This window comes from Burkholderia sp. BCC0398 (assembly GCF_902833245.1).
GTDB classification, from domain to species: domain Bacteria; phylum Pseudomonadota; class Gammaproteobacteria; order Burkholderiales; family Burkholderiaceae; genus Burkholderia; species Burkholderia sola.
In genome coordinates, this window is the sequence record NZ_CADFEM010000004.1 from 401,775 (window position 1) to 459,445 (window position 57,671).

At 65.1% G+C, this 57,671-nt stretch carries 50 protein-coding genes (1 of these 50 only partly in view); 15 read left to right on the top strand and 35 right to left on the bottom strand.

The genetic code is table 11. The features are described 5' to 3' along the window. The first annotated feature begins 57 nt into the window (after positions 1-57). Complete coding sequence (locus tag HWX76_RS11050; RefSeq protein ID WP_124592933.1) at positions 58-444, top strand: VOC family protein; 387 nt, start codon at positions 58-60, stop codon at positions 442-444. A gap of 275 nt (positions 445-719) precedes the next feature. Here HWX76_RS11050 and ribA read toward each other — a convergent pair whose 3' ends face one another. Further along, positions 720-1,370 (bottom strand): GTP cyclohydrolase II, encoded by a 651-nt coding sequence (ribA, locus tag HWX76_RS11055; protein ID WP_006480964.1) that lies wholly within the window; start codon positions 1,368-1,370, stop codon positions 720-722. 175 nt (positions 1,371-1,545) lie between these two features. Here ribA and HWX76_RS11060 point away from each other — a divergent pair, with 175 nt between their 5' ends. Beyond that, the gene (locus HWX76_RS11060) at positions 1,546-2,007 is read left to right on the top strand and encodes a CBS domain-containing protein (protein WP_050011984.1); all 462 of its coding nucleotides are present in this window, start codon (positions 1,546-1,548) and stop codon (positions 2,005-2,007) included. Between the two features lie 157 nt (positions 2,008-2,164). Here the strand turns inward: HWX76_RS11060 and HWX76_RS11065 are convergent, their stop codons facing one another. Continuing rightward, on the bottom strand, positions 2,165-2,494 hold the full coding sequence (locus HWX76_RS11065) for a DUF4148 domain-containing protein (protein ID WP_050011985.1): 330 nt from the start codon (positions 2,492-2,494) through the stop codon (positions 2,165-2,167). A gap of 512 nt (positions 2,495-3,006) precedes the next feature. Between HWX76_RS11065 and HWX76_RS11070 the strand changes: the two genes are divergently transcribed. Beyond that, positions 3,007-3,405, top strand: a complete 399-nt coding sequence (locus HWX76_RS11070) for a GreA/GreB family elongation factor (protein ID WP_050011986.1) — start codon at positions 3,007-3,009, stop codon at positions 3,403-3,405. 175 nt (positions 3,406-3,580) lie between these two features. On the opposite strand, the gene HWX76_RS11075 is transcribed toward HWX76_RS11070, so the two are convergent. Further along, on the bottom strand, positions 3,581-4,702 hold the full coding sequence (locus HWX76_RS11075; protein ID WP_050011987.1) for a porin: 1,122 nt from the start codon (positions 4,700-4,702) through the stop codon (positions 3,581-3,583). A gap of 584 nt (positions 4,703-5,286) precedes the next feature. Between HWX76_RS11075 and HWX76_RS11080 the strand changes: the two genes are divergently transcribed. After that, complete coding sequence (locus HWX76_RS11080; protein WP_050011988.1) at positions 5,287-5,658, top strand: YXWGXW repeat-containing protein; 372 nt, start codon at positions 5,287-5,289, stop codon at positions 5,656-5,658. A gap of 364 nt (positions 5,659-6,022) precedes the next feature. Here the strand turns inward: HWX76_RS11080 and HWX76_RS11085 are convergent, their stop codons facing one another. From HWX76_RS11085 to HWX76_RS11110, 6 genes are all read right to left on the bottom strand, one after another. Continuing rightward, a complete protein-coding gene (locus tag HWX76_RS11085; RefSeq protein WP_124630734.1) occupies positions 6,023-7,273 on the bottom strand; it encodes an MFS transporter in 1,251 nt (416 codons plus the stop codon). Positions 7,274-7,612: 339 nt separating this feature from the next. Next, positions 7,613-8,260 carry a glutathione binding-like protein gene (locus HWX76_RS11090; RefSeq protein WP_124593044.1) on the bottom strand — a complete coding sequence of 216 codons (648 nt, stop codon included), beginning with the start codon at positions 8,258-8,260 and terminating at the stop codon, positions 7,613-7,615. 166 nt (positions 8,261-8,426) lie between these two features. Continuing rightward, positions 8,427-8,882 carry a MarR family transcriptional regulator gene (locus HWX76_RS11095; protein ID WP_050011992.1) on the bottom strand — a complete coding sequence of 152 codons (456 nt, stop codon included), beginning with the start codon at positions 8,880-8,882 and terminating at the stop codon, positions 8,427-8,429. Between the two features lie 164 nt (positions 8,883-9,046). Further along, entirely contained in the window at positions 9,047-10,558 is a 1,512-nt protein-coding gene (locus HWX76_RS11100; protein WP_050011993.1) for an efflux transporter outer membrane subunit, read from the bottom strand. Next, a complete protein-coding gene (locus HWX76_RS11105; RefSeq protein WP_176015800.1) occupies positions 10,555-13,728 on the bottom strand; it encodes a multidrug efflux RND transporter permease subunit in 3,174 nt (1,057 codons plus the stop codon). The genes HWX76_RS11100 and HWX76_RS11105 overlap by 4 nt, the downstream gene beginning before the upstream one ends. A 13-nt stretch (positions 13,729-13,741) precedes the next feature. Further along, positions 13,742-14,941 carry an efflux RND transporter periplasmic adaptor subunit gene (locus HWX76_RS11110; RefSeq protein WP_089489504.1) on the bottom strand — a complete coding sequence of 400 codons (1,200 nt, stop codon included), beginning with the start codon at positions 14,939-14,941 and terminating at the stop codon, positions 13,742-13,744. Between the two features lie 79 nt (positions 14,942-15,020). Between HWX76_RS11110 and soxR the strand changes: the two genes are divergently transcribed. Then, the gene (soxR, locus tag HWX76_RS11115) at positions 15,021-15,500 is read left to right on the top strand and encodes a redox-sensitive transcriptional activator SoxR (protein ID WP_050011996.1); all 480 of its coding nucleotides are present in this window, start codon (positions 15,021-15,023) and stop codon (positions 15,498-15,500) included. 24 nt (positions 15,501-15,524) lie between these two features. Here soxR and HWX76_RS11120 read toward each other — a convergent pair whose 3' ends face one another. Then, positions 15,525-16,286: an SDR family oxidoreductase gene (locus tag HWX76_RS11120; RefSeq protein WP_050011997.1), complete on the bottom strand. Its 762-nt coding sequence runs from the start codon at positions 16,284-16,286 to the stop codon at positions 15,525-15,527. Between the two features lie 108 nt (positions 16,287-16,394). Here HWX76_RS11120 and HWX76_RS11125 point away from each other — a divergent pair, with 108 nt between their 5' ends. Next, positions 16,395-17,306, top strand: a complete 912-nt coding sequence (locus tag HWX76_RS11125) for a LysR family transcriptional regulator (RefSeq protein ID WP_050011998.1) — start codon at positions 16,395-16,397, stop codon at positions 17,304-17,306. 24 nt (positions 17,307-17,330) lie between these two features. On the opposite strand, the gene HWX76_RS11130 is transcribed toward HWX76_RS11125, so the two are convergent. Beyond that, positions 17,331-17,990 carry a TetR/AcrR family transcriptional regulator gene (locus tag HWX76_RS11130; RefSeq protein ID WP_050011999.1) on the bottom strand — a complete coding sequence of 220 codons (660 nt, stop codon included), beginning with the start codon at positions 17,988-17,990 and terminating at the stop codon, positions 17,331-17,333. 145 nt (positions 17,991-18,135) lie between these two features. Between HWX76_RS11130 and HWX76_RS11135 the strand changes: the two genes are divergently transcribed. Together HWX76_RS11135 and HWX76_RS11140 are read left to right on the top strand one after the other, a co-directional pair. After that, positions 18,136-19,428 (top strand): NAD(P)/FAD-dependent oxidoreductase, encoded by a 1,293-nt coding sequence (locus HWX76_RS11135; protein ID WP_050012000.1) that lies wholly within the window; start codon positions 18,136-18,138, stop codon positions 19,426-19,428. 44 nt (positions 19,429-19,472) lie between these two features. Beyond that, positions 19,473-19,862 (top strand): DUF3331 domain-containing protein, encoded by a 390-nt coding sequence (locus HWX76_RS11140; protein WP_050012001.1) that lies wholly within the window; start codon positions 19,473-19,475, stop codon positions 19,860-19,862. A 3-nt stretch (positions 19,863-19,865) separates the two neighbouring features. Here the strand turns inward: HWX76_RS11140 and HWX76_RS11145 are convergent, their stop codons facing one another. Further along, positions 19,866-21,194, bottom strand: a complete 1,329-nt coding sequence (locus tag HWX76_RS11145) for a dicarboxylate/amino acid:cation symporter (RefSeq protein WP_050012002.1) — start codon at positions 21,192-21,194, stop codon at positions 19,866-19,868. 153 nt (positions 21,195-21,347) lie between these two features. Then, positions 21,348-23,099 carry a gamma-glutamyltransferase gene (ggt, locus tag HWX76_RS11150; protein WP_050012003.1) on the bottom strand — a complete coding sequence of 584 codons (1,752 nt, stop codon included), beginning with the start codon at positions 23,097-23,099 and terminating at the stop codon, positions 21,348-21,350. 368 nt (positions 23,100-23,467) lie between these two features. Between ggt and HWX76_RS11155 the strand changes: the two genes are divergently transcribed. Then, positions 23,468-24,346: a MurR/RpiR family transcriptional regulator gene (locus HWX76_RS11155; protein WP_050012004.1), complete on the top strand. Its 879-nt coding sequence runs from the start codon at positions 23,468-23,470 to the stop codon at positions 24,344-24,346. A 120-nt stretch (positions 24,347-24,466) separates the two neighbouring features. On the opposite strand, the gene tssJ is transcribed toward HWX76_RS11155, so the two are convergent. From tssJ to HWX76_RS11210, 11 genes are all read right to left on the bottom strand, one after another. Then, entirely contained in the window at positions 24,467-24,976 is a 510-nt protein-coding gene (tssJ, locus tag HWX76_RS11160) for a type VI secretion system lipoprotein TssJ (protein WP_176015801.1), read from the bottom strand. A 17-nt stretch (positions 24,977-24,993) separates the two neighbouring features. Next, positions 24,994-26,844, bottom strand: coding sequence for a type VI secretion system baseplate subunit TssF (gene tssF / locus HWX76_RS11165; RefSeq protein WP_176015802.1), 1,851 nt, complete (start codon positions 26,842-26,844; stop codon positions 24,994-24,996). Continuing rightward, entirely contained in the window at positions 26,841-30,425 is a 3,585-nt protein-coding gene (locus HWX76_RS11170) for an ImcF-related family protein (RefSeq protein WP_244137961.1), read from the bottom strand. Before HWX76_RS11170 ends, tssF begins: the two co-directional genes overlap by 4 nt. After that, positions 30,373-31,725 (bottom strand): hypothetical protein, encoded by a 1,353-nt coding sequence (locus HWX76_RS11175; RefSeq protein WP_244137962.1) that lies wholly within the window; start codon positions 31,723-31,725, stop codon positions 30,373-30,375. The genes HWX76_RS11170 and HWX76_RS11175 overlap by 53 nt, the downstream gene beginning before the upstream one ends. Next, positions 31,677-31,937 (bottom strand): PAAR domain-containing protein, encoded by a 261-nt coding sequence (locus HWX76_RS11180; RefSeq protein WP_089489513.1) that lies wholly within the window; start codon positions 31,935-31,937, stop codon positions 31,677-31,679. The genes HWX76_RS11175 and HWX76_RS11180 overlap by 49 nt, the downstream gene beginning before the upstream one ends. An 88-nt stretch (positions 31,938-32,025) precedes the next feature. After that, positions 32,026-32,691, bottom strand: a complete 666-nt coding sequence (locus HWX76_RS11185; RefSeq protein ID WP_176015803.1) for a hypothetical protein — start codon at positions 32,689-32,691, stop codon at positions 32,026-32,028. Then, positions 32,655-35,024 (bottom strand): hypothetical protein, encoded by a 2,370-nt coding sequence (locus HWX76_RS11190; protein WP_311767837.1) that lies wholly within the window; start codon positions 35,022-35,024, stop codon positions 32,655-32,657. The genes HWX76_RS11185 and HWX76_RS11190 overlap by 37 nt, the downstream gene beginning before the upstream one ends. Before the next feature lie 76 nt (positions 35,025-35,100). Continuing rightward, positions 35,101-37,455, bottom strand: coding sequence for a type VI secretion system tip protein VgrG (locus tag HWX76_RS11195; protein WP_176015805.1), 2,355 nt, complete (start codon positions 37,453-37,455; stop codon positions 35,101-35,103). 536 nt (positions 37,456-37,991) lie between these two features. Beyond that, positions 37,992-39,338 carry a nitrate/sulfonate/bicarbonate ABC transporter ATP-binding protein gene (locus tag HWX76_RS11200; RefSeq protein ID WP_124630727.1) on the bottom strand — a complete coding sequence of 449 codons (1,347 nt, stop codon included), beginning with the start codon at positions 39,336-39,338 and terminating at the stop codon, positions 37,992-37,994. A gap of 11 nt (positions 39,339-39,349) precedes the next feature. Continuing rightward, positions 39,350-41,104: an ABC transporter permease subunit gene (locus HWX76_RS11205; protein WP_176015806.1), complete on the bottom strand. Its 1,755-nt coding sequence runs from the start codon at positions 41,102-41,104 to the stop codon at positions 39,350-39,352. A gap of 85 nt (positions 41,105-41,189) precedes the next feature. After that, positions 41,190-41,375, bottom strand: coding sequence for a hypothetical protein (locus tag HWX76_RS11210; protein ID WP_050017457.1), 186 nt, complete (start codon positions 41,373-41,375; stop codon positions 41,190-41,192). A gap of 254 nt (positions 41,376-41,629) precedes the next feature. Between HWX76_RS11210 and HWX76_RS11215 the strand changes: the two genes are divergently transcribed. Then, entirely contained in the window at positions 41,630-42,574 is a 945-nt protein-coding gene (locus HWX76_RS11215) for a metallophosphoesterase (protein ID WP_089489519.1), read from the top strand. A gap of 19 nt (positions 42,575-42,593) precedes the next feature. Then, on the top strand, positions 42,594-42,935 hold the full coding sequence (locus HWX76_RS11220; RefSeq protein WP_050017455.1) for a cupredoxin family copper-binding protein: 342 nt from the start codon (positions 42,594-42,596) through the stop codon (positions 42,933-42,935). Between the two features lie 153 nt (positions 42,936-43,088). Here HWX76_RS11220 and HWX76_RS11225 read toward each other — a convergent pair whose 3' ends face one another. After that, positions 43,089-44,258 carry an alpha/beta hydrolase gene (locus tag HWX76_RS11225; RefSeq protein ID WP_176015807.1) on the bottom strand — a complete coding sequence of 390 codons (1,170 nt, stop codon included), beginning with the start codon at positions 44,256-44,258 and terminating at the stop codon, positions 43,089-43,091. A gap of 350 nt (positions 44,259-44,608) precedes the next feature. On the opposite strand from HWX76_RS11225, the gene HWX76_RS11230 reads away from it, so the two are divergent. Together HWX76_RS11230 and HWX76_RS11235 are read left to right on the top strand one after the other, a co-directional pair. Next, on the top strand, positions 44,609-44,917 hold the full coding sequence (locus HWX76_RS11230) for a helix-turn-helix transcriptional regulator (protein ID WP_006496873.1): 309 nt from the start codon (positions 44,609-44,611) through the stop codon (positions 44,915-44,917). A gap of 82 nt (positions 44,918-44,999) precedes the next feature. Beyond that, positions 45,000-46,061, top strand: a complete 1,062-nt coding sequence (locus HWX76_RS11235; protein WP_176015808.1) for an alkene reductase — start codon at positions 45,000-45,002, stop codon at positions 46,059-46,061. Positions 46,062-46,079: 18 nt separating this feature from the next. On the opposite strand, the gene HWX76_RS11240 is transcribed toward HWX76_RS11235, so the two are convergent. Then, complete coding sequence (locus tag HWX76_RS11240; protein ID WP_050017451.1) at positions 46,080-46,607, bottom strand: GNAT family N-acetyltransferase; 528 nt, start codon at positions 46,605-46,607, stop codon at positions 46,080-46,082. A 102-nt stretch (positions 46,608-46,709) separates the two neighbouring features. Between HWX76_RS11240 and HWX76_RS11245 the strand changes: the two genes are divergently transcribed. After that, a complete protein-coding gene (locus HWX76_RS11245; RefSeq protein WP_050017450.1) occupies positions 46,710-47,321 on the top strand; it encodes a LysE family translocator in 612 nt (203 codons plus the stop codon). Positions 47,322-47,342: 21 nt separating this feature from the next. Here the strand turns inward: HWX76_RS11245 and HWX76_RS11250 are convergent, their stop codons facing one another. Further along, complete coding sequence (locus tag HWX76_RS11250) at positions 47,343-48,263, bottom strand: phosphatidylinositol-specific phospholipase C (RefSeq protein ID WP_176015809.1); 921 nt, start codon at positions 48,261-48,263, stop codon at positions 47,343-47,345. A gap of 6 nt (positions 48,264-48,269) precedes the next feature. Between HWX76_RS11250 and HWX76_RS11255 the strand changes: the two genes are divergently transcribed. Beyond that, positions 48,270-49,292 carry a LacI family DNA-binding transcriptional regulator gene (locus HWX76_RS11255; RefSeq protein WP_089489522.1) on the top strand — a complete coding sequence of 341 codons (1,023 nt, stop codon included), beginning with the start codon at positions 48,270-48,272 and terminating at the stop codon, positions 49,290-49,292. A gap of 32 nt (positions 49,293-49,324) precedes the next feature. Here HWX76_RS11255 and HWX76_RS11260 read toward each other — a convergent pair whose 3' ends face one another. From HWX76_RS11260 to HWX76_RS11295, 8 genes are all read right to left on the bottom strand, one after another. After that, positions 49,325-50,185: a carbohydrate ABC transporter permease gene (locus HWX76_RS11260; protein WP_176015810.1), complete on the bottom strand. Its 861-nt coding sequence runs from the start codon at positions 50,183-50,185 to the stop codon at positions 49,325-49,327. Beyond that, a complete protein-coding gene (locus HWX76_RS11265; RefSeq protein WP_089489523.1) occupies positions 50,182-51,051 on the bottom strand; it encodes a sugar ABC transporter permease in 870 nt (289 codons plus the stop codon). The genes HWX76_RS11260 and HWX76_RS11265 overlap by 4 nt, the downstream gene beginning before the upstream one ends. A gap of 40 nt (positions 51,052-51,091) precedes the next feature. Beyond that, positions 51,092-52,330 (bottom strand): ABC transporter substrate-binding protein, encoded by a 1,239-nt coding sequence (locus HWX76_RS11270; RefSeq protein ID WP_176015811.1) that lies wholly within the window; start codon positions 52,328-52,330, stop codon positions 51,092-51,094. 313 nt (positions 52,331-52,643) lie between these two features. Then, positions 52,644-53,852, bottom strand: a complete 1,209-nt coding sequence (locus HWX76_RS11275; RefSeq protein ID WP_050017445.1) for a porin — start codon at positions 53,850-53,852, stop codon at positions 52,644-52,646. Between the two features lie 169 nt (positions 53,853-54,021). Next, on the bottom strand, positions 54,022-54,960 hold the full coding sequence (locus HWX76_RS11280) for a helix-turn-helix domain-containing protein (RefSeq protein WP_050017444.1): 939 nt from the start codon (positions 54,958-54,960) through the stop codon (positions 54,022-54,024). A 70-nt stretch (positions 54,961-55,030) separates the two neighbouring features. Beyond that, on the bottom strand, positions 55,031-55,630 hold the full coding sequence (locus HWX76_RS11285; protein ID WP_124592954.1) for a DUF3156 family protein: 600 nt from the start codon (positions 55,628-55,630) through the stop codon (positions 55,031-55,033). Next, on the bottom strand, positions 55,627-57,129 hold the full coding sequence (locus tag HWX76_RS11290) for an APC family permease (RefSeq protein ID WP_089489526.1): 1,503 nt from the start codon (positions 57,127-57,129) through the stop codon (positions 55,627-55,629). The genes HWX76_RS11285 and HWX76_RS11290 overlap by 4 nt, the downstream gene beginning before the upstream one ends. A gap of 238 nt (positions 57,130-57,367) precedes the next feature. Beyond that, a protein-coding gene (locus HWX76_RS11295) for an aspartate aminotransferase family protein (protein WP_124592955.1) crosses the window boundary here: on the bottom strand, positions 57,368-57,671 show its end. Its footprint extends 1,037 nt past the window's final position; the window shows 304 of its 1,341 coding nt (coding positions 1,038-1,341); its start codon lies beyond the right edge, outside the window; the stop codon is at positions 57,368-57,370.

Below are 57,671 nucleotides of genomic sequence, written 5' to 3' on the forward strand. Positions count from 1 at the left end.
CGATCGCGATCGGCCGGCTTATCATTGAGCGGCCCGCCACTTCCCGCCGAGGCCCTCTTGCACGCCCATCTGCGCATTGCCCGCCCGGTCAGCAACCTCGCCCACACCGAGCGCATGTATCGCGACGCCCTCGATCTATCGGTACTGGCGCGCTTCGAGGATCACGACGGCTTTTCCGGCGTGATCCTCGGACGCGAAGGCCTCGACTATCACTTCGAGTTCACGCACTGCCCCGACCATCCGATCGCGCCGTCGCCGACGCCCGAGGACCTGATCGTGTTCTATCTGCCCGATCGTCCGAAATGGGAAGCCGCCTGCGAGCGCGCGACCGCACACGGCTTCATGCCGGTGACGTCGTTCAATCCGTACTGGGAAATATCAGGCCAGACTTTCGAGGATGCCGACGGCTACCGGATCGTGTTGCAGAACGGCACGTGGCGTTGACGGGCAGATGCGCGTGAGCGGTTACGCGCCGGCGTGACTGCGGGGAGCGGTCGCGCGTCCGCCGATCGCCAGCGACGCAGCGTCGGGCGTTCGATTTCGAACTTCGATGGCGTGATCGTCATGGGCGGTGCGGAACGGGCGGACGCCGCGCGCAACGCAGCTGATGACATAAGCGCGGCACTAGAACGAATGAGGGGGAAATCGCGATCGTCGCTTGTACCTGCAACGATCGGAAAACAGATGACGAACAACGGGCGCCGTCGCGCCCGCTCCGGTTACTCGTTTTCTTCGAAGTAATGCCCGAACTTCGTCTGCTTCGTGCGGATATAACGTTCGTTTTCCTCGCGCACGGGCACCGCGAGCGCCACGCGCTCGCAGACGGGAATACCGTGCTTCACGAGCGTATCGAACTTCTTCGGATTGTTGCTCATCAGCCGCACCGACGTCACGCCTAGGATCCGCAGGATCGCAGCGGCCGAGTCGTATTCGCGGGCGTCATCGGGCAGCCCGAGATCGAGGTTCGCCTCGACGGTGTCGCGCCCCTGCTCCTGCAGCGCGTACGCGCGGATCTTGTTGCTCAGGCCGATGCCGCGGCCTTCATGGCCGCGCAGATACAGCAGCACGCCGCGGTCTTCGGCCGCGATGTAACGCAACGCGAGATCGAGTTGCTCGCCGCAATCGCAGCGGTACGAGCCGAACACGTCACCGGTCAGGCATTCGGAATGCAGCCGGGTCAGCACGGACTGCTCGCCCGTCACGTCGCCCATCACGAGCGCGAGATGTTCGGCATCGCTGCCCGATACGCGAAACGCGTATGACGTGAACGTACCGTAGCGCGTGGGCAGCGACGCGGTGGCGACGAGCGTCACGCACTCGTCGGCCTGGCCATTGCCCGGCGTGGGCGATTGGGGACGCGAAGACATCATGAATTCAATCGAAACTTCAGGAATGTAGGAGTTATGTGGATGGTGCGTGACGGGAGTTTACCGCTAATCTGGAAACGTCACGCGACTGCCGCCGCCCGCCCGGCTATACTGGGCTCACCGGGTGACGCGCATCACGCCCCGACTGCCCTGCATCGACTGCACACGGAGAAAGCGAATGAGCACGACTGTCGCGCAGATTCTCAAGGCCAAGCCGGATTCGGGCCGCACCATCTACACCGTCACGAAGACCGATCTCGTCTACGACGCCATCAAGCTGATGGCGGAAAAGGGCATCGGCGCACTGCTGGTCGTCGACGGCGACGACATTGCGGGCATCGTCACCGAGCGCGATTACGCGCGCAAGATCGTCCTGCAGGACCGTTCGTCGAAAGCCACCCGCGTCGAGGAAATCATGACGGCGAAGGTGCGCTACGTCGAACCGTCGCAATCCACCGACGAGTGCATGGCGCTGATGACCGAGCACCGGATGCGCCACCTGCCCGTGCTCGACGGCGGCAAGCTGGTCGGCCTGATCTCGATCGGCGACCTCGTGAAGAGCGTGATTGCCGATCAGCAGTTCACGATCAGCCAGCTCGAACACTACATCCACGGCACGCCCAACGTCACGTCCGCCTGATCCGCCCAGCAAAAAAGGCCCAAACGCATCAGCGTCTGGGCGGAAAGCCGCCGGCATGCGGCGACGGAGGTTCTGCTCCTGCGGACGAACGACGCGCGCGACCGGCGCGCGTCTCGTCAATTCAGCGGTGCGCTCGGGCAGACCGGGGGATGTTCAATCAATTACCGAAGTAGACCGAATTCACGGGATTCGGCGCTTCCCGCGTCACGCGGCGGCCGCCTTGCGCGGCGCCCGTTGCCACGGCGCCGTAGCCGCTCGTATCGGCTTGCGCGAGCATCGGCTGGTTCGGCTGAATGCGCTGCTCGGCAACCTGGATGTCGCTCGGATATTGCGAATCGCTCGCCACCGGCTTGTAGCCGTTCTGCTCGAGTTGCACGAGTTCGGCCTTGACCTCCGCGCGGGTCAACCCCTGCTCGGATTGCGCGAACGATGCGATCGGAGCGGCAAGGACGGATGCGGCGATGGCTGCGTAGATGATCGACTTCATGATTTACCTCCGGAATATGTTCTGTTTTGACGTCGCCTCGGCAGGACTGTCTGAAGCGATTGAATCCAGTGTAGTGCTCGCCACCCCAAGGGGAAACCCTTAGTTTGAACATACAGCGTTGCGTTTTTGGAAAAGATCGCCCACTGTTTCGGAACAGGGCCGCTCCAACTTGCCTCACCTGCACAACAATCGCTGACGAAACGCCGACAGTCAGATCACATGCCCGGAAGGTTGTGTTGTAGAATCGTAAGGTTTTATTCGCCAGTCGATATTCCATCCACCATGTACGCGCTCACGTCCCTTTCGGTTTCGCCGTCCGGCCCGGCCGGCGTGTGCGCGCGCGCCAGCCAGCCGGCGCATCCCCTCGCTCGACGCACGGCCCAGGCGCCGCTCGCCCCTGCCCGGCGCCTGATCTGACCGCACGGTCTCCACCCGGAGCCAGGTTAGACAGGCTCCGGGCGATCCTCATAGGCACGCCACGCCTGCCCCTGCCGATCATTTGGAGAACCACCATGAAACAACGCCTTTACCAGTTGACCGAACTCGACGTCGCCCGCCTCGAAAAGCACGCCGAGCACAACCCGCGCTTCCAGACCATGCTCGACACGCTGCTCGAACGCGCGGATATCGTCCAGCCCGACGCCATCAAGGCGAACGTCGTCACGATGAACTCGCAAATCACGCTGCTCGACGAAGCAACTCAGGAACAGGCCACGTGGACGATCGTTTATCCGGACGCCGCCAACCTCGAACGCGGGCGCCTGAACGTGTTCTCGCCCGTCGGCATGGCGCTGCTGGGCACGCAGCGCGGCCAGATGGTCAAGGTAATGCAGCCCAGCGGCGCCGAAAAGCTGATGAAGGTCGCCGCGATCGTGTTCCAGCCGGAAGCCAACGGCGAATACACGCGCTGAGCTAACGGCCGGCCAGCGCCCCGCCATACGCGCGCAGAACGACAAAAGCGAGGCACGGGCCTCGCTTTTTTGCATCCAGACGATCCGGATTATCGTCATCGCCTTCCGCATACAAAAAAAGGCGCCCGAAGGCGCCTTTTCGATGCTGCGGAGCGGGTTACCCCGCCCGTCACGCTTAGAAGCGGTGACGCAGACCAACCGTTGCTGCGGTTTGGTTGATCGACGAGCTCGGCAGGTTGTTGTTGAAGCTGTCGCCGTTGTAGATCGACGCGCCGATGCCGTTCTTCGCTGCACGCTGGTACACAGCTTGTGCGTAGACGTCCGTGCGCTTCGACAGTGCGTAATCAGCTTGCAGGCCGAACTGGTTCCAGTGCGTGCTGCCGTTGTTGATCTTCGCGTTCGTGTACGTGTAAGCAGCACCCAGGCCGAGAGCCGGCGTCAGGTTGTACTTCGCGTTGACTTCGTAGTTGTCGGTGCGCAGCGTGCCTGCAGCAACTGCGTTGTTGTCGAGACGTGCTTGCGTCCATGCAGCGCCGACTTGTGCCGGGCCGAATGCGTAGCCAGCAGCAGCACCGTACGTGCGGACGCGGCCTTGGTTAGCGATGCCACCGATCGCCGACGACGTCGCGCCGTTTGCGTTCGTGCCGTCACCCAGGTTCGCTTGCGAGTATGCAGCAGCCAGCTTCAGACCTTGGAACTGGTATGCAGCACCTGCGCTGTACGCACGGTTGTTGCCGAAGTTCGTGTTGTTCGAGAACGAGTACGTGCCGCCGAATTGCAGGCCAGCGTAGTTCGCGCTCGTGAACTTGATCGTGTTGTTCTGTGCGACGTCACCGTTCGTGCTCAGACGGTCGAGGTTCAGCGGGTGCGCGAAGTACGTGCCGCCCCACGAGCCCGTTGCCGTCAGCGGTGCCAGGTAGTCTTGCGTTGCGTCATACTGCTTACCCAGCGTGACCGTGCCGTACTGGCTCGACAGGCCGACGAAAGCCTGGCGGTTGAACATGCCGCCGTTGCCGTTCGCGAAGCGGCCGTTACCGATGTTGAAGCCGCTTTCCAACGTGAAGATTGCCTTCAGGCCGCCACCCAGGTCTTCCGAGCCACGCAGGCCGAAACGGCTCTGGTCAATGCCCGAACCCATCGCCCAACGCGACTTGCCAGCTTGGCCGAGTGCCGGCTGGACGTTGCTCGTGTAGGTGATGCCTGCGTCCAGCACGCCGTACAGCGTGACGCTGCTTTGCGCGTGAGCGACGGTAGCGAACGATGCTGCAGCTGCTGCAACGATCAGAGTCTTGTTCATTCGTGGAGCTCCCTTCTAAAAAGAGGCAGGTCTCGCGACCTTGTTCATAAACGGTCTGCAACCGCCCGGGAGCGCCATCGGTCCTGCTGGCGGCGCCCGGATAGTTGCCCGTTTGGGAACCGTGAGTTTAGGGGTGTACCCTAGGGGAGCGATCCGCAAATAAAGAAATAAGCTTTTCCAGAACTAGAAATAATGAAAGTGGGGACGCGTCATAAGTATTTGTTTTAACGTTTGTTTTTGACTTCTTGACGAGCCCTTTTTGGAGGCTTTCATCGCACCATTCTTACATGTCATCGTCTTGACGGTTGCATAGAAACAACAAACGGATTCGGTTCGGCACCCCAAAATCGGTAATTGTTACCCAAATCAATCTCAAATATTGGCCGATCTGCCTCCGAAACGTCCCGCCGACCCGTCAACAGCGGGCGGCGCCAGTGCCACGGCGAGATCCCGTCGGCCGGCAGAAAGGGAAGGCGGCTCGCGCCTGCCGTGACACTCGGTAACAGCCTTGACCGCCCGCGTAACCCGGCGGGCCTGACGGCAGGCTAATGTAAGGCGGTCTTGGATACAGAACGGGAACCGCCATGAATCGACGCTCGCTGCTGCGCGCCATCGGATTGACCGCAGCCTTCGCCGGCACCGGCTGGCTGCGTGCCGCCTCGGCCCAGCCCGCCCCGCCCGCGTACCGGCCATCCGGCCCGCACCGCGTTCCCGGCGGGCCGCCGTATGCGGATCGCCCCGGCTTCGCGCCCCCGGCGGCACGCCACGACCGTCGCCCGCCGCCGCCACGGCCGCACGGCTATATATGGACGGACGGCTACTGGCGCTGGCAGCATGGCCGCTATATATGGGTGTCCGGCCGCTGGGTCGCACGGCGCCCCGGACGTCGCTGGATGCCCGGCTACTGGCGCCGGCAGGGGCCGGTGTGGGTCTACGTCGACGGTTCGTGGCGGTAAGCAGCGGTCCGGCTCCCCGGTCGATGAAGGTCCGGAGCCGGACCGTGCGCGAGAGCCGGCGCCGTCCGCGCCACGGAATCGTGCGCTACGGCAGCCGCGCTACGGTCAACCTATCGTCTGGCCGCCATTCGGCGACATCATTCGAATAACGAAATCATGCCGTGGCGATGCGAATGCATCCGGCCATGCTCGCCGCCCGCGCACTCGTCTGCCGCTTACCGCCCGCCAACGGACCGATGCGTGCACCGCGCTCAGCGCCCCCTTCCAGCTCGCGCGCACGACGGCACGCCGCGCAGATCGCGCGATGATGTCCGTGGGCCCAGCGGATCGTCGCCGCGGGCAGGCTAACGTACGTGCGAGCCGCCTACGACAACATTGCCGCTCGCGCACCCGGCCGCGTGCGGCCATACGCGACCATCATCGCGAAGCTGAGCAGGAAACCCGCGCCACCGATCAGCAGCAGCCCCGTCTCGCCGAATACGGGTAGCAGGTTCGTCAGCGCGCCCGTCACGACCCACGCGACCGCCATCACCGAGCCCGCGACGCCGAGCGCCCAGCCTTGCCGATCGTCGCTGACCGCGTCGGAAAACGCCGTATACATCGTCGTGTACGCAACCATGTCGAAGCAGCCGACGACCATCGCGAGCGCCCACAGCATCGGTTCGTGCGGAAACAACGCGGACAGGATCTGGCCAAGCCCGGCGACGAGCAGGCCCGTCTTCGCGATATCGATCACGCGCCACACGCGCAGCATCAGTCGCACGACGCACAGCAGGCCGAACACGAAGCAGATGCCGATCACGCCGCTGAACAGCCCGAGCCGCGCGCTCGTATAGCCGAACTTCGCCTGCAACAGCAGCATGATGGTCTGCAGGTAGAGCCCGTAGCCCACTTGCATCAAGAAGAACACCATCGACAGGAACGCGACGTTGCGCTGGCGCGCCGCCTCCCCGATGATCCGCAGCGGCAGCAGCGGATCGATGCGCGTATCGCCGCGCGGCGCGGCGGAATCGCGATACGACGCCCAGGTCCAGCACGCGCAGATCAGCGACAGCGCGGCGACCAGCACGAACGGCGTGCCGTAGTCGAACAGCGGCGAGATCGTCCGGTCGGACGTGACGCCGCCGAGCACCGGGCCGACGATCACGCCTGCGCTGAACGCGAGCGACATGATGCTCATGTTGTACGCCTTCGTGTCGGGCGTGCTGAGATCGGTGATGGCCGCCTGCGCGATGCCCTGGCAGCCGGCCATCAGGCCGGTGAGCCCGCGGCCCGCCAGCAGCAGCGCGATGCTCGCGTGCCACGCGCCGGCCGCCAGCATCGCGTAGCCGGCCGCGAGACCGAGCACGCACAGCAGCAGGATCCGGCGGCGGCCGTAGCGGTCGGACAGTTCGCCCATCAGCGACGAGCCGAAGAACATGCACAGCGGGTAGATCCCGTAGCCGAGGCCGAGATAGAAATTGCGCGCATGCGCGCCGGTGTCGGCCGGCAGGATGCCCGCGTGCGGATCGCTGAAGATCGCGGACATCATCGGATAAACGAGCCCGAATCCCATCGCGTCGAGCGCGATGGCGAGCAGGCAGGGGCCGAGCAGTGTGTAGTCGAGCCGGGACATGGCGACCTTCCGGACAGAGTGGATGATCGCCCCAGCGTAATGATCGCGCGGCGGCCGCGGTAGGCAGCCGGCCGCGATGCTAAGCATCGGCTCGTGCGATACCCTGGACGGCCCGCGCCGAGGGATCGCCGTCCATGCCGTGCGGCCGCTACGCGACGCTCAGCGGCTCGCGCTGAAATCGTCGGCGCGCGACCACGCACGGCGCGCCGTCGTGCATGAACACGCTGGCGAGCAGCCCGAACGACGCCGCACGCCGTCCGCATGCGGCGCTCTCGTTCGACTGGATAACACGAAGCGATTTATTGCGACCATGGTCCACGCGGCGCGGCCGATGCGATGTCAGTGCGCCGCCTCGGCCGTCGACGCGCGGCATGCGATCAGGCCGCGTTGCACGGCCGGCCGCGCGGCGATATTGGCAAGCCAGCGCTCGACGTGCGGGAAACCGGCAATGTCGAGATCGAGCTCGTCCGCCGTGCGCAGCCACGGAAACGCCGCAATATCGGCGATCGAATACCGCGACGACGCGAGATACGCCGATTCCGACAAGCGGCCGTTCACGACCCCGTAGAGACGCAGCGCCTCCTTCCGGTAGCGGTCGATCGCTTCCGCATTGCCCGTCTTCGATGCGCGCAGGAACCACCACAGCTGGCCAAGCATCGGCCCGATCCCGCCGATCTGGAAATGCAGCCATTGCTGGACCGCCGTGCGCTCGGCCAGCGTTTCGGGCTGCAGGCAACCCGTCTTCGCGGCGAGATAGCTGAGGATCGCGCCGGATTCGAATACGGCGAGCCCCGTGTCGTGGTCGACGATGGCCGGGATCTTGCCGTTCGGATTGATCGCGAGATACGCCGGGCTGCGCTGCTCGCCGGCGGACAGGTTCACCTGCACGCGATCGTGGGCAAGCCCGGCCTCTTCGAGGTAGATCGCGATCTTGTGTCCGTTCGGCGTGTCGGCCGTATAGAACGTGAGAGCGTGCGTCGAGGTCATGTCGGTCCTTGTCATCGGGTTATCGTTGCAACTACAATCGTTGCAATTGCAATCCTATGCCGAAAACGACGGCGTTGGGACATGCCAGTACGCGAAGGAGGGACATGCGGACTGTGCGACCCGGTGCGCCCGCGCGGCGCACGGCCGCTCGGTACGCCGGATACCGCTACTTCGCGTCGGCTGCCGCGTCGCGGGCCGCAGCGGTCGCACGATCGAGCGCGGCGGCCATCGCCGCCCGCTCCTTGCCGGTGAACTGGTCGAGAAAAAGCTCGGCGACCGTCGACTGGTACACCTTCCACATCTTTTTGCGCAGCGTCCGCCCCTTGTCGGTGATGCTCGCGAACGCGGCACGGCCGTCGTCCGCCGAACGCGTGCGCGTCACGAGCCCCTCCTGTTCGAGTCGGTCGACGAGCCGCGTCAGGTTGTAGCGCTCGATCGCGAGCACGTCGGCCAGTTCGTGCATGCGGCGCGTACCGTCGGGGCCGCTTTCGAGCCCCCACAGCGCGTCGTACCACGCATACGCAGGCAGGCGGGCCGCCGCGAGGCGACGCTCGATCTCGCGGATCATCGTCCGGTGCGCGCGGACGAACGAGAACCACAGATCGGGTTCGGTTGCGTTCATGTCAGGTCGTTCCTCTCGCTTGATTGCAGTTGCAATTAAATTTTACCGCGAGAACGACGGCCCTTTCATGCGCCTGCAATCGCCTAGGCGTTGCCCACCGATCGGCAAGGCAAGCGTTTCGTCGCGCGACGCGGCGCCACGACCGCCGCGCCGCACTGCTCGCATTACTTCCCCGACCGAGCGAGCGGGCCTTGTGGGCCCTGGCCCGTGCCCGCCGGCCAGCCGCCCGCGAGCGCCTTGTACAACGCGACCGTCGACGCCGCGCTGCGCATCCGCCCGTCGGCCGCCGCATCCTGCGCCTGCAGCAGCGTCCGCTGCGCGTCGAGCACTTCGTAGTAGTCGATTGCGCCGGCGGAGAAGCGAGCCTGCGCGAGCTGTGCGGCACGCGCGCTGTCGTCGGCCGCGCGCACGAGGTGCGCGGTCTCGTCACGCGTTCGGGCAACACGCAGCAACGCGTTCTCGGTTTCCTCGAGCGCGCCGAGCACGGTCTGCCGGTACTGCGCAAGCTGGCCGGCCGCTTCCGCGTCGCTCGCGGCGATCCGCGCACGCACGCGGCCGACGTCGAGGAACGACCAGTCGATGCCGAGCGCGATCAGGTTCGTGTCGCTGCCCGCGCGAAAGAACCCGTAGCTGCTCGTCGCGCTGCCGAGCAGCCCGGACAGCGTGAAGCGCGGAAACAGGTCGGCGGTCGCTACGCCGACGCGCGCGGTCGCCGCATGCAGCCGCGCCTCGGCGGCCGCGACATCGGGACGGCGGCGCAGCAGGTCGCCCGGCATGCCGGGATCGATGTCGACGGCAAGCGCCGGCAACGGCACCGGCGCGGCCGTCTTCGGCCAGTCGAACCGGCCGATCAACGCATCCGGCGTCCGCCCGGTCAGCACCGCGAGCCGATGCTCGTCGACGCCGATCGCGGCTTCGTACACGGCGATCCGCGATGTCGTCGATTCGTACTGCGCGCGTGCTCGCGCCGCATCGAGCTCCGAGCCGCGTCCCGCGCCGACGCGCGCATTGATCAGCGCGAGCGTCTGCTTCTGGTTGTCCGCGTTCTCGCGGGCGATCCGCAACCGCTCCTGCGAGCCGCGCAGGTCGACATACGTGCTCGCGACCTCGCCCGCGATCGCGACGCGCACCGCACGCACGTCGGCCGCGCTGGCCGCCGTCTCCGCGCGCTGCGACTCGATCGAGCGGCGCACGCGGCCGAACAGGTCGAATTCCCACGCGGCATTGATGCCGACGCTCGATATCGGCGTATCGCGCTGGCTGCGCGGCGCGCCGAACGCCTGGTCCTTGCTCGTCAGCCGATGGCCGATCTGACCGCTCGCGGTGAGCGTCGGATAGCGGTCGAACGTCGCCTGTGACAGCAACGCGTTAGACGCGTCGTAGCGCGATACGGCGACCTGTAGATCCTGGTTCGCCGCGAGCGCCGCATCGATCAACAGCGTGAGCGCCGGATCGCCGAAGCCGTGCCAGAACGCGGCATCGGCCGCCGCCGATGCATCGGGCGGTATACCTGGCTGTGCATCGGCCGGCGCCGCGTCGCGCTGCGTCGCCGGGTGAGCATCGCGCACGAACCGCGCGGCGGTGGCCGTTTCAGGCCGTTTGAAATCGGGGCCCACCGCGCAGGCGGCCAGCGTCACCGACATCGCGAGCGCGGAAAGACGGAAAGCGGCGCTCATCGGTTTTCTCCTTCGAGGGTGCCGTGCTGTTCGCTCCAGACGGCCGGCGTGCCGCCCGCGAGCTTGCGGATCGCCACGTAGAACACGGGTGTCAGGAACAGCCCGAACAGCGTGACGCCCAGCATCCCGGCGAACACGGTGACGCCGGTGGCCGCCCGCACCTCGCTGCCCGCGCCGCTGCCGATCAGCAGCGGCACCGAGCCCGCGATGAACGCGACGGACGTCATCACGATCGGACGCAGCCGCAGCTTGCACGCTTCGAGCGCCGCTTCGACCGCGCCCTTGCCCTGGATCTCGAGCTCGCGTGCGAATTCGACGATCAGGATCGCGTTCTTGCACGCCAACCCCATCAGCACGACGAGTCCGACCTGCACGAACACGTTGTTGTCGCCGCCGGACAGCCACACGCCGAACAGCGCCGCGCACATGCACACGGGCACGATCAGGATCACCGCGAGCGGCAGCGTCCAACTCTCGTACAGCGACGCGAGCACCAGAAACACCAGCATCACGGCAAGCGGGAACACGACGATCGCCGCGTTGCTCTGCGTGACCTGCTGATAGCTGAGGTCGGTCCATTCGAGCGTGATGCCCGGCGGCAGCACGTCCTTCGCGATCTGCTGCAGCTTCGCGATCGCCTGCGACGACGACATCGTCTTCGGATCGGCGTCGCCGATCAGGTCGGCGGCCGGATAGCCGTTGTAGCGGACGACCGGGTCGGGTCCGTACGCGGGCCCGACCGTCACCATCGAGCCGATCGGCACCATCTCGCCCTTCGCGTTGCGCGTGCGCAGGTTCGCGATGTCGGCGGCCGTCTGCCGGTGGCCGGCATCCGCTTGCGCCATCACGCGATACACGCGGCCGAACACGTTGAAGTCGTTCACGTACATCGAGCCGAGATACACCTGCAATGTATTGAACAGATCGGTCAGCGCGACGCCCTGCGCCTTCGCCTTCAGCCGGTCGACCTTCACCTCGAGCTGCGGGATGTTCGCCTGGTACGAGCTGACGGGATAGCTCATTCCCGGTGTCTTCGCGACCGCGGCCTGGAACGCGCTGAGCGCCTTCTGCAATTCGCCGTAGCCGAGGCCGCCGCGATCCTCCAGATACAGCGAGTAGCCCGAACCATTGCCGAGACCCTGGATCGGCGGCGGCATCAGCGCATAGGTGATGCCGCCATCGATCGCCGCGAAGCGCGCGTTCAGATCCGCGTTGATCTGCGCGGCGCTGCGATGACGCTGGTCGAACGGCTTCAGGATCACGTACGAGTTCGTGATGTTCGGCGTGTTCACGCCCTGCAGCGCATTCAGCCCCGCGAACGCCGGCACCATCTCGACGCCGTCGGTGCCGAGCGCGATCTTCGTCATCTGCTCGGTCACCGCACTGGTGCGCGCGAGCGACGCGCCTTCCGGCAACTTCGCGCCCGCGAACAGGTACAGCTTGTCCTGCACCGGGATGAAACCGCCGGGCACCGCATTGAACAATAGCGCGGTCGCCGCGAGCAGCATCGCATAGACCGCGAACACCTCGCCGCGCCGCTTCAGCGTGCGACCGACGACGCCGTGATAGCGATCGGAGCTGCGCTCGAAGAAACGGTTGAATGGATGGAACAGCCAGCCGAACGCGCGATCGAGCGCGCGCGTCAATGCATCCTTCGGCGCGCCGTGCGGACGCAGCAGCTTCGCGGCAAGCGCGGGCGACAGCGTCAGCGAGTTGATCGCGGAGATCACCGTCGAGATCGCGATCGTCACCGCGAACTGCTTGTAGAACTGGCCGGTGACGCCCGACATGAACGCCATCGGCACGAACACCGCGCACAGCACGAGCGCGATCGCGACGATCGGCCCCGACACCTCGCGCATCGCCTGATGCGCGGCATCGCGCGGGCTCAGGCCCCGTGCGATGTTGCGCTCGACGTTTTCGACGACAACGATCGCATCGTCGACGACGATCCCGATCGCGAGCACGAGCCCGAACAGCGTCAACGTGTTGATCGAGTAGCCGAGCAGGTACAGCCATGCGAACGTGCCGACCACCGACACCGGCACCGCGACGAGCGGAATGATCGACGCGCGCCACGTCTGCAGGAACAGGATCACGACGAGCACGACCAGCACGACGGCCTCGATCAGCGTGTGCTGCACCGCGCGGATCGATTCGCGCACGAACACGGTCGGGTCCCACACGGGCCGATACGCGACGCCCGGCGGGAAGCGCTTCGACAGCTCGTCGAGCTTCGCATACACGGCTTTCGCGACGTCGAGCGCGTTCGCGCCCGGCGACAGGAAGATGCCGACCACGGCCGAATGCCTGTCGTTGAAATACGAGCGAAGCGTGTAGTCTCCCGCGCCGAGCTCGATGCGCGCGACGTCGGACAGCTTCACGACCTGGCCGTCGTCGCCGTTGCGCAGCACGATGTCGCTGAATTCCTGCACCGTGCGCAGCCGGCCGCGCACGTTGATCGACACGAGGAAGTCGTTCTTCTTCGGCGACGGCTCCGCGCCAAGCTGGCCGGCCGACACCTGCACGTTCTGCTCGCGCACGGCCGCGATCACGTCGCTCGCGGTGAGCCCGCGCGACGCAAGTCGATTCGGGTCGAGCCACAGCCGCATCGCGTAGTCGCCGGAGCCGTACACGCCGACGTCGCCGATGCCGGTCAGGCGCGACAACTCGTCCTTCACGTGCAGCGTCAGGTAATTGCGCAGATACAGCGAATCGCGGCTGTTGTCCGGCGAGTAGAGACTCACGTACATCAGCGGCGTGGGCGACTGCTTCTGCGTGGTCACGCCGTACTGGCGCACCTCGTCGGGCAGGCGCGACAGCGCCTGGCTCACGCGGTTCTGCACGCGCACGGCGGCCGTATCGGGATCGACACCCTGCAGGAACGTGACGACGACCTGCAGGCTGCCGTCCGAACCGGCGACCGACTTCATGTACATGATGCCTTCGACGCCGTTGATCGCCTCTTCCAGCGGTTCGGCGACCGATTCGGCGATTTCCTTCGGGTTCGCGCCCGGATACGTCGCGCGCACGACGACGCTCGGCGGCACGACCTCCGGATATTCGCCGGCCGGCAGCATCGGAATCGAGATCAGGCCGAGCGCGAAGATGACGATCGACAGCACGACCGCGAAGATCGGCCGGTCGATGAAGAATCGGGAGAAATCCATCACGTGGCTCCCGTTATCGCGAGGCAGGCGTGCCGGCATCGGCCACGGCCTGCGTACCGGCGCCGGAGTCCACCGCCCGCACGGGCGGCGCCTTCGGCTTCACCTGCGCGCCCGGATAGTAGATGCGCTGCACGCCGTCGACCACCACGCGATCGCCCGCCTGCAAGCCCTTCTCGACGATCCGCTCGCCGTCGAGTTCGCGGCCGATCGTCACGTCGCGGCGCAGCGCCTTGTCGCCGGGGCCGAGCACGTACACGTACTTGCGATCCTGGTCGGTCAGCACGGCCTTGTCGTCGACCAGCAATGCATCCTGGTCGCGGCCGCTGACGAGCTGCACGCGCGCATACAGGCCCGGCGTAAACGTATGGTCCGCATTCGGCAGCCGCACGCGGGCGCGAATCGTGCCGGTCTGCGGATCGAGCCGGTTGTCGAGGAAATCGACGGTGCCCGCATGCGGGAAGCCCGTCTCGTTCGCGAGTCCGACGCGCACCGGATCGGCGCCGATCGCGCGATGCGCCGGATCGGCGCGCCGCGCGTTGTAGCGCAGGTAGCTCTGCTCGTCGCAATCGAAATACACGTAGACCGGATCCTGCGACACGACGGTCGTCAGCAGCGTGTCGTCCGCGCGCGCGAGGTTGCCGACGGTCGCGACCGCGCGGCCGACGCGGCCCGCGATCGGCGCGCGCACTTCGGTGAAGCCGAGATTGAGCTTCGCGTCGGCCACGGCCGCATCGGCCGCCTGCAGATCGGCGCGCGCCTGCTCGGCGGTGGCGCGCGCATTGTCGAGTTCTTCCTGCGACGTCGCATGCGCATCGATCAGCGTCTGCACGCGCTTGAGCTGCACGTTCGCGAGGCTCGCGGCCGCGCGGGCGCGCTGCTGCTGCGCATTCGCACGGTCGAGCGCGATGCGGTACGGGCGCGGATCGATCTCGAACAGCAGCGCGCCCTGCGCGACCACGTCGCCCTCCTTGTACGCGACACGCTGCAGATAGCCGCTCACGCGCGGCCGCAGCTCGACCGCGTCGACCGCTTCGACGCGTCCGTTGAATTCGTCCGCGAGGCGGACGGTACGCGGCGCGACGGTGGCGACGCCAACTTCGGGAAGGGGCTGGGCCGACGATGTACCTTTGCCGTCGTGACAACCCGACAACGCCAGCAAGAGGGCGCAGGCGGCGCCCAAAGGCGGCGTCCTGCGTAGGGAAAAGGAGAGCATGATGCCTCGCGACGGGTTAAACTGCCGCGTAGCATAAAAGTTGAAGTTAACTTCAAGTCAAGCTTTCCCGGAGGGTGTCATGGGTATCCAGGAAACCCCGCAATGGCCGCTGATGTCGATCCGCGAAGTGGCCGCGCGCAGCGGCGTGCCGGCGTCGACGCTGCGTTTCTACGAGATGCGCGGGTTGATCAAGTCGCACCGCAACGGCTCGAGCCATCGCCACTATTCGCGCGCAGTGCTGCGGCTGATCGCATTCATCGTGTTCGCACAGAAGATCGGCTATTCGCTCGACGAGATCGCCGAGCAGCTCGTCAGCCTGCCCGAGGACACGGCGCCGAGCAACAAGGACTGGCAGCGGCTGTCGCGCGGGTGGAAGCAGCGTGTCGCGAGCCGCATCGAGGAGCTCCAGCGGCTCTACATCAACCTCGACGAATGCATCGGCTGCGGCTGCCTGTCCCTGAAACGCTGCAAGCTGACCAACCCGGAAGACCGCGCGGGCCGCAACGGGCCCGGCGCGCGGCGCTGGCTCGGCGACAAGCCGCCGATCGATTCCGAATGACACGCAGGCCGCGCGCGCCATGCATCATCCGACGCGCCAGCCGCCGTTCACCGCGATCGTCGCGCCCGTGACGAACGATGCGCGCGGCCCGGCGAGCCACGCGACCGCATCGGCGACGTCGTCCGGCTGCCCGGCGCGGCCGGCCGGCGTCTGCGCGCGGATCATCGCAGCGACGGCCGGCGCGACCCCGCTATCGCCGAACAAGTGCGTGCCGGCGATATAGCCGGGCGCGACCGTATTGACCGTCGCGCCGCGCGGCCCGAGTTCGCGCGCCAGCGCGACGGTGAAGCCTTCGACGCCGGCCTTCGCGGCCGCATACGCGAGGCCGCCCGGCAACAGGCTGCCGGCGCGCGCCGCGATCGAGCCGATGTTGACGATTCGCGCGGCACGGTCGGCCAGGTGCGGCAGCACGGCCATCGTCGTCAGGAACAGGCTTTTCAGGTTCGCATGGAGCACCGCATCCCATACGGCCTCGGCCTCCCCTGCTTCGGTATCCGCGCCGACGCGCCCGGTGCGCCCCGCATTGTTGACCAGCACGTCGATGCGCGGCCATCGCGCGACGATCGCGGCGACCACCGCTTGCGCGTCGCGCCGGACGCTCAGATCGCCGGCCTGCCCGATCGCTGCGCCGCCGAGACGCTCGACGGCGGCCTCCAGCCTCGCCGCATCGCGCCCGACGATCGCGACGCGATACCCGTCCTGCACCAGCCGGCTCGCGATCGCGAAACCGATCCCGCTCGACCCGCCCGTGACGATTGCCGTGCGTTGCTGTTCATTGCCCGTCATGATCTGTCCTCCTGAGTATCGACGGTTGACGACAGGGACATTCTGGGCAGCTCGGAGTGATAGGTAAAATACGAATTCGATGATCTACTGATACATGGAAGGTATCGCATGATCGATCTGCGCCAGTTCCGGCAATTCATCGCAGTGGCCGAAACGCTCAGCTTCCGCCGCGCGGCCGAACGGCTGCACATGGCTCAACCGCCGCTCAGCGCGGCGATCCGCAAGCTCGAGGACGAACTGGGCGTCGCCTTGCTCGAACGCGACAATCGCGGCGCGCGGCTCACGCCGGCCGGCGAAGCGTTCCTGCTCGAAGCACGGCGCGCACTCGAACAGGCCGAGCGCGCGGTGGCCGTGGCCCGCCGGGCGGGCGCCGGCCTCGGCGGCACGCTGCGGCTGCGTTTCGTCGACAGCACGGTGAACGCGCTGTTGCCGCTGATCCTGCGCGCGTTCCAGGAACGGCATCCCGACGTCGATTTCCAGCTGGAAGAAGGCACGACCGCCGAGCAGGTGCTTGCGCTGCGTCAGGACCGCACCGACGTCGGCCTCGTCGTGCTGCCGGTGGCCGACGCCGGCGACGTGCATGTCGAGCCGCTGCTGCGCGACCGGATGGTGGCCGCGCTGCCGGACGGGCATCGGCTCGCGCGCCGCCGCCGCATCGCGCTGGCCGAGCTGGCGGACGAACCGTGGGTCATGTTTGCCGCGCACCACGGGCCCGGCATGCACGCGCTGATCGTGACGGCGTGCGCGCAGGCGGGCTTCGCGCCGCGCGTGGTCCAGCAGCCGCGCCAGATGCAGACGACGGCCGGGCTCGTCGCCGGCGGCATCGGCGTCGCGCTGATGCCGCGCCTGTTCGTGCCAATGCATCCGCAAGGCATTGCGTTCTGCGAACTGAAGGATGCGGGCAGCCCGCTCGCGTACGAAGTGGCGCTCGCGTACCGTACGCCGTCGCCGCTCGTCGATGCGCTGCGCGACACCGCGCGAAACGCGGTGCACGAACTGGGCCTGGTTGCGGCGACGTGACCGCGCGCATCGCGCGCGCGGCGCTCAGTCCCGGTCGCCGAGGAAGTTGAACACGACGCCGAGCACGGCCTCGCGGAACGCCTCCGGCCGCGTCGGCAGCGACGTGTACTCCAGCATCATGTGGCTGTACGACACCGTCGTGCCGATCGCGCTCGCGATCATGAAGAACAGCACGTTCGGATCGACCGGACGGATCGCGCCGGCCTCGACCGCGTCCGCGATCAGCGGAAACATCGCGTCGTGATACGGGCGCACGATCCGCTCCTGCAGCCGATCGAGCCGCGCGCCCTCCTCGGTCGCCGCGGTCGAGAAGAACATGCCGATATCCGGCTCGGCGAATTCGTGATCGACGCACAGCTCGAGCGCGCGCCGCACGCGGTCGCGATGCGGCAGCGGCGACGTGCGCAACGCGCGCAGCGCGTCGAACATCGGTTCGGCCAGCTCGACGATCTGCTCGACGACCGCCAGCCACAACGTTTCCTTCGCACCGAAGTGATGGGCGATCAGCGCCGCGTCGATCCCTAACTCGCGCGCGACTTCGCGCACGCTCGTCGCGTCGTAGCCGCGCTTCGCGAACGTGCGGCGCGCGGCCCGCAATATCACGTCCGGACCGACGGATGCATCCGCCGACGGCCGTCCGCGCGTACGCCGCTTCGACGGCGCGCGCTCAGTGACTTCTGCCACGTTTTTCCTGCTCCTTGAACGATTCGAATGCCCGTATCCGGCGCCGGTTTCCCGGCCCGGAATCGGGCGGCTTGCCCCGCTCCGTTGACACGCGGAGCCGGGAAGCGCTAGGATCATACCTTATTCATCACGTGATGATTTATCCATGACAACCCCTACACGTATCGTCATCGTCGGCGGCGGGATCGCCGGGCTGCAGCTCGCGACCCGTCTGGGCGAGCGTCTCGGCCGGTCCGGGCGGGCGCAGATCACGATCGTCGACCGCAGTCCGACGCACATCTGGAAGCCGATGCTGCACACGATCGCGGCCGGCACGCGCGACGTCCAGCAGCAACAGGTGATCTTCCTCGCCCATGCCCGCGACCACGGCTACACGTACCAGCCCGGCGAACTGAAGGGGCTCGATCGCGCGCGCCGCCGCGTGCAGCTCGGCGAGATCCGCTCGCAGGACGGCGACGTGGTGATCGACGCACGCGAACTCGACTACGACGTGCTGATCCTCGCGCTCGGCAGCCAGGCCAACGATTTCGGCGTGCCCGGCGTGCGCGAGCACTGCTATTTCATCGACAGCCAGCAGCAGGCGGAGACCTTCAACGAAGCGTTGCGAATGCGCGTGTTCCGCAGCATCGCGCGCGACGAGCCGTTTCGCGTCGCGATCGTCGGCGCGGGCGCGACGGGCGTGGAACTCGCGGCAGAGCTCAGCCGCTTGCTGGAAGTGGCGCAGGCGTACGGTGACGAAACGGTGCGCGAGCGGCTGCAGCTCACGCTGCTCGAAAGCGGCCCGCGCATCCTCAACGCGTTTCCGCCGCGGATTTCCGCGTCGGCCCAGCGGCGGCTCGAACAGATCGGCTTTCGCGTGCTGACGTCGACGCGCGTCACGTCGGCCGACGCGAACGGTTTCCACTACGGCGACGGCTCGTTCGCCGAAGCGGACCTGATGGTCTGGGCGGCCGGCGTGAAGGCGCCCGATTTCATGCAGGGGCTGGGCGGACTCGACACGAACCGCGCGAACCAGATCGTCGTCAGCCCCACGCTGCAGGCGAGCGGCGACGAACACGTGTTCGCGATCGGCGATTGCGCGAGCCTGCAGCTCGAGGGCCAGGAACGGCCGCTGCCGCCGACCGCGCAGGTCGCGACGCAGCAGGCCGAGCATCTCGCGAAGCACCTGCCCGCGTGGCTCGACGGCACGCCGATTCCGCCGTTCGCGTTCCACGATTTCGGCGCGCTGGTGTCGATCAGCGATTACGACGCGTTCGGCACGCTCGGGCAGTTCGGGTTCTTCCGCGGTGGCTTCATCCAGGGGCGTTTCGCGCAGTTCAGCCACCTGATGCTCTATCGGCGGCACCAGCAGGCGCTGCACGGCTTCTCCAAGGCGACCTTGCTGTGGATCGCCGAACGGATCAACGGCTGGGTGCAGCCGCGCATCCGCCTGTCGTGATGCCGCGCGTCGCGGCACCGCGTAACGTTTCGAGGAACAGAAACATGAACAACCGTGCAATGCCCTGGCTCATGACCGTCGCCGCAATCGGCAGCTTCGACATGCCGTCCGTCTCGTGGGGCGAGCCGCGGCGGCGCAGCGTCACGCGCGACCGGCTGCCGTCGTGGGACGCGACGAGCAAGCCGACCATCAGCGTGCTCGAACGGCCCACGGCCGACACCGTGATGATTTCGTGGTGCGACGCCTGCACCGGACACTACGGCTACCAGAAGTGGCGCCTGTTCACGACGCGCAAGCGCGGCGTGTGCGCGCTGTCGGGGCGACCGATCGAGATCGGCGACAGCGTCTATGCGCCGCAACTGCTCGGCTCGACGCCCGGCAACGCCGCCGCGATGGTGCTCGCGGCGTGCATCGACGACGCGTTGGCGGGCTGAGCATCAGGTCGACGTGGTCTGACCGGCGCCATAGGCCGGAGCGCGGTTCTGCCGTTCGAGTTCGGCATCGAGATGCGCGGCATGCGCGTTCGCTTCGGACTCCGACATCAGCTCGCCTTCCCACTTCGCGACTACCGCGCTGGCGATCGAGTTGCCTACCGCGTTCGTGGCCGAGCGGCCCATGTCGAGGAACGTGTCGACGCCGAGAATCAGCAGCAGTCCGGCTTCCGGGATGTCGAACTGGTGCAGCGTCGCGGCGATCACGACGAGCGACGCGCGCGGCACGCCGGCCATCCCCTTCGACGTCAGCATCAGGATCAGCAGCATCGTGATCTGCGTACCGAGCGACAGGTGGATGTTGTACGCCTGCGCGATGAACAGCGACGCGAACGTGCAGTACATCATCGAGCCGTCGAGGTTGAACGAATAGCCCATCGGCATCACGAAGCTGGAGATCTTGCGGCGCACGCCGAAACGGTCGAGCGCGTCGAGGATCTTCGGATATGCGGCTTCCGAGCTCGCGGTCGCGAACGACAGCATGAATGCTTCCTTGATCAGCAGGAGCAGCTTGAACACGCGGCGGCCGAGGAACAGCAGCCCGGCCGCGACGAGCGTGGCCCACAGCAGCACGAGGCTCACGTAGAAGTCGCCCATGAACACCGCGAACTTCAGCAGGATCGACAACCCGTTGACCGCGACGGTCGACGCCATCGCGGCCATCACCGCCAGCGGCGCGAGCTTCATCACGTAGCCGGTGATCTTCAGCATCACGTGCGCGAGCTGGTCGATCGCGGCGACGAGGATCTTGCCGCGCTCGCCGAGTGCGGCCAGCGCGATGCCGAAGAACATCGAGAACACGACGATCTGCAGGATCTCGTTGTTCGCCATCGCCTCGGCGATCGATTTCGGCACCATGTGGCCGACGAAATCCTTCAGCGTGAACTTGGACGTCGCCAGATGCGCGGACGCGCCGATGTCCGGCAGCGGCAGGCCGAGGTTCTCGCCGGGCCGCAGCAGGTTCGCCATCAGCAGGCCGAGCAGCAGCGAGATCAGCGACGCGGTGACGAACCAGCCGAGCGCCTTCACGAACACGCGCCCGACCGACGACGCGTCGCCCATGTGCGCAATGCCGACGACCAGCGTCGAGAACACCAGCGGGCCGATCACCATCTTGATGAGCCGCAGGAACACGTCGGACACGAGCGAGATGTAGCCGGCGATTTCCGCGGCCGACTGCTTGTCCGGAAGCTGCGTATAGATCAGGTAGCCGATCAGGATGCCGGCTGCCATCGCGAGCAGGATCCAGCCTGCCGCGGACATTCGTTTGTTCATGAGGGAATTCGCCGCATGGCGATCGAGTTGACGGAAAAAGGCGCGCGGGCCGCTCAGGCTGGCGGATGTCCGCCGACGGACGCGCCGCCGCCGCGCACCGGCATTCGCGGCAACGCGAACGCCGGCGGCAGCGATTCGGCATGAAACGATCGGTCAGTAGCCGATCGCGGCGCCCGCCGGACGGCGCGGGTCGTTGTAGCCGTAGATGAAGCCGACCCGCACGTTGCCGGACACGGACGAATCGTTCCCGGAGCTCTGGCGGCTCGCCGCTTCGGTGCCCGGCAGGCCGACCATGATCAGCTCGGCGGCGCCCCACGGCGTCTGCTCGACCATCTTGTAGCCCATGTTGCGCAGGATCGCGAGCGTGTCGGGCGACAGGCCGTAGGTTTCGTAATAGACCGCATCGGGCAGCCACTGGTGATGGATGCGCGGCGCGGCGACCGCATCCTGCGGCGTCATCCCGTAGTCGATCACGTTCAGCACGGTCTGCAGCGTGATCGTGATGATGCGCGATCCGCCCGGCGAACCGACCACCATGAACACCTTGCCGTCCTTCTTCACGATCGTCGGCGCCATCGACGACAGCGGACGCTTGCCGGGCGCGATCGAGTTGCGCGTGCCCTGCACGAGGCCGAACAGGTTCTGCGCGCCGACCTTCACGGTGAAATCGTCCATCTCGTCGTTCAGGAAGAAACCCGTGCCCGGCGCGATGACCACGGCGCCGAAGCGGCCGTTGACCGTATAGGTCGTCGACACCGCGTTGCCGTCGTGGTCGACGATCGAGTAATGCGTCGTTTCCGGCTTCTCGTGCACGCCGACGCCGGGCTGCACGTCGACCGACGGCGTCGCCGTATCGGCATGGATGCTCTTGCGGATCTGCGCCGCGTATTCCTTGCTCGTGAGCTTCGCGATCGGATTGTCGATGAAGTCCGGATCGCCGAGCAGCGTGTTGCGGTCTTCGTACGCATGGCGCATCGCTTCGGTCATGTAGTGGACCGCCGCGGCCGAGTGGTAGCCGAGCTTGCGCAGGTCATACCCTTCGAGGATGTTCAGCGTCTCGCACATCGTCACGCCGCCCGAGCTCGGCGGCGGCGCCGACACGAACTCGTAGCCGCGATACGTGCACGTCAGCGGCGACATGTCCTGCGCGCGATAGGACGCGAAATCGGCCGCCGTGATCACGCCGCCGCCGCGCTTGGCCGCTGCCTCCACGATCTTCGGGATCTCGCCGTGATAGAACGCGTCGGGCCCCTGCTCCGCGATGCGCTCGAGCGTGCGGGCCAGGTCCTTCTGCACCAGGCGATCGCCCGGCTGCAACGCGGTGCCGTCCGGGCGCAGGAAGATGCGCGCGGCTTCCGGATCCTTCTTGAAGCGCTCGACCGTCGTATCGAGGATGTCCGTATCGCCGCGCGTCAGCACGAAGCCGTCGCGCGCGAGCCGGATCGCCGGCGCCATCACCTGCTTGCGCGTCAGCTTCCCGTACTTGCGCTGCGCGAGATCGAGGCCGGCCACGGTGCCCGGCACGCCGACCGCGCGATAGCCGTACAGGCTCTGCTCCGGAATCACGTTACCCGACGCATCCAGATACATGTTCGCAGACGCCGCGGCCGGCGCGGTCTCGCGGAAATTGATGAAGCGGTCGCGGCCGTCGGCCAGGTGGATCGTCATGAAACCGCCGCCGCCGATGTTGCCGCAGCACGCGTTGGTCACGGCCTGCGCATAGCCGACGGCCACTGCCGCGTCCACCGCGTTGCCGCCTGCCTTCAGGATGTCGACGCCGATCTGCGACGCGAAGTGCTGCGACGATACGACCATGCCGTTCTTCGCTTCGACCGCCGGGTCCGACGCGGCGAACGCGCACACGCTCATCGCCGACAACAGGGTGAGTATTACCAGCCGCCTCATGACGGGATCCTCCAGACGAATAAACTGGGCCATGCCGGGATGCGTCGACGCGCAAGCGCGTATCGACGCGGCCAATCCAGCATGTAATGAACGATACATTTCAGCGAGGCCGCGATCATAGCACTCGCTTTTTTCCACCAAAACCTAGGGTAATCACTGAATTTAAAGCGAATAAGCGTGACTGTCGTCGTTGGTAAATGTTTGTTTTATTACATATATGAACGGATTCACTGGACGAGCGATGCGTCCCTCTAATTTCGGACCGCCCGCGGCCTGCCGCACGTCAATCGGCTAACATGCGTGCAGTTGTCGGCGGACGCCCGTCCGCCGTTTGGTCGTTCAATTCAGATAGAGAGCCGGAGTGCCCGATGGGGACGAGCATCAGGGCGTTGCTGTTATCCCAGATGGATAGCTTCACGCCGTCGGAACAGAAGGTCGCACAGGCGTTGCTGGATCGCTACCCCAGCCTCGGGCTGGGTCCCATCGCACAGTTCGCGAAGCAGGCGGAAGTCAGCGACCCGACCGTGTTCCGCTTCGTCGTGCGGATCGGCTTTCCGAACTACTCGTCGTTCCAGCAGGCGCTGCACGACGAGATCGACACCGCGATGAATTCGCCGCTCGCGCGGATGGATGCGTTCCACTCGGAAACGGGCATGCGCGACAACCATGCGGCGATTTTCCAGCGGCTGTCCGAATCGCTCGCGACCACGATCGAAGGGCTCGACGCGGCCGCGTTCGATGCGGCCGTGGCGGTGCTGGCCGATCCGGACGTGCGCGTGTTCTGCGGCGGCGGTCGTTATACGGCGCCGCTCGCATCCTTGTTCTCGTTCACGCTCGCCTATGCGCGGCCGCATGTGCAGTCCGTCGAGCCGAACGTGAATCTCGCGTCCGTCGCGCTGGCCGACATGGGGCGCAACGACGTGCTCGTGATCTTCGACTTTCGTCGCTACCAGAAGGACAGCATCCGCTTCGCGCAGGCCGCGCACCAGCTCGGCGCGCGGATCCTGCTGATCACCGACGAATGGCGCTCGCCGATCGGCGAGTTCGCGGAGATCGTGCTGCGAATCCAGGGCCGCCCTTTCGCGATGCTGCAGACCAACGTGCCGGCGCTGGCGCTCGCCGAAGCGCTGGTGATCGGCGTGACGAACCGGCTGCCGGAGCTGGCGCGGCAGCGGATGGAGAAGATCGAGCAACTCAATGCGGGCGGGATCGAGTGGGATGTAAGTCAGCGGGATTTGCCGGAGTGATGGCGTATTGCCATTCAGGCGCGGGCGTCAGCGCTCGGCCTCGCGGCGTGTGCAATTCGAATCCCAAACGGCAAACCCCACATGTCACGCGCCATGCCAGCCCCCGTCGCGTTCCCTCGTTCAGGGCACCAGTTCCATCCGGTTGCCGGTCACGACCAACTTGACGGGGTCCGTCTTCTTCCACTGCGACTTCGGAATCACCAGTTGCCACTCGGCACCGCGCCCATCGCGGAAGAACCCCGCCACGCCCACAGCTTGCGCGTCGGCTGCCATTGGCACAGACAGAGCCATCGAGGCATCAGGCACGAGCGTGATCTCCATGCTGTCGAGCAGCTCGGCCTTCAGTAACGCACTGTCGTCATTGAGCAGCGAAACGTAAGCTGTGTTTTCGAAGACCTTCGCATCCTTCAACTGATAGACGCGCATCACGACCGGTAGCGATTGTCCCTGCTCGTTCTCGTTGAGTGCGGCACGGCTTTCGATCACGAGGTTCATCTGCTTGACCTTCGTGACGAAAATCGCGCGTGTCATGCCGCCGATCGTCTCTTTCGTCGATTGCCACATACCGCAGCCAGACAGCAACGCGGCCGTCATCGCAATAGCAGCCGCCAATCGAATGCTTCGCATCATCGGATGTGCTCGCGGTGTCACAGCCAGTCTCCCGTCTTGATCGTGCATGGATAGCGCCGGCTCGGGCCGCCCACGCCTTCATACAGCACGAGCCGCACCGCAAAACGGAAGCACGCATAGCGGCCGACGAAGCGACTGAGTACGTCGCCGAACAGCGCGACGTCGCCGGACCCGGCAAAACCCGACGGCTCGATACCCACGTTCACATTCACGATACGGTCGACGCGCGCCCCCACCCGTTCCGTTTCCTCATCGAGCCAAACGTGACGAATCGCGTCGATGCGTCGCCGGTTATCGTCATCTCGCCTCCAGTCGTACAACGACAGCGCGCCGCGCAGCACATTCGCGTCCATCATGTTCAGCTCGGTTGTGCCCGCGCCATTGAAGTGAGAAATCACCCGCCAGTCATAATCGCCGCCGCGCGGCGGATACAGCGGCATCGTCGGGGCCGTCAAGTTGTGCACGCGCTCGACACCATTGAAGGTCGAAGCAGGCGTGGTAACCATCGATTCGCGCAGCGCCATACGCGGCAAGCGCCCGTTGTTTGCCAATACCCGGACCGTTACGTGTCCGTCCGGTAAGCTGCCCGGTTCCGCCCACAGATGCCCGCCCAACGTCACGACCATCTCGCGCTGGCCCGTTACACCCTGCCGATTCGAAGCGTGGTAGTACCGATCCGGCGACTCGTGCCGCATCATCCCGCCGCGGTGCCGGAATACCTTGATCGATTGATACGGGTATTGCCTGGCGGTGCGCGGATCGGTCGCCACCACCGACAATACATCGTACGGCTCGACGTGCTCGCCTGCGGAGGCCGGGGCGCGCACCGGATAGTCGCGATCATGCGCATTGGGACGGATTGCCTGCGCGTCCAGTTCGAGCAGATTGATCACCGGCGTGCAGAACAACCGGATGTTGTCCGCACAGAACGTGGCGTCACCGGGGATCCGGTCTCGAATCACGATTTCGAATTCAAGACGTGTTTCGCCCGGCGGCACGCTGGCCGCGTCGAAACCGCACAAATCCACGAAGTGGAACTTTTCGGGGAATGCGAAATATTCGAGCATCGTCTGCTCGCGGTCGAGATCGACGTCGCGTACATCGAGGTCGGTCGGCCACAGTCGCGCGTGCGCGCCGAAGCCCGCCGCCTCGATCGTCATCGCCGGGCGCAGTTGTAGCTGGCCGTCTAGCAGGCGCGGCATGCGCACGCCGATCGACTCCACCTGGCGCGTGAAAACCGCGTACAGCGCCGATGCAGTCGGCCGGTCGCCATGCAGGTATAGCCGGATACGCGACAGGTCGTCCACCAACCGCTGCTCGCGGTGCAGCAGGTCGAACGCGAGCCGGATTACCGTACGGCCGTCCTCGCGCATGCGCGCGCCCGCCTCGCGCACGTTGAGCGGTAGCAAGTGTATCGCCCGAGTGGTTCGATAGACACATATCGTCCCGTCCGGACCGACCGGTGTCGAACGTACCTGCAACCCTGGTGGCAACGTATCGAGTATCCGCGCCTCGCCGGTGCGCGGCACGCACTCGAGGATGGTCAGCGACGGAATCGTACGGCCTGTATGCGGCCACAGATGATCGAGCAGTGGATCGGTGATTTCCGGTGCCGCGTCATCGAGCTTCATCCGCAGCCGGCTCGTGAGAAACGCGAAACCCTCGTAGGTCTGCTCGACACTGTCGTGGCGCGCGCCAGGCATCGTCATTCCCACACGGCGGGCGCCTTGTGGCTGGGACCTCGCGAACTCCTTCCCCGCCTCGCGCAGATAACGCATCTCCGCATCGAAGTAGCGCAGGTATCGATCGTCATCCGCACCGACACCGCTTCCTGCAGGCTTCGTCGGATTGTTCTTGTCTTCACTCATGGCTGGAAATCCGGTGGCAGCGGCGGCAGAAGCGGCATCGTCGGCACGGCACCCGCCTTGCCGACGACGAAAATGCGATCCGGCATGCGGAACCCGCGCAGTTTCAGCAGGTCGATCGGCCCGGCGCCGACCCGCGTACGCAATACGTACGACAACGGCTCGCTGCTCCCCGTGTTCCATGTAAGCCGATAGCGCGTGCCATCGAGCGGCTTGATGTCGGCCTCGCTCAGCAGACGCAGGAATGCCCAATCGCCGGCCGAATCAAATGCCTGTCGCAGGCCTGCGTCGAGCGTCTGCCATGTGAGCCTCGCATGCCCATTCAGGCCGTTGCCGGGCCACGCCAGTGGGGTCCAGCGCTCCTGCTGATTGAAATAGACGATCCGCATGCCGTCGACCGACAGTTCCGATCGCGTCACGTTCGGCGTCGGCAACGCCATCATTTCGAATTTCTGCCCCGCATCGGCCTGCGGGTAAAGCTGTACCCCAACCGTCGACAACTGCCGGACGGCGCTCAGGAATGTCGGGTCGAACTGCAACGCCTGCGGTGCGAGCTCGCTGCGCGCCCAATAGTCACCCTCGAGTTTCATCACGCCGGCCAGTTGCGTCGTGATGAAGCGCGAAATCAATCCGGTATCGGGTCGTACATAGCGGCCGAACTCGGCGAAGGACGCATCGGCCTGCGTATCGAAGAACGGATAACGGCCGCTCATCGCTGCGTTGAACGGTGCGGCAACACCGGCTCGCCATGCGTCATTCAAGCTCGCGGCAGCCGGTTGCAGGATCGTCTGCCATGCGGTTTCGAGCGGCTGCGCAAACACCGTATCGCCGAAGCCCGCCCACGCCGTACCCAGGCTCGCGGCCGTGAGCGCCGCGTCGTTGCGCGCCTGGGACAATTCCGACAACTTGCCTTGAAACACGGTCTGGGCGAGCGAGCGCGCCATTACCTGAGCGTCCGGACTGCCCGCGATCTGCTGCAGCTTCAGCCGCATCGTCGTGACTGCCGTCAGGTAGCGCGACAAGCTGACACCGCTTAGCGCGATGTCGGCTGGCGTGGCGCGCTTCCCGTTTTCCGCGGCAGACGACGTGCCCGTATCGCCCATCAGCACCAGCAGTGGACCAAACGGCTTGTCGAGCGGGTTGATGACGGTCGCCCCCGCCTGTTCGTCGGCCCCGATCAGGTTCTGCGCCTTTCTCACCAGGGTGTCGGCCAGCGCCTGCGACGGCCGCCCCGCTTGCGCCTGATACTGCACGGATTTCATCAGCGCGATCAACGGTGACGTCTGAGCGTCCGCCAGTCGAGAAAGCTGTTCGATCGCGCCACCGAGGTTCGACGTCGGTTGCCACTGCAGGCTATTGAGCATGCGCTGCCATGCCGCCGTGTACTCGCCAAAATACCGGGCCGTCAATCGCTGCTTCAGTTCCTCGGCTGCGCGTTTCTCGTCGTCGATCGCCGTGGTTTGGGTCATACCGTTCGCGAGCGTATTGCCGATCCTCTGCGAAATCTGCGAGCCGGACAACACCCAGTCACCGCTGATCCGGCGCTCATGTGACGCCTTGTCGATAGCCGCGCCGACCATGCCGTCCCACGCCGCCCGCGTATAGATCCCCGGGACGGTCTGTGATGCCTTGAACATTCCATGCGCATCGGCGCCGTTCAGCAGCGTTTCGAGCGACGCGTCGGCGTATTTGTTTTTGACTTCGTCGAGGATACGTTGGTACACCGTGTCGTCAGCCGACGCGAGTCCCATTTGCGTGACCAGCATGTTGCGGGTCGAGGTCACGATGCGATCGTCCGTCGCTATCCGCCATTCGGGATGCGCTTTCAGGTGCTCGGCGTAGAAGCCTGCAAGCCGCCTGCCAGTATCGTCACGCTCGCCGAGCGGCATCTCGTCCGGCCGCGCCCATAGAGTGACGAGCGTACGCTTCAGAAATGCGGGCTCGGTGCGCGATGGCTCGCCGAGCATCAGATAAGTCTTGAGCGCGTTGTAGGTACTACGTCGCGTGTCCTGCGATTGCAGGCTATCGGCGCGCGCCTGATCTGCTGCCTTCAACACTTCCCCGATCGTTTGCACCACGGGCACCTGCAAGTTACGCGTCGCAGCGAGTCGGTACGGTTGCCAGAGACTGCCGAGAACATCGTCATTTCGCGACAAGCCGGCCCGCAGGTACCACGGGGCGCCATGCTGCTGCCGGTATTCGAGCCTTTCCATCAACTGTTGTAACGCCAGTTGCGCGCGCCAGGCGGCTGTGGTCTGTGGCCGCGCATCGACCGCTGCGCGCGCTGCCGCCTGCGCTTCGCGCATGAGTCGCTGGTTGCCGATGAACGATGCGGTCATCCATGCACACCACGCTATCGCCGCAATGGTCACGCCCATCGCTAGCACATCCGGCCAGTAGAATCCGACCCGCCGGCCAATGCGTCGCCGGTTGGCGATAGCGCGCCACGCGGGTAGCAGTGCAGCCGGTTGCGGCGGGAACTCGATCGGGATGTTCGTCACCCTTGTGCTCGCGTCCGCGGCGATCGGCACCGGCGTCGGCATCGCCGCTGTCGCCTCAAATACCGGAGCGAACATCACACCTGCTAGCGGCGCGCGCAGCCATTGCGATGCCAGGAGCGCTTGCCAGCCGGTAACGATGTGTTCGAGCTGTGTCCCGATATATTGCGAGATTTCGGCTAGATAGCTGACCCGCGTGGGCGCTGTACATTGCTGCACGCCCGCGTCCGCCGTACAGCGCTCAATCGCGGCAAGCTGATCGCGCAAGTCCAGCGCCGGCGGCCCCCCTTTGTATGCCGCCCGCGGAAATGCACCGATCACTTCGAACGTCTCGGGTCGATCGCCCTGCGCGGGCACGGCGTGCAGCAACGTGACAGGTGCGTCCCAGCCGATGTCGGCGGCCAGCGCGGCGAGTACGCGCGGCAATTCGATATCGCGCTCATCCACGTGCGTGACGTGCACAAGGCCGTCGACCGGGCGTCTGCTGCGCAGCTTACGGATCTGCCGGCGCCACACGCCCGCGTCGATGCCGTCCGGTGCCCCGTGCACGAGGATCGCATTGCCAACCGGCATCACGCCCGCGCGCTTCAGACCGGGCGCGACCTGATCGACCAACGTATCCGCACCGCTCACCATCAGCCACGTTGAGCGGTATCGCCAGCGCCGGCCCTGCGATACCCGTAGTTCCTCGAACAGGCGTTGCAGACGGGCATCGCGTTTGATCTGCTGTCCCGTCGTTGAAGCAGCCTCCTTCTCGCCGGTTTGCAGACGAAACAGTTTGGCAGCGCCCACATATGCGCCAGTCGATATCGCAATCAGATGAATGATCACGATGACAACCAGCAATACCGGAATACCGATTAATGCCAGTGTGCGAGGCGTGCCATCGGGAACGCCGAGGCGCTCGCCCTGGAACCAAGCCAGCACAAGCGCTGCAACGGCAATAACCAACGCGGCAAGAGGCAGCCCCCAGACTGCGACCCGGCTGTGAGCTTCTTCGGTTAACGCCGCTTGAGGCTGCGCGTTATGCAGGTTATTTTTGGATATCGACATGCGTTGAAGCCGTTTGATCTTGGGGTAAGACATGGAGGATGGCCGAGTGCGAGCCATCGACGACGAGTTGCGGTCCGTCACTGGCACCGGACTCGATCGCCGCAGCGATCGCCAGCAGACCGTTCGCTGCCCGCATGTCGCCAACGATACGATCCAGCCGAGTCTGCGCGGCGTCTTTTGCTGCAATCACAAACCCTGCAGCGTTCAAAGCGGGGACGCAGTTTTCAACCGGCCGCGTTATCCACGCGCGCGTCACCGACGCGGCATCGGCTTTGCCCCAGATGGCGGCGTTCGCGAAACCATATCCTGATTCAGCGGAATCACCTGCAACGGGCCTATGTAGCGCAGCCTTTCTGCTGACCTCATGCGGGAGCCCGAAACAGCCGGCATCGAACAACGCAGCCACACATCCCTCGGCGAGGCTCTCATCGATATCATCGTCGTACCACGCCGTAGCGATGACGAGGAGCGGACGGGATTCATGCGCATCGAGCCATACATCGGCCACAAGCAACCCGTCGGTAGCCGGAACGGCCCGGACTTCCAAGGGCGGAAGCGCCGCCAGATGCATCGCAGCGCGAACCTGGGTCAAACGCATGTTCGCGACGTCCGACTCGGTCAATACGCGTACTTGGGGCCAATATGCCCTTTCGTATCGAGTTAATGCGTGAATGCTTCCAGCGAGAGGCTCAAGCGCAACGCGGATCATCTGCACAACTGGATCGGCCTTCTTCGGTACGGCAGCATTGTCAGTTGGGGTTTCCTCTTCATCCGCCATGAATGAAGCGTCCAGTGGCGGCTCATTCGACGGGTCGTCCAGTAGCGGGTCGTCGTCGTCAAAGCGATTGCACAAAACTTTTCCTGAGCCGTGCCGCGGGGCTTGCACCTTCATGATGGAGCGTTTCCCTCTCAGAACGTCGAACAAAGATGTCCCGCCAAGAGGCAGGCAATAGCCTGCGCCGAGTACATAAAGCGGTCGCTGCGCGAACCCGATCTTCTTCGCAAGCCAGCGGTCACGATGATGGTTGCGCCAGTATGCGCGGTACCACAGCCCCTCGTAGCCTGCGCGACCAAAGCCGAGCAGGACCAGAAACAGTCCGTTCGGCACCCCAATAATCAAGCCCCAAAACCTAAGGCCACTCGCGGGTTCGCTTTTCGGCCACGTCAGCAAAATAACCAGCGGACCGAACACATTACAGACAAACCAAGTTAATGCCCACGGCCAGAAGCGCATCCTGGGCGGATACGCGCTGGGGCGTCCGGCGGGAGAAAGATCGACCGGCATTACTCGAAGTGGACGTTCGGTAACGACGAAATCAATCGACAACCACATGCGCAGCGATGGCCGTCCAGCGCAAACAGCTCCCCGTCGCGATCGGGATACTTGTCGGCGCCCTCGTCAATCACAGTCGGACCATGCAAGTCGCAGGTCGCATCGTCGCCTTTACGTGCAAGCGGCCTGTCCATGAACATCGTCCATGGCGAGCCGCTGGTGACTTCGCCGCCATGTTCGAGCTTGTCACCTTTGCGAATGGGAGATTGCATATATCGGCTATCTAGTTGAGTAGGGTTTTTTGAATTCCCGGCACACCGCGCACCCAAGCGCACGGACAAATTAATGGAGAATTAAAGTCTATCGATCCCTTTCGTTTGTTTCAGGAACTGTCGATCGCAAGGCAACAACTTCAATTCCGCCAAGCACCACAGGAATTCGATCGCTTTCCTTTTTTGCAAGCCCCCTCCCCACAACCTCAAACGAGAAACACGGAAAATATATTGCATTAGGACATATTAAAAAATAATCAGGAACACGCATTCTTTCCCGATCTCCATATACCGAATTAACATAGGCAACAGTTCCATCCCACCCCTTTCCTTCATATTTCCTTTGCCATACGATATTGCGCACATATCGTCCGCCAGAATCTTCCAAAGCAATTTCGTCGACTGCGGTAGTTTTATTCGCAACACTCGAACTTGACACACTCGACCCAGCCACAAAGCAACTAAACGATAGCTTACCGCGTATAGCAGACCCATCCAGCTTCATCACAAGATAAAAATCAAATGACACAATTCCATTATTTACACTCATAGACGAATCAACCGTTTTTGACGATATATTTTCACCGAGAATATACCCACACCGACTCTCCAATAGAAATATATTATCTCTATAATTGGATCGACCATTAGAATCCAACTCAGCTATCGCAGCTCCATCGAGCCAAAAAAATGCCACCAACGCTAAAAATACATTTCTCACGACAATTTCCGCCTTGTGAAATTTTCCGGCCACGTTAGATCCTCTTGATTTGGGCCCTTGAAAACCACAATATCAGCCAGAACCATTAGCGCATTAATGAACGACGTCGACCGATCTACTAGACCATTCATGTTTGGTGGATTCCTGCCTGTAGCCCCCGGATAATTCACTGCCGCAGCACAATTCGCAAAGGACTGGTTGTAATACCACACCTTAACACCGGCATTTGTTCGGATTGCCCTTCTTTCATTCACACTCATCTCGTCTGCATATTTATTCGCACTATCCACCCGTGGTCGCGCCGGATTGTTCGCCGTTGGCATTGATTTTCCGGACCAAACCCAATAAGCGCCTGCACTATGACTCGCATGACAAACATCTCTTGCAATCTCATTTCGCCACCGCACCTCCTGCTCCCCTGGTGGTAAACGCGGGTTTCGACCAATAAATTTAAAATATTTATAATAATTATTATTTCCGCCACCCATATTTCCGTTAGGATTTGTCAACTGCAGAAAACCCCGACCAAACCAACCACCGTGCAGATCTGTCGCACCATCGTTGCGATTCCCTTCCGCAAGATAGCGGAACCATCCTGTTTCCTGTGTGGCATTTGCCATAAAACACGCCTGTCGACTAGGGGTATCAAGCTTGAACTTCCTCATCGAATTGTTCAAACCCAGTCCAAATCTATCAAGCAAAGATGAAGCATAATCTGGATTTGGCGATTCCCATACTCCCTGAGAGGGCGAATTATGCGACCCGGGCTTTCTAATAACGCGATCCGGTATAAGCTGAAGCATCTCCTTCTTACTGAGCCACCCGCACTTCCTGAAGTGCCGAATAAATTCAAGCGGATGAAAATACCAGAACTTCTGATCTGCTAGCGACGATTCGGACGGCAACTTGTCCAGAAACTGAAAATTCCCGAGGAACTTAATAAACGAGGCATAGCCACCTGGATTGGTATCTTTCTGCTTGCCAAAGAATCCATCTGGTCCATTCAGACCTTTATAGCGATCGTCGTTGTACAAGGGATCCCACTCGCTGCGCGCGTTGAACACCAACCCTCTGAGCTTTGTGCGCACACCCTCTGCATTCCGCACATAGCCTGCGAGCAACTGGTTGGCATTATCGTCGTTGTTATTGTCGTATTCGAGCGGCTGGATCATTCCGGACGTTGCCTGTGGATCAGCAACGCCGGTCAGACGGCAAAGCTCATCGTATCCGCATAACCCGTCCTGATTAAACGGCGTATTGCTTTCGTCAACTTTTTGCCAGCCCTTGAAGAATGGAAAGTCGGCGTCCGACAATTTGATGATCTCGTCAGCAGCGATGTTGACATATCCTTGCGTGCCATTCTCATCGATGGGCACTGCGACCCAAGTAGCAGGAGCTTCTCCCGGCACCACCGCACTTGAAAGAATTCGCCCAAAGCGCAGCATTTCATAGCCATCGCTCGGACACTCTGAATAGAGTGCTACCGCTCGATCATACAGATCATATTCATACTGTTCCGTTTCTCCGTCGTACGGGTCAGCAACCGGAACCTGTGTAAGCAGGATAACGTTGCCGCTGCTACCACGGTCGATCCACGCGCATGTATAGCGCCGCCCCTTGTTGAACCACGCTTCCACATAAAGGATGTCTTGCTCACCAATTGAGCCGCCTGGCAGTCGCGGAAACCAGTCGTCCGTCATACCCGCCGGCTGCGCGACAAAATCCTGTGGCCCCTTAATGATGAAATAGGAATGTCCCCAGTAGTCGCTCGACGCAGGCTGAACAGGATCTTTCTCACCCAGTTGAACCTGATGGCCGTCCTGATCAAACCAGGCTGTAAAATCAGCATCGGACATGAAAACTTCGAAATGCAGATGCCGCACCCCCTGATGCTGACCGACATATCCGAGCATGTCCTTGCGGTACACCTTCTTTGCGCCGCCCGGCTGAACGACTCCGTCCTTGCCGCCCGCCGTATCGAGCAGCCATTTGGGGAGGGCACTCATCGATCCCTCGGCCGGCGGATCGGTTGGCTGGGGAGCAAGCCACTCCTGTTCGGTCATGTCCAGCAAATGCATATATAGTGAGTAGAACGTGATCGTTCGCCCACGTCCTGTCTCGGTCTTATGTCTGAGTAAGACGAATCCCGCATTCGAGTTCAGCGCCGGTTGTCCAGTCGGATCTTTCGCGCCATCAGACAGAGCGCTTTTGCAAACGCGATACGCGACCACCTCGCCGTCAGCAATTGCCCGCACCGGTTCGTGCTGCTCGCCCGGATCCAGGTGAATGCCACAGTGAAAGCGCCGGTCGAAGGCAACGGGATAGACCCCATGATGACCAATCTCGAACTGATCGACGACGTCCATCATAGGGTCCGTCTTTGACGCATCACTAGACGTCGCGCCCGATACGGGAAGGAAGGGAGGGCTGATGATCATGGCTTCAGTGGGACGACGAGTACCGGTCGGAAATCTTCAGGTTGGCCTGCGGTAGCGACGGCAATGGTGTCGTGACGTTGTTCGGCCCGTGAAACGAGAATGACGCCGCCTTTATCGTGAAGGCGCCGGGACAGTGAAATGTCATGTTGCCGTTCTCGATTACGAGCGAAGCTCCACCGCTGTTGAGTGTGATCTTCGACTTGGCCGACACTTGGACATCCGCACTTTGGCTCGCGACGCGCAGCTGCTGCTTCGCGAACAAGTCCATCCCGTCCGTAAGCGCCGCCATCATGACCTTGCCCTTCGCTGCGACAAAATTCAGCCCGAGCTTGTGCGCACACAGCGAGATCAGGTCACCCGCCACCATGCGCAGCCGCCTGACGATGCTCACGTCCATGTCCCGGCCTGCGGTGACGATCACGTTCTCGCCCGTCGATTGCTGCAGTGATTTCGGTGTCACGAACGCGATGCCGCCGGGAGCACTCGCAAGCAGCCCCGCGTCGCGAAGCTGATCGAGGCCGTCGAGCAGCGCCGCCTGCGTCGCACGGTCCGCAGGGTCGGCCTTGGCTTGCGTCGTCGCAGCCGCAAGGTCCGTTACACGCTGCAATGCTGTCTTGAGTTGCGCGATAGCGGCGGGCATGTCGAGATGCGGTGTCTCGGATCCACCTGCTGCGTCTGCCGAAACGAACAGCCCCTTCGACGCGCGCAACGTGCCCCAGTTCTGCGTGGTCAATTCGAAGCCCTGGCCGCGCTTGTTCTTGTCCCCGTCGACCAGATGGCCCATGTTGAGCGACGACTGCCCGAACACCGTCGCCAACCGGATACCCTCGTGGTCTTTCAGATCCTCGAAGCGCAACTTGTTGCCGAGCAAGGGCGAGCGGAATACGGTGCGGCTGTACCACCCTTCCTTGCCGTGGACGAGGTCGCGACGCGCATGGTCATGCAGCGCCCCTGCGATCAGCAGGCGGTCGCAATTTCCCTGGGTCGCGACGACGCGTACTTCGGACCGCGGCAGCAAGGGGATGTGCAGGCCGCCCTGATACGACGCCGACGTACGCAGCACACGCAACGGCATGCTGTTCGTGCCGCGCTTGCCGCTGTGCCGGGTGAACAGGAGCCTGACGCGATAGCGGCCATATTCGTCCATCCATGCGTACGGCTCGTCATCGCCGGACTCGACCACACCGATCAGCATGCCGGCGATCCATCGCCAATGCTTTTCAGGAACGTACTCGGGCCGGTAGGTCTGATGCGCGGGGATCGCTTCGAAGGTGTTGACCACCGACTGGCTCCGGCTACCGGTCGTGACGAGCTTCGTGATCACCATCCCGTGCGGCGCCTCGTGCACCTCGTCATTGGTGATCCGCACCACCATGCCAGGCGTCATGCCGATGACGTTACTCGTGCCCGTGAGCCGCACTTGCCGCGTGAGCAGTTCGTCACGCCGCGCGTCAGCCAGCGCCTGCCCTTCCTCGACCGAATGGAAATGCTCGACGCTGCGGTTCACGCTCCCGTATACCGAGCGATCGTCATAGGCCACGATCGATTCGACCTGCAGCGGATCGTCGGGTATGCGGTAGTTGCGATCCCATTCGCGCACCGTCTGCGGCACCAGCGCGCGCGTGACTTCCAGCGTCAGAATCGCCTCGTGCCAACTCGTCAGACCGGAATGCGGCATCAACGGCACCTCGAGCGCTCGCATATAGCCGCGCGGTGTATTGCCGAACACCAGCGTGTCGCGTTGCGGGCCGTCCTCTTTCTTCGCCTGCTTGAAGTAGTAATAGACCCCCGCGCGACAGCAGTGCCGGTCGATAAAGTTCGCGACCGTCTCTTCGTACATCACGGTTTGCTCCAGCTTCCCGTCGAGCCCTTCCAGCTCGAACTCGACGTCGAAGGATTGGAACAAGTCGCGATCGATAATCGTGTCGCTCAGCAACTCGCGAAACGACCTGTCCAGCAATACGGCCGAATCGTGCACCTCTTCAAGCAGCGAGAAGCGCGGCTTCAGATGGACTTGGTAGGTTGCTTCGTCGCGAGACGTTTTGACGCGAGTCCATTGCGTTACGACGCCGTGCACGGTACGCGCCGCATGCCGAACCGGATCGATCACGGCCGCCATCGAGGGCACGGAAGCGTACTCCTCGATCGTGAAGACTGCCGGCTGGCCCACAATCGTCGCACCGTCGATCCGCTTGTCCTGCGAGGTCACGATGATGTCCGCGAGGAATCGCGTATTCATTTCCTCGGTCAGAACGAATGACAGAACGGAGACCTGCGCATCGAGCGCCGCGATCTCGAGATGCAGCGGTTGGGTAACGACCGAATTGGGGTGTTTCAGTACATCCTGAATGGTTCGCATGGTTGCCGTTGAACGAGAGGTTTTACGCCGGCACGTTCGCCCATTCACGCATTCAGGGACGCAGTGCCACAACGCTCTCGCCAGTGAAGCATGGGTTCACGAGGATGAACACACACCGGTCACAGATCTGGCAGTTCGGAACTTTTACAGAATCAAATAAATCACTTATTTATTTTATAAATTTTTATCCACTTCTAATTAACTTTATATTTTTTCTTATCTCTTATTACATCAAACCGCGATCTCCAAAAGCATCGCTAAAATCAAACAACCAAATAGTAAATATAGGTCATCATGGGATACAAAAATGGCTCTCGGCCATCATACGAGATGGCCAATTCTATCGAAATGAAAGTAGATTTCATAAATTATGATATCCTAAAAAATCCCCTATAAATCCTCGACATGCCGAACGATATCAATCCATCTATCTGATACATAACCGAATTTCGAAATGTAGAAAATTGTCACACCCCAACGTCGGCGCGACATCGGTGACGGAGGGATGTCGCGCCCTACATATCTACTTTCCGACTTTACGACTCGACATCCTCCAGACTGAACACTTCCGTCTTGTCGTTGTACGAAAAAACCTCCCCGTACCGCCCCCAGTCGATCACCGCATCGAGCGTTTCCTCGGCCGCTTCGTCGGACAGGAAGTCCTCCAGCTCCTGCTCGAAGCGCACGCGCGGCGCGCGATGGCCCGGGCGCTCGTTCAGCACCTTCCGGATCCGCGCAGCAAGCGGCACATGTTTCAGCAGGTGATCCGCGAACATCAGCTTGCGCTCCTGCGTGCCGAATTCGGCGAACACGCGCGCGGGCGGCGTCAGGAACACGTCGCCTTCGCGCACGTCCGCGAAACCGAGGTGCTGCAGCACTTCCGCGATCGGAAACAGTTCGTCGACTTCCAGATGCAGCGAACGCGCGATTTCCGGCATGTCCGCACGACCGTGGTACGGCGCCATCGCGAGCGTCTCGATCAGGCCGGCCATCAGGTTGGTCGACACGCGCGGCATCCAGCTACCCAGTTCCAGCCCCTTCTTCGTCGCTTCGCCGGTCTGACGGGCGGTCATCTTCGCGTAGATGTCGTCGACGAGCTTGCGGAAATCGGTGTCGAGCCGGTTGCGCGGATGCTTGAACGGCACCTTGATCTCGGCGATCACGCGGCCCGGGTTCGACGACAGCACGAGAATGCGATCGCACATGAACACCGCTTCCTCGATGTTGTGCGTGACGATCAGCACCGACTTGATCGGCATGCGGCCTTGCGTCCACAGATCGAGCAAATCGGTACGCAGCGTTTCGGCGGTCAGCACGTCGAGTGCGGAGAACGGCTCGTCCATCAGCAGAATGGTCGGATCGACGACCAGTGCGCGTGCAAAACCGACGCGCTGACGCATGCCGCCCGATAATTCGCGCGGATACGCGTTCTCGAAGCCGTCGAGACCGATCAGGTCGATCGCGGCCAGCGCGCGTTCGCGCCGCTCGCGCGCGCCGACGCCGAGCGCCTCCAACCCGGCTTCCACGTTCTGCAACACGGTGAGCCACGGGAACAGCGCGAAGGTCTGGAACACCATCGCGACGCCTTCGGCCGGGCCGCGCAGCGGCTTGCCGAGGTAGGTCACCTCGCCGCCGGTCGGCTCGATCAGGCCGGCGATGATGCGCAACAACGTGGATTTTCCGGACCCCGATCGGCCGAGCAGGCCGACGATCTCGCCTTCGCGCAGCGACAGGTTCGCGTCGTCGAGCACGAGCAGTTCGCCCTGCGACTTGTTGAAGCCGCGGTTCACGTGCTCGACGCGCAGGATTTCTTCGCCGAGCCGCGGCGGCTGCAGCGGTTGAGACGTCTTGACGGGGGCGTTGACAACGGTCGAATTTTGCATCGCGCTTACTCTCAATCGAGACGGAGCCGGGATTCCGCATAGGCGTACATCGGACGCCACAGCAGGCGGTTGAACAAGGTAACGAACAGGGACATCACGGCGATGCCCAGGATGATCTTCGGGAAATCCCCGGCGGCGGTGGTCTGCGCGATATACGCGCCGAGGCCGTGCGCGACGACCTTCGTGTCGCCCCACTGCACGAACTCGGACACGATGCTCGCGTTCCACGCACCGCCCGACGCGGTGATCGCGCCGGTCACGTAGTACGGGAAGATGCCGGGCAGCATCGCCTGGCGCCACCACTGCCAGCCGCGGATGCGGAAATTCTTCGTCGCTTCCTTGTAATCGTTCGGATAGGACATCGCGCCCGCGATCACGTTGAACAGGATGTACCACTGCGTGCCGAGCACGATCAGCGGCGACAGCCAGATGTCCGCGTTCAGGTGGAAATGGACGATGACGATCACGAACACCGGAAACAGCAGGTTCGCCGGGAACGCGGCGAGGAACTGCGCGAGCGGCTGGATCTTCTCGGCCAGCTTCGGGCGCAGCCCGATCAGCACGCCGAGCGGCACCCAGATCACCGATGCGATCGCGATCAGCACCAGCACGCGCAGCAGCGTGATGAGCCCGAGCACGAGCACGTGGCCGACCTCGGCCATCGTCACGCCGGTCGCGACGAAGCTGACGACGCGCCACACGATGTACACCGTCAGCAGGATCACGAACGCGGCCCACACGATGTCGCCGATGCGCGACGAACGGCGTGCCGATGCGCCGCGAGCGCGCGTGCCCGCTAGCGACGGCACGCGCAGCGGAATCCGCGCGGCCTGCGACAGCAGCCAGCCGGCCGGCACGAGCAACTGATGGATCAGGTGCGTGCGGCGCATCATGTCGAGCAGCCACGACTGCGGCGCATCGCCCGACGCGGTGTTCTCCATCCGGAACTTGTCGGCCCACGCGACGAGCGGGCGGAACAGGAACTGGTCGTAGGCAAGGATCACGACCGACATCGCGACGATCACCCAGCCGACCGCGCCGAGATTCTTGTCGGAGATCGCCTGCGCGAGATACGCGCCGATGCCCGGCAGCGTGATCGTCTGGTTGCCGACCGTGATCGCCTCCGACGCGACGACGAAGAACCAGCCGCCCGACATCGACATCATCATGTTCCAGATCAGGCCCGGCATCGAGAACGGCACTTCGAGCTTCCAGAAGCGCTGCCAGGACGTCAGGTGGAAGCCGCGCGACACTTCGCTCAGGTCGCGCGGCACCGTGCGCAGCGATTGATAGAAGCTGAACGTCATGTTCCATGCCTGGCTCGTGAAGATCGCGAAGATCGCGGCCAGCTCCGCACCGAGCACGCGACCCGGAAACAGCGCGAGGAAGAACGTGACCGTAAACGAGATGTAGCCGAGCACCGGCACCGACTGCAGGATGTCGAGGATCGGGATCAGCACCATGCCCGCGCGGCGGCTTTTCGCGGCGAGCGTGCCGTAGACGAGCGTGAACGCGAGCGACGCGACCATCGCGGCGAGCATCCGCAGCGTGGTGCGCAACGCGTATTCAGGCAGGTTCGACGGATCGAGCGAGATCTTCTGCGTCTGCAGCACGCCGATCGGCGCCATCGTCTCGTGAAAGCCGACGATCGCCATCGCGAGCATGCCGATGATCAACGGAAACGCGACCGCGTCCCAGCGATTGGGCAGCACGCGCCACGCCGACGCGTTGGCGGTGCGATTCGGATCGAAGAAACGGATATCCATCGGTAGCGTCTTGTGTCTTGTGTTGAATTAAAAATCGATGGGTCCGGACGCATGCCGCGCAGCCCGCTCGCAGCCGCGGGGCGAATCAGGACAGCCCGTGCAGTGCGAACGGCAGCGCCGAGCCTTCCTTGACGAAGCGTAGATCGACGGCGAGATGAGTGCCGGCATCGACGATGCCGCCGGCAATGATCGAAGAAAACAGCGCGAAGCTGGCGGGGCGCATGCGATGACCGACCGCACCGCCCGTTTCCGTTGCCGCGAGGTTCGGCATGAAGGGCTCCGGAGAGGGTATTCGGAGTGGGAGGCTATCGGGCGGCCGTGACGAAAATGTGACATGTCACTTACAGGACATTGACGGGTCATCCGGCGGGCGTCGCGCATCGCGCCGTCGGCCGCGCGCACGGGGATTCGATCTCGCAACGCGCGGGAATAAATCCGCCGCTTCGCCGGTATCGCATGCGAAGGCGCCGGCTTATTCCAGGACGATCCGGCCGTCCGGTTTCGTCACACGAATGCGAGGCTTACATGTCTTCATCGACCCCCACCCGCCCGTCGCGCCGCAAGGCCTTGCAATGCATGGCCTTCGGCGGCCTCGGCACGCTGTTTACGCTGTCGGGCGGCATCCTCACGCCGTTCGACCTCGCGCTCGCGCAGACCGGCGACGCGCGCCCGGCCGACGCGGGGCGGCCGCTGTTCGTGCAGATCAGCGATACGCACATCGGTTTCAACAAGGACGCGAATCCCGACGTGTCGGCCACGCTGAAGCAGACGATCGATCTCGTCAACGGGATGCCTGCGCTGCCCGCGCTGGCGATCCACACCGGCGACATCACGCATCTGTCCAAGCCCGAGGAATTCGACCACGCGTCGCAGTTGCTGTCCGCGCTGCGCGTGCCGGAACTGCACACGGTGCCCGGCGAGCACGACGTCACCGACGGTTCGGGCGCCGAATATTTCGGCCGGTTCGGCAAGGCGTCGGACAGCCGCGGCTATTACAGCTTCGATCACGCGGGCGTGCACTTCATCGGGCTCGTCAACGTGATGCACTTCAAGCCGAACGGGCTCGGCAGCTTCGGCGACGAACAGCTCGCGTGGCTCGCGCAGGACCTGAGAGGCCGCTCGTCGAGCACGCCGATCGTCGTGTTCTCGCACATGCCGATGTGGACCATCTACGAACCATGGGGCTGGGGCACCGGCGACGCGCCGCAGACGATGGCGCTGCTGCGCCGCTTCGGCTCGGTCACCGTGCTGAACGGGCACATCCATCAGATCGTGTCGAAGGTCGAGGGCAACGTGACGTTCCATACCGCCCGCTCGACCGCGTTCCCGCAGCCGACGGCCGGCAATGGGCCGGGCCCCGTGCCGCTCACGGTGCCGCACGACCGGCTGCCGTCGATGCTCGGCGTGACGACCGTCGAGTTCGCCGGCCATCCGGTCGCGTCGTCGCTGCACGATGCGACGCTCGCGTGACAAAAATAAGGAGACCGACATGATCCGCTTCAAGCCATCTCCAATCATCGCCGTGCTGATGCTGTTCGGCGCGGCTGCCGGTACGCCGCTGGCCGCGTTCGCGCAGGGCCCGAACGGCCCGCTCGTGACAATCCGCAATTTCATGTTCTCGCCGATGTCGACCACGATCAAGGCCGGCACGACGATCACGTGGAAGAACCTCGACGCGGAGCCGCATACCGTCGTCAACGACGCCGGCATCTTCCATTCGAAGGCGCTCGACCAGGACGAGACGTATTCGTTCCGATTCGACAAGCCGGGCGTCTACAAGGTGTTCTGCGGAATTCATCCGTATATGAAGGAGACGATCACCGTCGAATGACGCGGCTCGCCACGAAGCGCGCGGGCGAACGACGGGCGGCTGCCGCCTCCAACGACCGTCGTCCCCTTCGCCCGCGACCCACACGGAGCGGCCCACGATTCCCGCATTTTCCGGTCGATCGATGTTCGTCGCGGGCGGGCCTTGCATGCAGGCTCACTGCCCCGCCGCGCGCAAGTCCGGCGCGGTGCCCGCGACGACCGGACACGACTGCGGCAATGCGTGCCCGAACAGCACGGCCAGCCCGCACGCGGACGTGAACATGCCGAGACCGTCATGCCCGACACCCGGCACTTCGACGACCTGCTGCGCGAGATCGCCCGGATGCCGCTTTTTCAGGTAATCGAAATAGGCGAGCCCGCGCGCCAGCCGGTACGGCCCCTGCGCCATCGCCGCGCATGAACGGTCGATGAAATGCGTATAGGGATTCGTGTCGGCCTGCCCGAGCAGGTACACGACATGACGCGCGACGTAGCGCGTTTCGAGATCGCGCACGTCCTGCGACGCAACGTAAGGCGGCGCCGACTTCAGCCCGTACTTCCATTCGGTCGCGCGCGGGCATACGCCGCCGGCAAGTGCATCGGCATTCGGACGTTCGTCGTCGAAGTACAGGTAACTCGACGGGTTCGCGACCACGTAGCGTATGGCGATGCCGGCTCGCGCGAGCGCGTCGCCTTCGCGACCGGCCACTGCGTAACGCTGCAGCAACTGCGCACCGGCGGAGTGGCCGATCACGACGACCGTCGTCAGCGACGGGTACAGGCTGCGGTCGGTGAAATGCGCGAGCAGCGCGTCGAGCGCGGCAAACGAGCTGATCGGCGCCGGCTGGCGCGCGGGTTCGCCGCCCTTCCATCCTTCCTGCGTCCACGCGAGCGTCGATGCGGGTAGCGAAAACGCGCGCACGTCGGCGCGTGTCAGGAATTGCGGCGCGACGACCATCGTGCCCGCGCCCGCCGCACCGGCCTTTTCGACGACTGTGCGCCCCGATGCGTAGTACGCGTCGGCATTACGCAGCGTGCCGTGAATCACGATGAACACGCGCGTGACGTCGGGCGCGGCCCGGTCGAGCGGATGATCGGCGTAGACCGGCAGCATCGCGCTGCCCTGCGGCGTATCGACGACCATGCGCTGGTCGGCGACGGCCTTGACCGGCGCTTCGAGACGTTCGCGCTGCGCGGGCGTGGCGGCTTCGGCCTGCAGCGCGCCGGCCAGCGTGCCGGCGGCGGCGCAGGCGACCGCGAGCGGGACGGCGTATGACAAGGCGCGCGCGGCCGGCAGCGCACACGAGCGTCGGAGACTGGCAAACGCGACGGAAAGGACGGACATGGCGGCGGCTCGGGAGGCAGATATGACTTGAACGGCGATGGTCGCAGAATCCGTCGCGCGCCGCCGGGCCGTTGCGAACAACCGATCAGCCGGCCGGTTGCGCACCGCGTTCCGCGTCGATGCACCGTTGGCCGGAGCGGCTCGCGCGCGGCGGTATGAGATTGCCGACAAGACGAACTAAAACGAGCGAGTTCATCGAGAGCGGTTCACGGCGCGGCCCATGCGACCCCAAGATTACGATTCCCTATCAACCCCATTGCCGACAGTGCTTTCAAACATATCGTCAAAATACGATATAAGATTCGCCCATCGACGATACTTGTTTGCCCGATCGAAACACCCACCTTTCCATGCCGACCGAACTCGACATCGACGCGATCCTGAAAGCGCTCTCGAACCCCGTGCGCCGGGAGATCCTCGTCTGGCTGAAAACGCCCGGCGAGCATTTTCCGCAGCAGACGCTGCCGTACGAACACGGCGTCTGCGCGGGCCAGATCGACGCGCGCTGCGGGCTGTCGCAGTCGACCGTCTCCGCGCACCTCGCGACGCTGCAGCGCGCGGGGCTCGTGACGTCGACGCGGATCGGCCAGTGGGCGTTCTTTCAGCGCAACGAGGCCGTCATCGACGCATTTCACGACGCCCTGCGCCGCGAACTCTAGTCAACACGGCCGAACCGGCCATGCGGAGCGCTGTCGCCCATGACGCGACGGTTTCCCGCCTTTCGTGAAGAGGTTATTTGCCATGCCCACCCTGTTCGATCCCGTCACCCTCGGCGACCTGACCCTGCCGAACCGCATCGTGATGGCGCCGCTCACCCGCTCCCGCGCGGGCGCGACGCGCGTACCGAACGCCCTGATGGCCCGCTACTACGCCGAGCGCGCAACGGCCGGCCTGATCATTACCGAGGCCACGTCGGTCACGCCGCAGGGTGTCGGCTACGCAGATACCCCCGGCATCTGGTCCGACGAGCAGGTCGAAGGCTGGAAGCAGGTGACGCAGGCCGTGCATGCGGCCGGTGGGCGCATCGTGCTGCAGCTCTGGCACGTCGGCCGGATTTCCGACCCGGTGTTCCTGAACGGCGACCTGCCGGTCGCGCCGAGCGCGATCGCCGCGGGCGGCCACGTGAGCCTCGTGCGTCCGCAGCGCCCGTACGTGACGCCGCGCGCACTCGAACTCGACGAAATCCCGGGCATCGTCGCCGCGTACCGCAAGGGCGCGGAGAACGCGAAGGCGGCCGGCTTCGACGGCGTCGAGATCCACGGCGCGAACGGCTACCTGCTCGACCAGTTCCTGCAGGACAGCACCAATCGCCGCACCGATGCATACGGCGGCCCGGTCGAGAACCGTGCACGCCTGCTGCTCGAAGTGGTCGACGCGGCGATCGACGTGTGGGGCGCCGGCCGCGTCGGCGTGCACCTTGCACCGCGCGGCGATGCGCACACGATGGGCGATTCCGATCCGGCGGCAACGTTCGGCTATGTCGCGCGCGAACTCGGCCGCCGCAAGATCGCGTTCATCTTCACGCGTGAATCGTATTCGGGCGACCACCTGAGCCCGCGCCTGAAGGAAGCGTTCGGCGGCCCGCTGATCGCGAACGAGCAGTTCACGCTCGACACCGCGCAGGCCGCGCTCGCGAACGGCAGCGCCGACGCGATCGCCTGGGGCAAGCTGTTCATCGCGAACCCGGACCTGCCGCGCCGCCTCGAAATCGGCGCGCCGCTCAACCAGCCGGTGCCGGAGACGTTCTACGCGGAAGGCGAAACGGGCTACACCGACTACCCGGCGCTGAGCGACGCGGCCTGACGGTGGAACGGCGCGGGTTCAGGCGGGCACGTCCGCACGCATGAACACGCGCCGCGTTTCGTCGAGGCCGAGCGCGACGTGGTGCGCGCGGATCGCGCGCAGCGCGTCGTCGAGCGCCGCATCGTCGATGATCCGGAACCCGAGACGCGCGTAGTACGGCGCATTCCACGGCGCATCGCGAAACGTCGACAGCACCACCTGCTCGACGTGCTGCCGCGCCGCGCGCGCGATCACCTGCTCGATGAGACGCGCGCCGATCCGCTGCCCGGCATGCGACGGCGCGACATCCAGTTCCTCCAGATACAGCCGCCGCGCATCGAGCAGCCGATAGAACGCGAATCCCACGCACGTGCGTTGCGGACCGACCGCGACGTACGCGCGACCGTCGTCGATCCGCTCGAGCACGGCGGCCGCATCGGTCGGCTCGGCATCGGCGATGTCGGCCATGCCGATCTCGCGAAACCGCTGCGCGGCGGCGACTTCCACGGCGGCCATCGCGGCCGCGTCTTCCCGCGTGGCGGGGCGAATCAGGATCGAGGCAGGCATGACGGCATTTCAGGCAGGCAGTCTTGAACGGCCGTCACTATAATCGAAACTTCACACGTATCGTTTCGAACGATTTCGAACGCCCGATCCACGAGGTCCGTCATGACGCTGTCCGCACTCGCCGTCTTCGCCTTCGCCCTGCTCGTCACCGCCGGCACGCCCGGCCCGAGCGTCGCCGCGCTCGTCGCGCGCGTGCTGACGAACGGCGTGCGCGACGTGCTGCCGTTCCTCGCGGCCATGTGGCTCGGCGAGGCGCTGTGGCTCACGCTCGCGGTCGCGGGGCTGTCCGCGTTCGCGCACACGTTCGCGACCGGCCTGATCGTGCTGAAGCTGCTCGGCGTCGCGTACCTGCTGTTCCTCGCGTGGAAGATGTGGACCGCGCCGACCGGCACGGGCGCGGACGACCTGCCGCGCGGCCAGTCGCCGTGGCGCATGTTCGTCGCCGGGATGCTGGTCACGCTCGGCAATCCGAAAATCATGATCTTCTATCTCGCGCTGCTGCCGACCATCGTCGACCTCACGCACGTCGGCGTCGCCGCATGGGCCGAATTGGTCGGGACGATGCTCGCGGTGTTGATCCTGGCCGACTGCTTCTGGTCGCTGCTCGCGTCCCGGGCACGGGCCTTCCTGACGTCGGCGCGCGCGAAGCGGATCGCGAACCGCACGAGCGCGACCGCGATGGCCGGTGCGGCAGTCGCGATCGCGACGCGGTAGTCGCCGGCGACGCGCCGGCCGCTAACAGCGAAACGCCTTGCGCCACACGCCCCGCTGCGGCGTGTGATCGTTGCATTCGATCAGCGCACGCACCAGCGCCCAGTCGTCGTCATCGCAGAAATCGAGCAGCATCGCGCCGTACGGGCCGGGCTGCTCGCGCAAGCGCTCGGCGAGCCGCGCATGAATGCCCTGCACGCGGCCATCGCCGTGTGCGACCACCGACGGATTCGCGCCCATCCCCGTTCCGCTGCAAAAATTGAGCGCCCAGCGGCCGCTGTCCGGCAGCGGCAGATGCGTCAGCAGCGCGTCGATCGCGCGCCACTTCCACGCGATCGACGCGGCCACCGGCACGCGATACTCGTCCTGGATCACGAACGCGCCGTCCGGATGATCGATCGTGAACGTCGCGTTGTCGGGCCATGCGGTCAGGTCGATGCCGAGCGGCCGGCCGCTGCGGAAACGCCGCAACAGCACGATCGCGCCGCGCACGTCGCCGAGCGCGGGCAGCGTGCCGCCGGCATGCCAGCGCAGCCACGGGTGCCGCGCGCGATGCGCATCGAACGTCGCATCGAAACTGCGTGTGCACGCATGCGCCGGCCACTCGTCCTTCACCGACATCACGATGCATTCGCGCGGATGCGCATCGAGAAAGCGCGTGCAGCTTGCCAGCACGTCGTCGAACGTCATGCCGAGCGCGATGCCGCCGTGATGGATGTCGAACGCATCGCGCACGTGCCGGCAGCGGATGTCGAGCAGCCGCACGCCATGCGCGAGCTGCGCATCGAGCGGCGCACGCTGGGTGCGCACCAGCGAATCGTCGACCGTATACGCACAGGTGTCATGGCTGCCCGGTAGGGTCAGCGTATGCAGCGGCCGCGCGTCGTCGAGCGCGGACATCCAGTCGGCAGGCGGCATGCGCGTATCGTGGCGCGAAGGGATCATGAATCGATGAATGACAAGGAAAGAAAACCATGGGTAACGGCGTCGGATGTCGCGGCGCGGGCCGGCGTCTCGCGCTCGGCAGTGTCGCGCGCGTTCTCGCCGACGGCAAGCATCGCGCCGCAAACGCGCGAACGCGTGATGGTCGCCGCGCGTGCGCTGGGCTACCAGGTCAACCTGATCGCGCGCGACATGATCACGCAGCGCAGCAGCATGATCGGCGTCGTGACGGCCGGGTTCGAGAACCCGTTCCGCGCGCGGCTGCTGTCGGACCTGATGGCCGCGCTCGGGCAGCGCGCGCTCACGCCGCTCGTGACCAATGCGGAAGATCCGCGCCAGGTCCGGCAATCGCTCGAGCAATTGCTCAGCTACCGGATCGCGGGCCTCGTGATGACGTCCGCGTCGCCGCCGCTGTCGGTCGCGCAGCAGTATCTCGAACACCGGATTCCGGTCGTGATGATCAACCGCGAAGCGAACCTGCCGGGCGCGGATGTGGTCGTCAGCGACAACGCGGCGGGCGCCACCCACGCCGCGCAGCGGCTCATGCAGGCCGGCGCGCGCCGCCTCGCGTTCGTCGGGCCGCGCGGCACGAGCTACAGCGCGCGGTCGCGCGCCGCGGCGTTCGAGCAGGCGCTCGGGCCACGCGACGCGTCCGACGCGACGCTCGTATGCGTGCTCGACACGCCGTCCGACACCCACGCCTGCGGAATCGACGCCACGCGGCAACTGTTCGCGACCGGCGAGCGGCCCGACGGCGTGTTCTGCTCGTCCGACCTGCTTGCGCTCGGCGTGATCGACGTCGCGCGCCGCGAATTCGGCTTGCGCGTGCCGGACGACCTGCGCGTGATCGGCTTCGACGATATCCCCGCCGCCGAATACGATGCGTATCGGCTGACGACGCTGCGGCAGGACACGCGCGGCCTCGCGCACGCGGCGATCGACCTGCTCGCCGACCGGATGCAGGCGTTCGACGGGCCGTCGCGCACATGTGTCGTGCCGGTCACGCAGGTGGTGCGCGACAGCTGCGCGTGACGACGCACGAACGCGCGCGGCCACGCCACGCGTCACTTCAACCCGCCCGCGAACCCGCGCAACAGGTAGCGCTGCACATAACCGGCCACGGCCAGCGTCGGCAGCGACGCCATCAGCCCCGCGCTCATCAGGTCGCCCCAGTCGATGCCGTTCTCCGTCACATAGCCGGCAATCGCGAGCGGCAGCGTGAAGCGGCTCGGCGTCGACACGAACAGCAGCGCGATCAGGAATTCGTTCCACGCCGCGATGAACACGAAGATCGCGGTCGCGATCAGCCCCGGCGCGCACAGCGGCAGCACGATCTGCACGAGCCGCCGCGCGAGCCCCGCGCCGTCGATGCACGCCGCTTCCTCGTATTCGATCGGCACGTCGCGCACGAACGCGAGCAGCATCCAGATCGCCATCGGCAATGCGTAGATCTGGTACGCGAGCATCAGGCCGAGCGTCGAATCGAGCAGGTGCAGCCGCTTCGCGAGCGTGAATAGCGGCACCGCGATCGTGATCGGCGGCATCAGCTTCAACGCCAGCACGAGCATCAGGAACAGCAGGTCGAGCCGCGCCGGAAACCGCAGCCGCACGAGCGCATACGCGGCCGGAAACGCGAGCGCCAGCGCGAGCAGCGTCGTGCCGAAGCCGACCAGCAGCGAATTGAACAGCGGCGCGCCGATGCCGTTCGACCACACCGACGCAAAATGCGAGAAGGTCGGCGCGGCCGGCCAGATCCGCAACGGATGATCGAAACGTTCGAGCGTCGGCATGAAGGCCGCGCCGGCCATCCACAGGCACGGCAGCAGCAACAGCGCGAGCGCGAGGACGCGCAGCGTCCACGGCATCGCGTGACCGAATGCGGCGCTCGCTCGTGCACGCGGGATGCCCGCCGATCGCGTCGTCATGCGCGCCGCTTGCGAACCGTCTGCCATACGTACCCCGAGACCAGCAGCGCGGACGCCGCGAGCATCAGCACCGACGCGGCGCTCGCCGGCCCGACGTTGAAGAAACGGAAGCCCGTGTCGTAGATATAGGTCGACAGCGTCTGCGTCGCATTGCCGGGGCCGCCGCCCGTCAGCGCATAGACCTTGTCGAACAGCTTGAACGTGTCGATCGAGCGCAGCAGCAGCGCGAGGCCGATCTGCGGCGCCGCGAGCGGCAGCGTGACGTCGCGCAGGCACTGCCACTCGCTCGCGCCGTCGGTGCGCGCGGCTTCGTACAGTTCCTGCGGGATCGACTGCAGCCCGGCCAGCACGATCAGGAACGCCATCGGCGTCCACTGCCACACGTCGACGAGCGCGAGCGACCACAGCGCGAGATGCGGATCGGACAGCCAGCGCACGCCTTCGATGCCGAACGCCGCGAGCAGCGCGTTCAGGAAGCCGTCGAAGTTCAGCCAGTTGCGCCAGATCGCCGAGCACACGAGCGTGGACAGCATCATCGGCAGGATCGCGAGCGGCAGCGCGATGCGCCGCCCGGGAAACGCGCGCACGAACAGCAGCGCGAGGCCGAAGCCGAGCGCGACTTCGGCGAGCGACGCAACGATCGTGAAGCGCAGCGTGTTGCCGAAGCCGGCGGTAAACGCGTCGTCGCCGAGCACCGCGCGATAGTTCGCGAGCCCCACGAACGCGCGGCGGCCGGCCGAGTAATCGACCCGGCAGAACGAGTCGAACAGTACCTGTGCGACCGGATACAACGCCAGCGCGGCGAGCACCAGCAGCGCGGGCCCGAGCAGCGCGACGATCGGCAGGCTGCGACCGAACGCTTTCATCCGCGGCCTCCGGTCGTCGGGTCGACGTTGACGCGCGCGGTCACTTGCCGGCCGCGGCCGTCGCCTGCGCGATCTTCTGCTGCGCCTGGCGCAGCGCGGCGTCGGGCGCGGCCTGCCCCGTCAGCGCGAGCTGCAACTGGTCGCCGAGAATGCTCTCGACCTGCTGCCAATCCGTCACGCGCGGCCGCGCACGGCCGGCCTCGAGCGCCTTCAGTTGATCGGGATACCAGCGATACTGGCGCACCAGCGCCGGATCGTTGAACACGCTGCGGCGGGTCGGCGGAATGCCGATGCCGGCGAGGCGCGTCTGCGTATCGCGTGCGGTCAGGTAAGCGAGGAAGTCCTGCGCGAGCTTCGCGTGCGGCGCGTCCTTCGGAATACCCATCTGCCAGATGCCGAGCATCGGGGCCGGGCCCGCGGTCTGCCCCGGCGGCGGCTGCAGCGCGATCTGCCCGACCACGCGCGACTGCTTCGCGTCGTCGAGCGCCGGCACCCACGCGGGCCATACCTCGATCGACTGCGCGGCCGTGCCGCGTTGCAGCGCGTCGCGCACTTCGGCCGCGCCGTACACGTCGACGTCCTTCGGCGCGAACGCCTTCAGCGCGAGGAACGTCTTCAGCGCGGCCTGCGCTTCGCGCGAATCGATCGTCACGTTGCCGGCACGGTCGAACACGTCGCCGCCGTATGCCCACAGGATCGGCAGGAAGCCCGTGACGACCGGGTTGCCCTTCGTGCCGCGGAACACGACGCCCGACACGCTCTTGTCCGCGCCGCCGACGGTCTGTGCGATCTTCAGCACGTCGTCCCAGTTGCGCGGCGGCTGCAGCTTGTACTTCGCGAGCAGGTCCTTGCGATACGCGAACATCTCGACGTTGCCGACGATCGGCAGCGCGTACAGCGCGCCGGCCGCATTGCGGCCGAGCGCGACGGCGGACGGCACGAGATCGGCATCGGCGAGCGATGCGGGCAGCGGCTTCAGCCAGCCGTTGCCGATGAATTCGGGCGCCCACGTATCGTCCATCATCACGAGGTCGTACGCGCCGGTGCCTTCGCGCATCGACAGCTTCAGCTTCTGGTACAGGTTCGCGTTCGGCAGCTTGAGCAGCTCGATCTCGGTGCCCGGATGCAGCTTGGTGAAACCGGCGACGGCGTCGGCGAGCCCCTTGCCGTAGATGTCGTCGCGTCCCGCGATGACGAGATCCGCCGCGAAAGCGTGCGTGGCGACAACGGACAGCGCAACGGCGGCGGACAGCGCGCGCAGGCGGCTCAGCAGGGTCATGTGGTCTCTCTCGATCGGCGTATGGAGCGGGTATGGAACGGAACGGTCATGCGTTGCACACGTGTGCAACGCCGGCGACACGTCGGGTCGCGTGAAGCGTCGCCATTGTTCACGCAGACCGTGAAGGTATTGTGGCAACGCGCAAAGCCGGGCGACCTGACGCGCGCGTTCCGTCAATCCGGGTCCATTCAGTCAAGCATACGGACGGTTTTTTTCAAGCATCGCTTTCCAGCAATCGACCGGCGCCGGACCATGCGCGTGAGGGTCGTGCGGCGGCACGCGACCGACGTGCCGCCGCCAGCCGCATCCAGCATCAAAAGTTCACACGAATCCCCCCCATCACCGCCAGTTGCCGGCTCGAATTGCTGTTCGCAAGCACCGGAATCTGCGCATAGTTCGCCGCGTTGCCCGCCGCGTCGGTGCCGAGCCCCGTGCCGCTCGCGATCTGGCCGATCGCGACCGCATACAGCGCGGTGCGCTTCGACAGGCTGTAGTTCGTGCCGACGTTCAGTTGGTGGAAGCGCGTCGTGCCGCGCCCGTCCGTGTGCGCGGCGTTGAAGATGTACGCGACGCCGCCTTGCAGCGCCGGCGTGAACATGTACGTGACGTTCAGCTCGCCGACGTCGAACGTGAACGCCTGCGTGCGCGGCTGCGCGGCGGTCGAGAAATAGCGGCTGTCGCCGAGACGCGTATGCGTATAGGTCAGCGCGACCGTCGCCGCGCCGAACGTGACCGACCCGCCCGCGCCGAACGCGCGCATCGAGCCCGCATCCTGCAGCAGGCAAACCATCGCGCCCGGGTTGCTGCACGCGAAATCGCCGATATAGCCGCTCGCGCCGCCGAGCGCCGCGTCGAGCGGTTGATGCAGGTCGAGGTAGCCGACCGAGAACGCCACCGGCGCACGCGTGTACGTCGCGGCCACCGCGTAGCCGCGCTTCGCGGAAAAATCGCCGGCCTGCCCGCCGAAGCTGAACGTGCCGCCGAACGTCAGCCCGTTGAAATCGGCGCTGGTGAACTTCACCGCGTTATTGAAGTTGAATGCGGCATTCAGGTTGTCGACGTCGCCGAGATGCGAGCCGTACGGCGTCGCCCAGTTGTTGCTCGACACATACGCGCCGAGCATGTCGGTGTACGAGTCGTATTGCCGGCCGAGGCCGAGCGTGCCGATCGAATCCTGGCGCAGCCCGACCCATGCCTGCCGGCTGAACGCCGTGCCGCCTTGCAGCGCCTGCCCGTTCGCGGACAGAAACTGCTGCTCGAGCGAGAACACCGCGCTGAGCCCGCCGCCGAGCGGCTCGACGCCCTGGAAGCCGAAGCGGGACGGCACGAGGTTGCCGCCGCCCATCTGCCATGCATGGCCGCCGCCCGTGCTGCCGTCGGCGCGCGTGAACTGCTGGTTCGTCGAATAGATGATGCCGGTATCCACGGTGCCGTACAGCGTCACGCTGCCGGAGGTTTGCGCGTGTGCGTGCATGCAACCCAGCATGGCCGCGGCTGCGGTCAGTCGTCGTCCGTTCTTCATGTCCCGCCCCTCAATGGTCATCGATTCGCAGTGCCAACCGATGGTGTTGTCGATATGGGTGGCAGGACTTTATCCAGCGAAAATTCCGGACCTCTATCCCAAATCAGCAAATGGTGGAGGGTGCGGCTCGCGACGGCGCCCGGGGGGGTGCCGTCACAATGCGCGTACGTCATGCGGGACGCGTCGTCTGGGAAGGCAACTCGCCGAACAGGTCGCGATACTCGCGCGCGAAATAGCCGAGATGCGTGAAACCCCAGCTCGCGGCGGCTTCGCCGACGCCGAGCTGCTGCACCGGCGTCGTGCGCAGCAGGCGACGCACCGCGTTCAGCCGGATCGTGCGCAGGTAGCCGACCGGCGTGACGTCGGCCACGCGCTGGAAGCTCGTTTGCAGCGTGCGGCGGCTGCAGCGCAGCGCACGGCACAGTTCGAGCACGGTGACGGGTTCTTCGGGCCGCTCGCGCAGATGCTTCTCGCAGCGGCTCACGATATCGCTGTAGGTCGCATGCGTGATGTCGCGACGCTCGACGCCGATGCCCTGTTCGAGCGCGTCGAGGAACATGCCGAGCATCGCGTCGCGAAACATCTTGCGGGTCGCCGCATATTCGAGGCAGCCCGGGTTGCGCTGCGCATCGTCGATCAGCGCCGACAGCCGCACGCCGAGCGCGACGCCCTGCGCGTCGGACAGCCGCGTCACGTGCCGCAGCCTGCGCGCGGCGGCCGCGCCGAATTCGGCTTCGCACAGCTCGTCGATCATGTCGGACGCCGCACTGATCCCGACGAGCCCCATCCCTTCCGGCGTGTGGAACTCGAAATCCTCGCCGGCGCGCAGCGCGAGCAGCGCATAGCCGTCGACGGGCTGGCCCTGGAACGTACCCGCGAGCGGCACGGACAGCGGCACCGCGAGCGACGTGCGCCCGACCGGCGCGAGCCCGGTTTGCGCGACGCGCCGGTTGGTCGTCTCGCGGAAGAAGTGGAAATCGTCGTACAGCACCTGCGTGACGGTGCCCTTGAAGCGGCCCGGCGTCATCTGACGGTAGACCTGATGCCAGCCCGCGATCGCGAGCCCGTGATCGTGCACGTCTTCGTGTGAGCGGGACTGGAACAGCATCGGCGTCTCCGGTAAAACCCTGGGGTGCTGGATGCGGCCGCCGGGTTCGCGCGGCACGCATCGCCACAGCTTACCCTCGCAAATTCCTGCGTAGTGCGGTTTCGAATGCAAGACAGGCCCCCGACAGCGCGGCGGCCTGCGCGTCGATCAGCCTGACATAGCGGCGAAACGACGGCATCCGGTTCACGACCTCGCTGCCGCCGAACGGCACGATCGCGAGCGTCCAGCGGCCGTCGCGCGCGTCGATCGCGCAGTCGGTGAAGTGCAGCGGCCGCAGCGCGTCGGCCAGCGACGGCTCGGCAAGCAGCGCGGCCAGCGTGTCGATGAATACGGGGTCGCATCCGGACATGGGCGCGGCATCGATGCCCGTGCAGCGCAGCCAGCCGGTCTGCCGCACGCGCGCGCTGCCGTGCGCGGCCGGGCCTCGGGCGGCCGCCGTCACCTTCACGCTGACCGTATGCATCAGGAACTGGCGCTCGACGCGCTCGTCGATGCTGACGCGCACGCCGTTCGGCAGCCGCGCCGTGACGCCGCCGACTCCACCCCCGGCACCACCGGCATCGCGCACGGCCCGCAGATCGGCGAGCACGCGCGCGGCGATCACGCCGGGCCGATGGCCAGGCGGCGGCGCATCGGGCACCGCGCGCCACCGGGCGAGCGCGGCCTTCACGATGCGACGTGCTCGTTGCGCAGCACGTCCTCGACCGGCACCGGCCTGAACGGATGCCGGCGCTGCACGACGAGCGTCCAGAACAGCGCGTACAGCGCGGTGAGCCCCAGCATCGCGCCGAACGGCACGTAGATGTCGCGCGCGTTCATGCCGGGCGGCGTGATGTACCAGATCGCGAGCACGATCCCGACGCTCGACACGATCTGCGGCAGCGGGAACAGCGGCGAACGGTACGGCCGCGGCAAGTCCGGCCGGCGGATGCGCAGCATCACGACCGACGCGGTGACGAGCAGGTACGCGGTGCCCCATGCGCAGGTCGCGGCGAGCACGAGATGCAGGATGCTGTCGAGATTGCCGTTGATCAGCCACGCATGGAAGATCGGCACGATCGCCGACGCGACGATACCGACCACCGGCGTCTTGAAACGCGGATGCAGGTACGCGAAGCAGCGCGGCAGCGCGCCGTCGATCGCCATCCCGTACAGGATGCGCGGCAGCCCGGCCATCAGCGTGTTGATCGTCGCGGCGCCCGCGCACAGGAACGCGATGCCGAACCAGATCCGCCCGAACGGCCCGAGCACCTGCAGCGCGAACGCGGGAATCGCGCCCGGCGTGTCGAGCAAATGCGTGAGGCCGTCGGGGCTCACCGGCACGTTCGGGACCTGGCGGCGGATCGCCGCGCCGTACAGGAACATGCAGATCGCGACGCCGACGAGGCCGAGCGCCATCGCGCGCGGGATCGTGCGGCCCGGCGCCTTCATTTCCGGCGCGAGCGGCGTGACGAACTCGCAGCCGACGAACATGAACATCGCCATCCCGACCAGCGACAGCACGGCCGGGATCGACGTGCCGACTTCCGACCCGCCGAACCAGCCGTCGAGATGCACGGCCGGCGCGGCCGCGAGCCCGAGGATCCCGAAGATCATCAGCGACAGCCACATGCCGGCCGTCAGCACGATCTCGAGCTTGCTGAACACCTTGATGCCGATGATGTTGGTGATCGCGAACGTGACCACGAGGCCGACGCCGACGAGCCACGAACTGTTGTGCTTCTCGAACGCGGCGTTCAGCGATTCGAAGTTCACGAGCGCCATGATCCCGCTCAGGATCGTCTCCGCGGTGCCGGCGAACACGTGCACGAGGAAATACGCGGAAATCGTGCCGGTGATCGCCCAGAAGCGGCCGAGCCCGCACGACAGGTAATCGTAAACCGAGCCGGCCGTCGGCAGCATCGCGGCGGCTTCGGAGAACGTGGTGGCCTGCGCCTGCATCATCACGAACGCGATGATCATCGCGACCGCGAACGCCCAGCCGCCCATCCCGAAGCCCGACGTCGCGGTGAGGATCACCGGGCTCGCCATGATGAGCCCGACCGCGCTCGCCAGCGCGGTCGGAAAACCGACCGCCCCGGCCTTCAATGCGGCGCCGCCGCCTGCTTCAGCCGGCGAGCCGGCGGACGTATCGCCCGCGGCGCCGGTCATTCCCGACCATCCCGACATCGTTGTCTCCTTCGTGGGTTGGCCCGAACCGGCGCTTCGTCGGCGGCCGGGGCCAGATGCTGTGCGGTCGGCCCCGGGCGGTGCTTCAGCGCGTCGATTCCCGGGGCCCCTCGTCGATCACGGCGTGATCCGATGTCGAAAAAATACGCAGGCAAAATAATCCGGTCATAGCGCAAATCGGCAAACCCGCGCTGGCGTTTACCCGCCGCCGCGGGCTGGCCGCCATGCGCTCACGCCGTCACGCGAACGGCACGGCCTCGAAGCCGGCCGCGAGCGCATCGACGATCCGGTCGAGCTGTTCGCGCTGGATCACGAGCGGCGGCGACAGGATGATCTTCGTGCCGACCGGGCGCACCAGCACGCCGTTCTCGCGCGCGACTTCCGCGACCGCATTCGCATAGCCCGACAGCGGATCGATCGGCTCGCGCGTGTCCTTGTTCGCGACGAGATCGAGCGCGAGCATCAGCCCCTTGCCGCGCACCTCGCCGACCGCCGCGAAGCGTTCCGCGAACGACTGCAACGCTTCGAGCAGATACGCGCCC

Coding starts and splice junctions, on each gene's coding strand:
- ribA (WP_006480964.1), bottom strand. CDS start 1,370: ATGATGTCTTCGCGTCCCCAATCGCCCACGCCGGGCAATGGCCAGGCC.
- HWX76_RS11060 (WP_050011984.1), top strand. CDS start 1,546: ATGAGCACGACTGTCGCGCAGATTCTCAAGGCCAAGCCGGATTCGGGC.
- HWX76_RS11065 (WP_050011985.1), bottom strand. CDS start 2,494: ATGAAGTCGATCATCTACGCAGCCATCGCCGCATCCGTCCTTGCCGCT.
- HWX76_RS11070 (WP_050011986.1), top strand. CDS start 3,007: ATGAAACAACGCCTTTACCAGTTGACCGAACTCGACGTCGCCCGCCTC.
- HWX76_RS11075 (WP_050011987.1), bottom strand. CDS start 4,702: ATGAACAAGACTCTGATCGTTGCAGCAGCTGCAGCATCGTTCGCTACC.
- HWX76_RS11080 (WP_050011988.1), top strand. CDS start 5,287: ATGAATCGACGCTCGCTGCTGCGCGCCATCGGATTGACCGCAGCCTTC.
- HWX76_RS11085 (WP_124630734.1), bottom strand. CDS start 7,273: ATGTCCCGGCTCGACTACACACTGCTCGGCCCCTGCCTGCTCGCCATC.
- HWX76_RS11090 (WP_124593044.1), bottom strand. CDS start 8,260: ATGACCTCGACGCACGCTCTCACGTTCTATACGGCCGACACGCCGAAC.
- HWX76_RS11095 (WP_050011992.1), bottom strand. CDS start 8,882: ATGAACGCAACCGAACCCGATCTGTGGTTCTCGTTCGTCCGCGCGCAC.
- HWX76_RS11100 (WP_050011993.1), bottom strand. CDS start 10,558: ATGAGCGCCGCTTTCCGTCTTTCCGCGCTCGCGATGTCGGTGACGCTG.
- HWX76_RS11105 (WP_176015800.1), bottom strand. CDS start 13,728: ATGGATTTCTCCCGATTCTTCATCGACCGGCCGATCTTCGCGGTCGTG.
- HWX76_RS11110 (WP_089489504.1), bottom strand. CDS start 14,941: ATGCTCTCCTTTTCCCTACGCAGGACGCCGCCTTTGGGCGCCGCCTGC.
- soxR (WP_050011996.1), top strand. CDS start 15,021: ATGGGTATCCAGGAAACCCCGCAATGGCCGCTGATGTCGATCCGCGAA.
- HWX76_RS11120 (WP_050011997.1), bottom strand. CDS start 16,286: ATGACGGGCAATGAACAGCAACGCACGGCAATCGTCACGGGCGGGTCG.
- HWX76_RS11125 (WP_050011998.1), top strand. CDS start 16,395: ATGATCGATCTGCGCCAGTTCCGGCAATTCATCGCAGTGGCCGAAACG.
- HWX76_RS11135 (WP_050012000.1), top strand. CDS start 18,136: ATGACAACCCCTACACGTATCGTCATCGTCGGCGGCGGGATCGCCGGG.
- HWX76_RS11140 (WP_050012001.1), top strand. CDS start 19,473: ATGAACAACCGTGCAATGCCCTGGCTCATGACCGTCGCCGCAATCGGC.
- HWX76_RS11145 (WP_050012002.1), bottom strand. CDS start 21,194: ATGAACAAACGAATGTCCGCGGCAGGCTGGATCCTGCTCGCGATGGCA.
- ggt (WP_050012003.1), bottom strand. CDS start 23,099: ATGAGGCGGCTGGTAATACTCACCCTGTTGTCGGCGATGAGCGTGTGC.
- HWX76_RS11155 (WP_050012004.1), top strand. CDS start 23,468: ATGGGGACGAGCATCAGGGCGTTGCTGTTATCCCAGATGGATAGCTTC.
- tssJ (WP_176015801.1), bottom strand. CDS start 24,976: ATGATGCGAAGCATTCGATTGGCGGCTGCTATTGCGATGACGGCCGCG.
- tssF (WP_176015802.1), bottom strand. CDS start 26,844: ATGAGTGAAGACAAGAACAATCCGACGAAGCCTGCAGGAAGCGGTGTC.
- HWX76_RS11170 (WP_244137961.1), bottom strand. CDS start 30,425: ATGTCTTACCCCAAGATCAAACGGCTTCAACGCATGTCGATATCCAAA.
- HWX76_RS11175 (WP_244137962.1), bottom strand. CDS start 31,725: ATGTGGTTGTCGATTGATTTCGTCGTTACCGAACGTCCACTTCGAGTA.
- HWX76_RS11180 (WP_089489513.1), bottom strand. CDS start 31,937: ATGCAATCTCCCATTCGCAAAGGTGACAAGCTCGAACATGGCGGCGAA.
- HWX76_RS11190 (WP_311767837.1), bottom strand. CDS start 35,024: ATGGACGTCGTCGATCAGTTCGAGATTGGTCATCATGGGGTCTATCCC.
- HWX76_RS11195 (WP_176015805.1), bottom strand. CDS start 37,455: ATGCGAACCATTCAGGATGTACTGAAACACCCCAATTCGGTCGTTACC.
- HWX76_RS11200 (WP_124630727.1), bottom strand. CDS start 39,338: ATGCAAAATTCGACCGTTGTCAACGCCCCCGTCAAGACGTCTCAACCG.
- HWX76_RS11205 (WP_176015806.1), bottom strand. CDS start 41,104: ATGGATATCCGTTTCTTCGATCCGAATCGCACCGCCAACGCGTCGGCG.
- HWX76_RS11210 (WP_050017457.1), bottom strand. CDS start 41,375: ATGCCGAACCTCGCGGCAACGGAAACGGGCGGTGCGGTCGGTCATCGC.
- HWX76_RS11215 (WP_089489519.1), top strand. CDS start 41,630: ATGTCTTCATCGACCCCCACCCGCCCGTCGCGCCGCAAGGCCTTGCAA.
- HWX76_RS11220 (WP_050017455.1), top strand. CDS start 42,594: ATGATCCGCTTCAAGCCATCTCCAATCATCGCCGTGCTGATGCTGTTC.
- HWX76_RS11225 (WP_176015807.1), bottom strand. CDS start 44,258: ATGTCCGTCCTTTCCGTCGCGTTTGCCAGTCTCCGACGCTCGTGTGCG.
- HWX76_RS11230 (WP_006496873.1), top strand. CDS start 44,609: ATGCCGACCGAACTCGACATCGACGCGATCCTGAAAGCGCTCTCGAAC.
- HWX76_RS11235 (WP_176015808.1), top strand. CDS start 45,000: ATGCCCACCCTGTTCGATCCCGTCACCCTCGGCGACCTGACCCTGCCG.
- HWX76_RS11240 (WP_050017451.1), bottom strand. CDS start 46,607: ATGCCTGCCTCGATCCTGATTCGCCCCGCCACGCGGGAAGACGCGGCC.
- HWX76_RS11245 (WP_050017450.1), top strand. CDS start 46,710: ATGACGCTGTCCGCACTCGCCGTCTTCGCCTTCGCCCTGCTCGTCACC.
- HWX76_RS11250 (WP_176015809.1), bottom strand. CDS start 48,263: ATGATCCCTTCGCGCCACGATACGCGCATGCCGCCTGCCGACTGGATG.
- HWX76_RS11255 (WP_089489522.1), top strand. CDS start 48,270: ATGAATGACAAGGAAAGAAAACCATGGGTAACGGCGTCGGATGTCGCG.
- HWX76_RS11260 (WP_176015810.1), bottom strand. CDS start 50,185: ATGACGACGCGATCGGCGGGCATCCCGCGTGCACGAGCGAGCGCCGCA.
- HWX76_RS11265 (WP_089489523.1), bottom strand. CDS start 51,051: ATGAAAGCGTTCGGTCGCAGCCTGCCGATCGTCGCGCTGCTCGGGCCC.
- HWX76_RS11270 (WP_176015811.1), bottom strand. CDS start 52,330: ATGACCCTGCTGAGCCGCCTGCGCGCGCTGTCCGCCGCCGTTGCGCTG.
- HWX76_RS11275 (WP_050017445.1), bottom strand. CDS start 53,852: ATGAAGAACGGACGACGACTGACCGCAGCCGCGGCCATGCTGGGTTGC.
- HWX76_RS11280 (WP_050017444.1), bottom strand. CDS start 54,960: ATGCTGTTCCAGTCCCGCTCACACGAAGACGTGCACGATCACGGGCTC.
- HWX76_RS11290 (WP_089489526.1), bottom strand. CDS start 57,129: ATGTCGGGATGGTCGGGAATGACCGGCGCCGCGGGCGATACGTCCGCC.